At 35.0% G+C, this 48,290-nt stretch carries 45 protein-coding genes and 2 other annotated features (1 of these 47 only partly in view); of the genes, 7 read left to right on the plus strand and 38 right to left on the minus strand.

What is annotated here, in order from left to right; translation table 11 throughout:
• The 4 genes from zapA to HNQ35_RS04340 form a co-directional block, all read right to left on the minus strand.
• Positions 1–13: the start of a cell division protein ZapA gene (zapA, locus tag HNQ35_RS04325; protein WP_146937709.1), read on the minus strand. The gene continues 257 nt to the left of window position 1, outside the view; only the first 13 of its 270 coding nucleotides appear in the window; the start codon lies at positions 11–13; the stop codon falls past the left edge of the window.
• A gap of 239 nt (positions 14–252) precedes the next feature.
• Positions 253–2,682 (minus strand): phenylalanine--tRNA ligase subunit beta, encoded by a 2,430-nt coding sequence (pheT, locus tag HNQ35_RS04330; protein WP_146937711.1) that lies wholly within the window; start codon positions 2,680–2,682, stop codon positions 253–255.
• Between the two features lie 14 nt (positions 2,683–2,696).
• Positions 2,697–3,731 carry a phenylalanine--tRNA ligase subunit alpha gene (gene pheS, locus HNQ35_RS04335; RefSeq protein ID WP_146937713.1) on the minus strand — a complete coding sequence of 345 codons (1,035 nt, stop codon included), beginning with the start codon at positions 3,729–3,731 and terminating at the stop codon, positions 2,697–2,699.
• Positions 3,732–4,057: 326 nt separating this feature from the next.
• Positions 4,058–4,819: a TrmH family RNA methyltransferase gene (locus tag HNQ35_RS04340; protein WP_307724225.1), complete on the minus strand. Its 762-nt coding sequence runs from the start codon at positions 4,817–4,819 to the stop codon at positions 4,058–4,060.
• Positions 4,820–4,921: 102 nt separating this feature from the next.
• Between HNQ35_RS04340 and sspI the strand changes: the two genes are divergently transcribed.
• Both sspI and HNQ35_RS14400 read left to right on the plus strand, forming a co-directional pair.
• Positions 4,922–5,152 (plus strand): small acid-soluble spore protein SspI, encoded by a 231-nt coding sequence (sspI, locus tag HNQ35_RS04345; RefSeq protein ID WP_146937715.1) that lies wholly within the window; start codon positions 4,922–4,924, stop codon positions 5,150–5,152.
• Positions 5,153–5,281: 129 nt separating this feature from the next.
• Positions 5,282–5,890 (plus strand): lytic transglycosylase domain-containing protein, encoded by a 609-nt coding sequence (locus HNQ35_RS14400; RefSeq protein WP_146937717.1) that lies wholly within the window; start codon positions 5,282–5,284, stop codon positions 5,888–5,890.
• A gap of 135 nt (positions 5,891–6,025) precedes the next feature.
• On the opposite strand, the gene HNQ35_RS04355 is transcribed toward HNQ35_RS14400, so the two are convergent.
• Together HNQ35_RS04355 and dut are read right to left on the minus strand one after the other, a co-directional pair.
• Entirely contained in the window at positions 6,026–7,111 is a 1,086-nt protein-coding gene (locus HNQ35_RS04355) for a M42 family metallopeptidase (protein ID WP_146937719.1), read from the minus strand.
• A gap of 83 nt (positions 7,112–7,194) precedes the next feature.
• Positions 7,195–7,629 carry a dUTP diphosphatase gene (dut, locus tag HNQ35_RS04360; protein ID WP_146937722.1) on the minus strand — a complete coding sequence of 145 codons (435 nt, stop codon included), beginning with the start codon at positions 7,627–7,629 and terminating at the stop codon, positions 7,195–7,197.
• Between the two features lie 213 nt (positions 7,630–7,842).
• Between dut and HNQ35_RS04365 the strand changes: the two genes are divergently transcribed.
• The gene (locus HNQ35_RS04365) at positions 7,843–8,238 is read left to right on the plus strand and encodes a sigma-w pathway protein ysdB (RefSeq protein ID WP_146937724.1); all 396 of its coding nucleotides are present in this window, start codon (positions 7,843–7,845) and stop codon (positions 8,236–8,238) included.
• A 179-nt stretch (positions 8,239–8,417) separates the two neighbouring features.
• Here the strand turns inward: HNQ35_RS04365 and rplT are convergent, their stop codons facing one another.
• The 17 genes from rplT to citZ form a co-directional block, all read right to left on the minus strand.
• The gene (rplT, locus tag HNQ35_RS04370) at positions 8,418–8,774 is read right to left on the minus strand and encodes a 50S ribosomal protein L20 (protein WP_146937726.1); all 357 of its coding nucleotides are present in this window, start codon (positions 8,772–8,774) and stop codon (positions 8,418–8,420) included.
• A 51-nt stretch (positions 8,775–8,825) separates the two neighbouring features.
• Entirely contained in the window at positions 8,826–9,017 is a 192-nt protein-coding gene (gene rpmI, locus HNQ35_RS04375; protein ID WP_146937727.1) for a 50S ribosomal protein L35, read from the minus strand.
• A gap of 60 nt (positions 9,018–9,077) precedes the next feature.
• Entirely contained in the window at positions 9,078–9,581 is a 504-nt protein-coding gene (gene infC, locus HNQ35_RS04380; protein ID WP_146937728.1) for a translation initiation factor IF-3, read from the minus strand.
• 103 nt (positions 9,582–9,684) lie between these two features.
• Positions 9,685–9,810 (minus strand) — a sequence feature (ribosomal protein L20 leader region).
• Positions 9,811–9,949: 139 nt separating this feature from the next.
• Positions 9,950–11,890: a threonine--tRNA ligase gene (gene thrS / locus HNQ35_RS04385; protein WP_146937730.1), complete on the minus strand. Its 1,941-nt coding sequence runs from the start codon at positions 11,888–11,890 to the stop codon at positions 9,950–9,952.
• A gap of 57 nt (positions 11,891–11,947) precedes the next feature.
• Positions 11,948–12,176 (minus strand) — a binding site (T-box leader).
• A 47-nt stretch (positions 12,177–12,223) separates the two neighbouring features.
• Positions 12,224–13,042, minus strand: coding sequence for a sporulation protein YtxC (gene ytxC / locus HNQ35_RS04390; RefSeq protein ID WP_170226661.1), 819 nt, complete (start codon positions 13,040–13,042; stop codon positions 12,224–12,226).
• Between the two features lie 124 nt (positions 13,043–13,166).
• Positions 13,167–14,093, minus strand: a complete 927-nt coding sequence (dnaI, locus tag HNQ35_RS04395) for a primosomal protein DnaI (protein WP_146937735.1) — start codon at positions 14,091–14,093, stop codon at positions 13,167–13,169.
• Positions 14,094–14,120: 27 nt separating this feature from the next.
• Complete coding sequence (locus tag HNQ35_RS04400; RefSeq protein ID WP_146937737.1) at positions 14,121–15,482, minus strand: replication initiation and membrane attachment family protein; 1,362 nt, start codon at positions 15,480–15,482, stop codon at positions 14,121–14,123.
• A 32-nt stretch (positions 15,483–15,514) separates the two neighbouring features.
• A complete protein-coding gene (gene nrdR, locus HNQ35_RS04405; protein ID WP_146937739.1) occupies positions 15,515–15,979 on the minus strand; it encodes a transcriptional regulator NrdR in 465 nt (154 codons plus the stop codon).
• 566 nt (positions 15,980–16,545) lie between these two features.
• Complete coding sequence (locus tag HNQ35_RS04410) at positions 16,546–17,556, minus strand: glyceraldehyde-3-phosphate dehydrogenase (RefSeq protein WP_146937741.1); 1,011 nt, start codon at positions 17,554–17,556, stop codon at positions 16,546–16,548.
• 242 nt (positions 17,557–17,798) lie between these two features.
• On the minus strand, positions 17,799–18,398 hold the full coding sequence (gene coaE, locus HNQ35_RS04415) for a dephospho-CoA kinase (protein ID WP_146937743.1): 600 nt from the start codon (positions 18,396–18,398) through the stop codon (positions 17,799–17,801).
• A 21-nt stretch (positions 18,399–18,419) separates the two neighbouring features.
• Positions 18,420–19,250, minus strand: a complete 831-nt coding sequence (mutM, locus tag HNQ35_RS04420; RefSeq protein WP_146937745.1) for a DNA-formamidopyrimidine glycosylase — start codon at positions 19,248–19,250, stop codon at positions 18,420–18,422.
• A 12-nt stretch (positions 19,251–19,262) separates the two neighbouring features.
• Complete coding sequence (polA, locus tag HNQ35_RS04425) at positions 19,263–21,896, minus strand: DNA polymerase I (RefSeq protein WP_146937747.1); 2,634 nt, start codon at positions 21,894–21,896, stop codon at positions 19,263–19,265.
• A gap of 107 nt (positions 21,897–22,003) precedes the next feature.
• On the minus strand, positions 22,004–23,380 hold the full coding sequence (gene pnpS / locus HNQ35_RS04430) for a two-component system histidine kinase PnpS (protein WP_146937749.1): 1,377 nt from the start codon (positions 23,378–23,380) through the stop codon (positions 22,004–22,006).
• Positions 23,377–24,075: a response regulator transcription factor gene (locus tag HNQ35_RS04435; RefSeq protein WP_146937751.1), complete on the minus strand. Its 699-nt coding sequence runs from the start codon at positions 24,073–24,075 to the stop codon at positions 23,377–23,379. Before HNQ35_RS04435 ends, pnpS begins: the two co-directional genes overlap by 4 nt.
• 206 nt (positions 24,076–24,281) lie before the next feature.
• Positions 24,282–25,220 (minus strand): malate dehydrogenase, encoded by a 939-nt coding sequence (gene mdh / locus HNQ35_RS04440; RefSeq protein WP_146937753.1) that lies wholly within the window; start codon positions 25,218–25,220, stop codon positions 24,282–24,284.
• 27 nt (positions 25,221–25,247) lie between these two features.
• Positions 25,248–26,522 (minus strand): NADP-dependent isocitrate dehydrogenase, encoded by a 1,275-nt coding sequence (gene icd / locus HNQ35_RS04445; protein ID WP_146937755.1) that lies wholly within the window; start codon positions 26,520–26,522, stop codon positions 25,248–25,250.
• A gap of 122 nt (positions 26,523–26,644) precedes the next feature.
• Positions 26,645–27,763: a citrate synthase gene (gene citZ / locus HNQ35_RS04450; protein WP_146937756.1), complete on the minus strand. Its 1,119-nt coding sequence runs from the start codon at positions 27,761–27,763 to the stop codon at positions 26,645–26,647.
• Between the two features lie 257 nt (positions 27,764–28,020).
• Here citZ and ytvI point away from each other — a divergent pair, with 257 nt between their 5' ends.
• A complete protein-coding gene (gene ytvI / locus HNQ35_RS04455) occupies positions 28,021–29,130 on the plus strand; it encodes a sporulation integral membrane protein YtvI (protein ID WP_146937758.1) in 1,110 nt (369 codons plus the stop codon).
• 2 nt (positions 29,131–29,132) lie between these two features.
• Here ytvI and HNQ35_RS04460 read toward each other — a convergent pair whose 3' ends face one another.
• The 8 genes from HNQ35_RS04460 to dnaE form a co-directional block, all read right to left on the minus strand.
• A complete protein-coding gene (locus tag HNQ35_RS04460; protein WP_146937761.1) occupies positions 29,133–29,522 on the minus strand; it encodes an FxsA family protein in 390 nt (129 codons plus the stop codon).
• Positions 29,523–29,542: 20 nt separating this feature from the next.
• Entirely contained in the window at positions 29,543–31,303 is a 1,761-nt protein-coding gene (gene pyk / locus HNQ35_RS04465) for a pyruvate kinase (protein ID WP_146937764.1), read from the minus strand.
• A 30-nt stretch (positions 31,304–31,333) separates the two neighbouring features.
• Positions 31,334–32,293: a 6-phosphofructokinase gene (pfkA, locus tag HNQ35_RS04470; RefSeq protein ID WP_146937766.1), complete on the minus strand. Its 960-nt coding sequence runs from the start codon at positions 32,291–32,293 to the stop codon at positions 31,334–31,336.
• 234 nt (positions 32,294–32,527) lie between these two features.
• Entirely contained in the window at positions 32,528–33,490 is a 963-nt protein-coding gene (accA, locus tag HNQ35_RS04475; protein ID WP_146937768.1) for an acetyl-CoA carboxylase carboxyl transferase subunit alpha, read from the minus strand.
• Positions 33,487–34,347 (minus strand): acetyl-CoA carboxylase, carboxyltransferase subunit beta, encoded by an 861-nt coding sequence (gene accD, locus HNQ35_RS04480; protein WP_146937770.1) that lies wholly within the window; start codon positions 34,345–34,347, stop codon positions 33,487–33,489. Before accD ends, accA begins: the two co-directional genes overlap by 4 nt.
• A 33-nt stretch (positions 34,348–34,380) precedes the next feature.
• Positions 34,381–35,049 (minus strand): FadR/GntR family transcriptional regulator, encoded by a 669-nt coding sequence (locus tag HNQ35_RS04485; protein WP_146937772.1) that lies wholly within the window; start codon positions 35,047–35,049, stop codon positions 34,381–34,383.
• A 55-nt stretch (positions 35,050–35,104) separates the two neighbouring features.
• Positions 35,105–35,269, minus strand: coding sequence for a hypothetical protein (locus tag HNQ35_RS04490; RefSeq protein ID WP_170226664.1), 165 nt, complete (start codon positions 35,267–35,269; stop codon positions 35,105–35,107).
• A 641-nt stretch (positions 35,270–35,910) separates the two neighbouring features.
• Positions 35,911–39,249 (minus strand): DNA polymerase III subunit alpha, encoded by a 3,339-nt coding sequence (dnaE, locus tag HNQ35_RS04495; RefSeq protein ID WP_146937774.1) that lies wholly within the window; start codon positions 39,247–39,249, stop codon positions 35,911–35,913.
• Between the two features lie 122 nt (positions 39,250–39,371).
• Here dnaE and ytrH point away from each other — a divergent pair, with 122 nt between their 5' ends.
• Complete coding sequence (gene ytrH / locus HNQ35_RS04500; RefSeq protein WP_146937776.1) at positions 39,372–39,701, plus strand: sporulation membrane protein YtrH; 330 nt, start codon at positions 39,372–39,374, stop codon at positions 39,699–39,701.
• Positions 39,701–40,192, plus strand: coding sequence for a sporulation membrane protein YtrI (gene ytrI, locus HNQ35_RS04505; RefSeq protein ID WP_146937778.1), 492 nt, complete (start codon positions 39,701–39,703; stop codon positions 40,190–40,192). The genes ytrH and ytrI overlap by 1 nt, the downstream gene beginning before the upstream one ends.
• Positions 40,193–40,329: 137 nt before the next feature.
• On the opposite strand, the gene HNQ35_RS04510 is transcribed toward ytrI, so the two are convergent.
• Entirely contained in the window at positions 40,330–41,283 is a 954-nt protein-coding gene (locus HNQ35_RS04510) for a DHH family phosphoesterase (RefSeq protein ID WP_146937780.1), read from the minus strand.
• A 90-nt stretch (positions 41,284–41,373) separates the two neighbouring features.
• Here HNQ35_RS04510 and HNQ35_RS04515 point away from each other — a divergent pair, with 90 nt between their 5' ends.
• On the plus strand, positions 41,374–41,673 hold the full coding sequence (locus HNQ35_RS04515; protein ID WP_146937782.1) for a YtpI family protein: 300 nt from the start codon (positions 41,374–41,376) through the stop codon (positions 41,671–41,673).
• Between the two features lie 178 nt (positions 41,674–41,851).
• Here HNQ35_RS04515 and HNQ35_RS04520 read toward each other — a convergent pair whose 3' ends face one another.
• From HNQ35_RS04520 to ald, 6 genes are all read right to left on the minus strand, one after another.
• On the minus strand, positions 41,852–43,153 hold the full coding sequence (locus tag HNQ35_RS04520; protein ID WP_146937784.1) for a DRTGG domain-containing protein: 1,302 nt from the start codon (positions 43,151–43,153) through the stop codon (positions 41,852–41,854).
• Positions 43,154–43,222: 69 nt separating this feature from the next.
• The gene (locus HNQ35_RS04525) at positions 43,223–43,450 is read right to left on the minus strand and encodes a hypothetical protein (RefSeq protein WP_146937786.1); all 228 of its coding nucleotides are present in this window, start codon (positions 43,448–43,450) and stop codon (positions 43,223–43,225) included.
• 185 nt (positions 43,451–43,635) lie between these two features.
• The gene (locus tag HNQ35_RS04530; RefSeq protein WP_146937788.1) at positions 43,636–44,394 is read right to left on the minus strand and encodes a prepilin peptidase; all 759 of its coding nucleotides are present in this window, start codon (positions 44,392–44,394) and stop codon (positions 43,636–43,638) included.
• 773 nt (positions 44,395–45,167) lie between these two features.
• Positions 45,168–45,848, minus strand: a complete 681-nt coding sequence (locus HNQ35_RS04535; RefSeq protein WP_146937790.1) for a metal-dependent hydrolase — start codon at positions 45,846–45,848, stop codon at positions 45,168–45,170.
• 157 nt (positions 45,849–46,005) lie between these two features.
• On the minus strand, positions 46,006–46,671 hold the full coding sequence (locus HNQ35_RS04540; protein WP_146937792.1) for a PspA/IM30 family protein: 666 nt from the start codon (positions 46,669–46,671) through the stop codon (positions 46,006–46,008).
• 286 nt (positions 46,672–46,957) lie between these two features.
• Positions 46,958–48,076, minus strand: coding sequence for an alanine dehydrogenase (gene ald, locus HNQ35_RS04545; protein WP_146937794.1), 1,119 nt, complete (start codon positions 48,074–48,076; stop codon positions 46,958–46,960).
• Positions 48,077–48,290 lie beyond the last annotated feature (214 nt).

Genomic DNA, 48,290 nt, shown 5'->3' on the forward strand with positions numbered 1-48,290 from the left:
CTTCTTGCTCCATCTTACATTCCTCCATATATTCCTACTACCAATTGATACACAATTTAAAAAAACAAATTTCCTTATTTTATCTTAACATGAAGTAAAGCATTTGGGAAACTCTAATTTCAAGCACAGTTTCTGACAAAATGTCAAGCATTTGTTCGACTCGTTTAAATTCTTCATTTGTGTATTTTACATTTGGTTGATGAGCATTTGTAATTGAAAAGGAGCCCCTACTCTTATGGGGACTCCTTTTACTTATGAACGAACATAAGCATCAAATGTTTTATTAACTTGTTCAATAATGTCTTTAAAAGATATATCTACTTCGTCATCTTTTAATGTTTTATTAGGATCTTGATAGACTAGGTTGTATGCAACCGATTTTTTACCTTTTGGCAAATGTTCACCACTATACACATCAAATATATGAACTGCTTTAACGAGTGGTGAGCCTATCTTTTCGATTAATGATTTGACATCACCTGCTAACACATCTTCATCCAAAATAAAAGCTACATCACGTTCAATCGATGGATATTTAGGAATTGGTTCATATGTTGCATGATGCGTATGTGCATCTAAAATGGCCTCAGCATTTAAATCAAACACATAAGTTTCTTTTAAATCCATTTCCTTCTGCACAAGAGGATGAATTTGACCTAAAAAGCCTATTGGCTCGTTATTCATATATATTGTCGCACAACGACCAGGATGCATTTGTGGAAGTTTGGACGCTTTATACTCTATAGGTAATTGTAAGTATTGAAACAATCCTTCCAGTATACCTTTAACGACAAAGAAATCTACTTGTTTACTAGCACCTTGCCATTTATGATCAACCCACTCACCCGTTAATGCTCCAGACAGACGCAATTCTTCGGCAGGCTGTTTCGTAATAACTTCTTCTTTTGAAATAAATATATTTCCCAACTCATAAAATGCCAAATCATATTCGTTTCGTGCTTTATTGTATGCGACTGATTTTAAAAGTTCTGGTATGAGACTCAACCGTAAATATTGATGATCTTCTGTCATTGGTTTTTGGACAGAAATAGGATGTGGGTTTATGGCTTGAATTTCAGGACTCAAAAAGCGCGTGGCATACTTTTCTTTCGTCAACGCATATGTCCTTGCTTCCATTAATCCAGCACCTTGTAAAAATGTTCTCAATTTACGAATCAGTTGTTGACGATTTGTTAAAGCACCAACTTGTGAAAAATGCTTTGGTAATGTGTAAGGTAAATGATCATATCCATAAATACGAGCCACTTCTTCTAACATATCTTCAAAAATAGTAATGTCCCCACGGCGAGTTGGAACATGCACTGTGAATTCTTTATTCTCTTGCTCGTAGTCGAAGCGAAGCTTTTTTAAAATATGTGCGATTTCTTCTGATGTCATTTCTGACCCTAAACGCTTATTAATGTTATCAGTATTTATTACAACCGTCTTCTCTGAACGATCTAATTTATCATATTCCACAACACCTTTTAACACTTGTGCATTCGCATATTTCTCTAATAATTGACATGCTCTAACGCCTGCTTGACGAACACGATTAGGATCAACGCCTTTTTCAAATCTAGTACTCGCTTCACTTCGTAATCCCGTCTTTTTCACCGTTTTTCTAACGGAACCTGGATCAAAATAAGCTGCCTCAAGTAAGATATTTGTCGTCCCATCATGAACCTCTGTATTAGCACCACCCATAACACCTGCTAAAGCAATTGGTTCTTTTCCATTTGTAATGACTAAATCTTCATTTGTCAATTGTCGTTCCACATTATCCAACGTTTCAATCTTTTCTCCTTCAATTGCTCGACGAACAAGTATATCTTTACTGTTTAAACGATCATAGTCAAATGCATGAAGGGGTTGTCCATACTCTAAAAGGACGTAATTTGTAATATCGACAACATTATTAATCGGACGAATGCCTGCAGCCATTAAAAAATGTTGCATCCACAATGGGGATGGTTTAATGTCAACGTTTTTTACGATAAAAGCTCCATAGTATGAACATAAATCTGTTGACTCGACAGTTACATTCACATAGTGTTTAGCTTCTTCATCAATTTCATTGACACTTACCTCTGGTAAACGAAGAGGCTGATCCAAAATAGCTGCTACTTCATAAGCAACACCTAACATACTTAAACTATCGGCACGATTTGGTGTTAAATCAAACTCTAAAACGACATCATCCAAATTAAGTAACGATTCTACCCGCTCTCCAACATGAACGTCATCTGGAAAAATATAAATACCATCAGCATACTCACTTGGAATATACTTTTCATCGATTCCTAATTCCTGTAATGAACAAATCATCCCGTTTGATTCAACACCACGTAATGTAACTTTTTTAATCTTTATGTTACCTGGTAAAGTTGCACCTGGTTTTGCCACAATAACTTTTTGTCCTTTTGCCACATTCGGTGCACCACATACGATTTGCAAAGTCTCATCTTGACCAATATCAACATGACAGACTTTTAGCTTATCAGCATTCGGATGTTTTTCACATGATTCCACATAACCAACGATAACATCTGGATTTGCTTCACCTATGTATTCAATACGTTCGACTTCAATCCCTGATTTTGTGATTCGTTCTGCTAATTCTTCAGGACTAATATGAGATATATCAACATATTTATTTAACCAATTTAATGATACGAGCATAATATATAGACCTCCTAAGCTTGATGGTATTGCGTCACAAAGCGCTTGTCATTCATATAAAATTGTCGAATATCGTTGACCCCGTACTTTAACATAGCAATTCGGTCTGTACCCATCCCGAATGCAAAGCCAGTATAAACTTTCGGGTCATAGCCTGCCATTTCTAACACTCGTGGGTGCACCATTCCCCCACCTAATACTTCAATCCAACCTGTTTGTTTACAAACAGAACAACCTTTCTTTGAACACACTTTACATGAAATATCCATTTCAACAGATGGTTCAGTAAATGGGAAAAAACTTGGACGAAGACGAATTTCACGATCTTCACCAAACATTTTTTTCGCAAACAAATTCAAAATGCCTTTTAAATCACTCATACGTACATCTTTATCAACGTATAAACCTTCTATTTGATTGAATTGATGTGAATGTGTCGCATCGTCATGATCACGGCGATAAACGACACCTGGACAGATCATTTTGACTGGTTTTTCACCTTTATAAGCATTCATTGTTCGTGCTTGTACAGGGGATGTATGTGTTCTCAACAATAATTCATTTGTAATATAGAATGAATCTTGCATATCTCTAGCTGGATGATTTTGCGGTAAGTTTAACGCTTCAAAATTATAATAATCCGTCTCTACTTGTGGACCTTCTTTTACTTCAAAACCCATACCGATAAACAAATCTTCTATTTCTTGAACGATATGTGTTAATAGATGTGGTCCACCAACTTGGATAGGGCGACCAGGTAGTGTGACATCAATTACTTCTTCTTGTAATTGTTTATCCATTGCTTCTTGTTCTAACTTAGCTTGTTTTTCTTCAATTGATGATGTAATAGCCTGACGGATCTTGTTGGCCATCTCACCAATAATCGGGCGTTCTTCTTTCGCTAACTTCCCCATACCTCTTAGGACACTTGTAATCGATCCTTTTTTCCCTAAATACTTAACTCTTAATTCTTGCAAAGACTTCATGTCATTAATATCTTTAATCTTAGCAACTGCTTCTTTATGAATCGTTTCGAGTTTTTCCTTCATTTCCTATACCTCCTAATAAATATATTAAAAAAACCTCCTCCCTAAAAAAGGGACGAGGTTTAAATCGCGATACCACCCTTGTTGGCATATACATGCCCAACTCTTTCATGATAACGGAATCAAATCCGGAACACCTTTACTTATCAAAATAAGGTCTAAGTGTCAGCTCCAGAGTGAAATATTAACAAAATAGAGTGGAAATGCTCTCAGTCATTGACATTTCCTTCCTTTACCCTATTTTCACTTGTTAATAGGCTCTTTCTTCGCTTTATTTTATTACAATATTACATACATATTATAATGATAGACGAATGATTTTGCAAATGCTACTTATTTATATACGTGTTTTGGACGATATAATACATCAAAATACTTGCTGCCACGCCCACATTTAATGATTCAGCTTTTCCGTAAATCGGAATTTTAACAGACAAATCTGCCTGTTCAATATATTTTTGTTTTATACCAGAGCCTTCATTTCCTAATAACAGTGCTACTTTTTCTGGTACATGAATATGTTGATAATGATGTGCTTGTTCTAGTGAAGAAGCCCAAATAGTGTACCCAATATTTTTTAACTGTTTAATCTCATGATTGAGTTTAGCTTCTTTAATCGGTATGTGAAAAAGCGATCCTTGTGTTGCGCGTATCACTTTTTCATTAAAAGCATCGACAGTTCCTTCACCGAGAATAATCCCTCCTAAACCTGCAGCATCTGCTGTTCGAATAATTGTTCCTAGATTTCCTGGATCTTGGACAGCATCAATTAGTAGGAGATGTTTACCATTTTGAATAAAAGTCTGTTTCATCTTCACGACAGCTAATATTCCTTGCGGTGATTTTGTTGTTGAAATCGATTGAAAGACTTGTTTACTTACAATTGTAATATTATTATCTGTATACCAAGACGGAATATCTATTTGATCCATAACGATGACTTCTACTATCTCCCAGTTACTTTTCCATGCTTCTTCTACTAAATGATAACCTTCAACTATAAATAATTTCGTTTTCTGTCTTTCCTTGCGTTTATGTAATTTACGCCAATCTTTTACTTTTTCATTTTGGATGGATGTAATCATGTCCATTTAAATTCCCTTTCTACTCAATCATTTACTTATGACATCATACATATTTTATCATATGGTGGTCAAACTAACCGTAGTAACTCGCATTAAAGGAGTGATCTTATGAATTTAAATTTACGAAAAGCGATTGTAGCTAATATTTCCAATAATACTCCAGAACAGCTTGAAGCAACAATTGTCGACGCGATTGAAAATGGTGAGGAGAAAATGCTCCCTGGACTCGGGGTGTTATTTGAAATTATTTGGCAAAAATCTAATACAACAAATCGCCAAGAAATGGTATCTGCTCTCGAACAAGGTGTTAAAGAAGCTAGTCAAAATTCCTCTTATTAAAAATGACAATAGATGGAGTCCAGTTTTTAGAATCAACTGAACTCCGTTTTCCTTTCTTGTCTTTATATTTACACTTTCCATTGCATCTTGTTACATTTATAGATAAAATAATAATAGGAGAGTGATGTCATGTCAATCGAACCACGTTTGATAGGACAGTATATTCAAGCTTATAGTATGCCTATGTTCTTATCAGAAACTAAACCTTTATTTTCAAGTACACAAACGATGCAAACGTTAAATTTCAGACAATTATTGCAAGAAAAAATTAATCAAGCACAACATTTATCACCTACACTTAATCGTTCGACACGACATACGAATACAATTAACAAAGAAAAAACAGAACCGATACAAATGAAGCATAACTATTCAACAGTTATTAAACAAATGGCAAAAAAGTATCATGTAGATGAAAAACTGATTCAAGCCATTATTAAACATGAGTCAAATTATAATCCACAAGCTCGAAGTCATGCTGGGGCAATTGGCCTTATGCAACTCATGCCTAACACTGCACGTTCTCTCGGTGTTACAAATCCGTATGATCCAGTTCAAAATATAGAAGGTGGGACAAAATATTTAAGACAAATGCTTGATAGATATAACGGGCGTATAGAGCTTGCTTTAGCAGCATATAATGCAGGTCCAGGTAACGTTGATAAATATCAAGGCATCCCACCATTTAAAGAAACAAATAATTATGTCAAAAAAGTAATACATACATACATTGGTTGAAAAAACTTTCATAATGATAGTGTAAAAACTTTTATCTTATTCGATTACATGATAAAAAGGAACAGCTCTTCTATTCGCGAAGCTGTTCCTTTTTATTTTAGATCCTATTTAAAAAGTGCTACTCATCTTATTAAATTAATTAAACGTGATTTTATTGACTGTCTCTCTATCCAATTTCTTTATCACTTCTACAATTAATTTAACTGCGTTTTCGAAGTCATCACGATGTAGTATCGCGGCGTGTGAGTGAATATAACGTGTTGCTATTGTAATTGATAAAGCTGGGACACCATCTGCTGTTAAATGTATTGAACCACTATCTGTTCCACCGCCTGCAATAGATGCGTACTGATAAGGTATATCTTTTTCATCAGCAGTTTGGACGACTAGATCACGTAGACCTTTATGAGATACCATCGATGCATCATATAAAATAATTTGTGGTCCATCACCTAGTTTACTATCTGCATCATGTTCACTAATTCCTGGCGTATCCCCTGCAATTCCGACATCAACGGCAAAAGCAATATCTGGTTTAATCATATGTGCTGATGTTTTAGCTCCACGAAGACCTACTTCCTCTTGAACTGTTCCAACACCATATACAATATTAGGGTGCTTGCTATTTTCTAATTGCTTTAAGACTTCAATAGCAATTGCACAGCCGATTCGGTTATCCCATGCTTTAGCCATTAGCATTTTTTCGTTCTTAAGTTGTGTAAATTCAAAATAAGGAACGATCGAATCCCCTGGTTTTACACCAAATTCGAGTGCTTCTTCCTTACTTGTTGCACCAATATCGATAAACATGTCTTTAATAGCTACAGGTTTTTTTCTTGCTTCCGGTGGTAAAATATGTGGTGGCTTCGAACCAATAACACCAGTTACATCACCTTTACTTGTCATGATTGTCACGCGTTGAGCAAGCATCACTTGACTCCACCAGCCACCAATAGTTTGAAAATATACAAATCCTTTTTCATCGATACGTGTGACCATAAATCCAATCTCATCTAAGTGACCTGCAACCATTACTTTCGGTCCGTTTTCATCACCTGTTTTTTTAGCAATTAAACTGCCTAGATGGTCTGTATAAACTTCTTCCGCATATGGCGTAATATATTTTTCCATCACATCTCTTGCTTCTTTTTCATCTCCTGAAATTGCTTTAGCATCTGTTAAATCTTTTAACATCGTTAATGTTTCATCCATTTTAGGCATTGTCATTCCTCCATTTATTTCATATGTATGCGTATATCTATTATAACGGATATTTTTCAAAAAAGTTGCGTTTTTATTTATTTTTATTTTCCAGATGAACCGAAACCATCTTCTCCTCGTTTTGACGGAGATAATTGTTCTACTTTTACAGGTTCAACTTGTAGCACTGGTGCAATAACCATCTGAGCGATTCGCATATGTTTTTCTACTGTGAAATCTTCTTTACCATGGTTAATTAATATAATTTTCAGTTCACCGCGATATCCTTCATCAATTGTTCCTGGACTATTCAAAACTGTTATTGAGTGTTTTAAGGCTAAGCCGCTTCTTGGTCTAATCTGCGCTTCAGTTCCTTTAGGTAACTCAATTTGGATACCCGTTCTAATTAACTCAGATTCCCCAGCTTTAATGACTTTTTCCTCGACAGAATATAAATCAAGTCCTGCATCCCCTTTATTCGCTCGATATGGTAACTTCGCTTCATCATGGATGAGATTAACTTTCAATTCATACGCCATTCACATCACCTATTCCGTTAGATTCTCTCTATTTCAGTCTAGCAACAATTATGTTATACACTCATAATTGATGATGCATATGATACATCTATCATAAAAGATTAGTTGTGTCATTTTATTCAATTATACCATTCATTTATATGATAAAATTATGAAACCTCTTGTAATGATAATTCGTATACAGTAATAATAAGTCTCAAGGAGATGCTACTCATGGTTGTTGTCTATCTTTTTCGCATACTCATTTTAATTGCGGTCATTACAATTATTTATACACTAATCAAATACTTTCGTAATCCGATGCGGTATTTGGCTATAGCTAAAGAAGAGGGTAATTTCTTCTTTTTAGACGATCCGAATAATAGTAAGAAAAATTTTCAAATAGTTTATAAAGGTTGTTTATTTGAAGGTGAAAAATATTTAGGAACGACAGATGAGTCATTCGAAGTTGTCACCATTCACCTATCTGTCAAAAATCCTCTCGAACTAAAAGGGTTATCAAGAGATGATCTTTATTTTCTCGAGAAAGAAATATTATTCCGTTATCCACATGCAGAACTTGAATGGAAACATCCAATCAATCAATTATTTGATACATCTAACAAATAAGTCGAGTTGAACAATGATTATACTTACTATTCTTTATACGTTGCGATTTCTAAACAAAAACCGGCTGAGTCTCACTCAACCGGTCTTGTTTTGCCTAGTACCAATCAATCACATTAGCTTTGGATATGTTTCTAAAACAAATGGGATAGATTAGATACCACTATTTCTAACAAAGACATTTATTTTAAAGCTGCTTTTGCTTGTTCAGCTAATTGAGCAAATGCTTGTTCATCATTAACTGCAAGGTCAGCTAGCATTTTACGGTTAATTTCAATTCCTGCTAATTTTAGACCGTGCATGAATTTGTTGTATGACAAGTCATTCATACGTGCAGCAGCATTAATACGTGCAATCCATAGTTTACGAAACTCACGTTTTTTCTGTTTACGGTCACGATATGCGTATTGACCTGATTTCATCACTTGTTGTTTAGCTGTTTTAAATAAAGTTCTTTTTGAACCGTAATATCCTTTTGCCAGTTTAAGAACACGTTTACGACGTTGACGTGTTACTGTACCACCTTTTACTCTTGGCATTGTTGTTCCCTCCTACGACAAATCTTTCTATTCATATTTTAGTTATTTTATTTATGGAAGCATATTTTTAATACGTTTGAAATCTCCAGAAGAGACCATTGCGCTTTTACGTAATTTACGTTTTTGCTTTTGAGATTTATTAGCGAATAAGTGACTTGTATATGCATGTGAACGTTTTAATTTCCCTGTACCTGTTCTTTTAAAACGTTTTTGAGAACCTTTATGGGTTTTCATTTTAGCCATTTGTCTTCCTCCTTGTACAATCCAACTTTTAGTTATTTCGAAGCCGTATGCTTGTCTTAATTACTTTTCATTCGAAGGCGCAAGCATCATAAACATATTGCGTCCTTCCATTCGAGCTTTGGATTCAACAACAGCGACATCTTTTAATTCATCTGCTAAGCGTTCCAAAACTTCTTTCCCCAAATCTTTATGCGTGATAGCACGTCCGCGAAAACGAACGGTCGCTTTCACTTTGTCACCTTTTTCAAGGAATTTACGTGCATTTCTTAGTTTGGTATTAAAATCATGCTCACCAATTGCCGGTGTAAAACGGACTTCCTTTACATTAATGACTCTTTGTTTTTTACGTGCTTCTTTTTCCTTTTTCTGTTGCTCATAGCGATATTTACCGAAGTCCATAATGCGACAAACAGGGGGCTTAGCATTTGGCGCTACTAATACTAAATCTAGATTTCTTGTTTTAGCGATTTCCAATGCTTCTTTACGTGACTTTACCCCTAGCTGATCACCATTTGAATCAATGAGTCGAACCTCCCTGGCACGAATTTTCTCATTGACGTTCATTTCTTTGCTAATAGCCAGACACCTCCATATTTTTTTAAAAAAATGCTGATCTGTTCGACAAGTGAAAGTCCAGGACGATCTTCATTACAATTGTTAATCATTCTAACATAAAAAAGTGTGGGCATAAAACACCCACACTTCGCCAATCATTATCATTCATAAATGAGCGTAACCAGTCAACTGCACATTGCGTTGAACAGGTGAGAAGCGGGTGCTTCTACTTGTCTCAGATCATATTTAATTATGTCAACTTATTCATTATAACACACAAATTCCCTGGATGTCAAATGCGTGTATATGAATGAATATCTATTCCATATCTTATCAGAAACCATTATGGAATACAAATAAAATGAGCATGTTAAATATTAATGTGACACTTTCTGTTCGATTTCTTTTTTAATCAATTGTTCAAATTGATCGTAACGGAGTGTTTCAGTTTTCTTTTCTCCATAACGGCGAACATTTACTGCTTGTTCTTCAATCTCTTTATCCCCTACAACAAGTGCAAATGGAACTTTTTCTGTTTGGGCTTCACGAATCTTGTAGCCAATTTTTTCATCGCGCTCATCAACTTCAACACGAATACCTTGGAAGCGTAAACGTTCACTCACATCTTTCGCATAATCTAAATGAGCAGATAATGAAACAGGAATAACTTTCACTTGTATAGGTGCGAGCCATACTGGAAAAGCTCCTTTATATTCTTCAAGTAAGAAAGCGACAAAACGTTCCATCGTAGAGACAACACCGCGGTGAATGACAACTGGACGATGTTCTTTCCCATCTTCTCCAATATAAGTTAAATCAAATTTCTCTGCAGCTTGATAATCAAGTTGAACGGTAGACAGTGTTTCATCTTTACCGAGTGCTGTTTTTACTTGTACGTCTAATTTCGGACCATAGAAAGCCGCTTCTCCTTCAGCTTCTACATAATCTAAATTCATTTCTTCCATTGTTTCTTTAAGGGCTGCTTGTGCGTAATCCCACATCTCATCATTATCAATATATTTTTCTTTATCTTCTGGGTCACGATATGAGAGTCGGAAATAATAATCATCGATACCAAAATCGTTATATACATGTTGAATAAGTGTAACGACCCTTTTGAACTCCTCTTTCACTTGATCAGGACGAGCGAAGATATGTGCATCATTTAATGTCATGCCACGGACACGTTGTAAACCAGCTAAAGCACCCGACATTTCATAACGGTGCATCAACCCTAATTCTGCAATACGAACCGGTAAGTTACGATAACTATACAATTGATTTTTATATACCATCATATGATGCGGACAGTTCATTGGACGTAAAATAAGTTCTTCATTATCCATCTTCATTGATGGGAACATATCGTCTTTATAATGGTCTAAATGTCCACTAGTTTTGTATAGTTCAGCACTTCCAAGAACTGGTGTATAAACATGGTCATAACCTAGTCTTTCCTCTAGATCAACAATATATCGCTCAATAATCCGCCGCACAGTAGCACCCTTAGGTAACCAAAGTGGTAAACCTTGTCCGACTTTTTGCGAAACAGTAAAAATCCCTAACTCTTTACCAAGCTTACGATGATCACGTTCTTTACGTTCCTCTAAGATACGTAAATGGTCTTTTAACTGATTTTGCTTTTCGAAAGCTGTACCATAAATGCGTTGTAATTGTTTATTTTTACTGTCTCCACGCCAATATGCACCAGAGATCGTTAATAATTTAAAGGCTTTTATTTTACCGGTTGATGGAACGTGAACACCACGACATAAATCAACAAAGTCATCTTGTTCATAAAGTGTAATCGTTTCTTCTTCTGAAATATCTTTAATCAATTCAATTTTAAGTGGATCATTTAATTCTTTAAACTTTTGAATCGCCTCTTCACGAGATACTTCAATCCGTTTGATTTCTATATTTTGATCAATAATTCGTTGCATTTCTTTTTCTATTTTAGGTAAATCTTCTGGTGTTATCGAAACATCAAGGTCCATATCATAATAAAATCCTTCTTCAATGACAGGACCAACGCCAAAATTGACGTCTTTATACAGACGTTTAATTGCATGTGCCATCAAATGTGCGGTTGAATGGCGCATAATCTCGATTCCTTCTTGATCTTTATACGTGATGATTTGAATCCGACCACCATGTGGTAGTTCCCGTCTTAAGTCGAATAATTGCTCATCAAGTCTAACTGCCAATGCTTGCTTCTTAAGTCCTGGTGAAATACTGTTAGCGATATCTTCACCTGTTGTACCTTTTGGAAATGCTTTTTCATTTCCATCTGGGAAAACAATGTTAATCTCTGACATTTTAAAACACTCCTTTTTTAAATATTAAAACAAAATAAAAACACCCCTCCCTCAAAACAAAGGGACGAGTGTATGCATCGTGGTTCCACCCTAGTTCTCGTTATGAACATATTGTTCACAACGACTTCATTTTCCTTAACGTGGATTAGCGCTGTATATTACTCATATTTCATATACAGGGTTCAAAGGTGGTAATTACTTGCCAAACAGTAGAAGTTCTCAGCCTGTGACTTCTATCTCTGAACTGTTTATAAACAAATAATCATGTCCTTATCTTTACCGATAGAAATATAATTTATAAAATATTATAGCTAGTTGTCATTAAAATTGCAACTAAATTGAGAAAGGAAATTCTGATAATGGTAAAAACATCACTTTTTCTTGGAATACATTAATAACAGTCATTGTTTTCGGCTCGGAAGGATCTTCACCATAGATATATATTTTATTTGGTGCAATTGCAATTAAAGGAGCTAAATTCATTTCATTACCATCTAAGCCGACAATATATAGAGGTTCTTGCTTCATAATTTGAATTAAATCTTTTGATGTCAGACGTTCTCCATCAGAACTAAAAAACGAAAACGGATCACCTTGTAGAACATGAACACATTTATCACCCGTTTTTTTGCGATTCATATATTCACGTAACGTATGTATAAAAGCCTGGTGCTCTTCCTCGCGTTTATAATCATCAATAGCAAGTCCGACAATTTGTTCCAGTAGATATTTTAAATGTGTAAAACGAAATTGTATAACAGAATGGAAATGAAGCGCATTATTTTCATTAATCTGCTCTAAAAAAATATCTTCTAACCAATCGATTAACCGTTTATTTTTCAATAAGATTTCATCATCTAATAACATCGTTTCTGAGAGATGAGTCATACGTTTTAATTCTTCATCATTTGTATAATAATACGTATGACGTAGAATCTTTTTAAGATAGTCTGTTAAATGGTATGTTATAAAGACATGAGCAAGTGCTTTTGCAACCGCCGTTTTCATCTCATCTGTTAATATACGGACATATAAACGATTCCCCCAATCTTTATTTGTTTCCCATTGTACATGAATTTCGTTTGTTAAATGATACAATCGATCACAAAAATAGGTCACTTCTTCATTCTTTTTAAAATAAATTTCTAACAAGCACATCACCCTCATTATTATCCAAACTGTTACATTATATGGATGGGCAATGTAAAAAATGTATTAACTTCTTTTAAAAGAGGACTTAAAAAATAAAAGCGTCTGATCATTCATCAGACGCCTTCTATTCGCGACGGTTCTTTCCATATACAGGAACTTCTCGACTTACTTGTTTGATTCGTTCAATTATTCTTCCGGCCTTCACAGTTTCTACACCACTTCTTGTCGTGGCAAGCATCGTCTCTAATTGATCTAAACTATAATTGGATGTAAAGAAAACTGGGCGTTTTTCCATCATGCGAAACTGTAAAATCGATCCAAGGATTTCATCACGAAACCATGCTGACTGTAATTCCGCTCCAATATCATCTAGCATAAGAACATCCGCTTTTTTAAAAATGTCTATTTTTTTATTTACTGAGTCATCTTTTAGTGATGCGCGCATTTCACGAACAAGTTCTGGCATATATATAAGTGTTGAAGAAATATTAAAATTCTTTAATGTATTGGCTAATGCACCTAAGAAATACGTCTTACCGACTCCGAATGGTCCATGGAAATAAATGCCCTTCTCTGGTATACCATCTTTCACCTGTCTAATAAAACGGTGCAATTCTAAAACAGCTTGTCCACGTTCAGAATCATTATCTATGTCTTCAATCGATGCTTCTAAAATATCTTTTGGCATATATAGACTTTGAATGAGTTTCGTTTTTTCACGCTCACGCTCATACTCTATGAGATACTGACACTTTTTATACGAGAGATGAATATCACGATCAACTACTTCTAGTACAGGAGAATAACCTTTTATCATATTTCGACATGAATGAAGTGAATGGCAGTTTTGACAGTTTCTACACTGACTTCTATATTCATATAATTTCATCAAGTTTCTTTCTATGTCGCTTGAAGTTAATTCAGGGTGATTCATTAAAAACGTCTCAATGTTCGAATCATTTAATACATCTTGTTTAAGCTTTGAATAATGTTCTTGAAAATTCTTATTCGTTTTAAGCCATTTTTTTAAAGTTGATTGGACTGGTTTCATCGTCTCTCCCTCGCTTAGTTATTAAAATTAATTCTTAGCGTGTCTTTTAATAAAATCTGCCATTTTCTCTTTTTCTTTTTGGACATCAATTACTGGTTTTGACTTCGGTTGTTTTGCTTCTTGATTTTGTTGCCTATTTTTGAACCAATCAGGTATAACATCAGCTGATTTCGGATGTTTATTGTAGTACGAAGTGGTTTGTTTGTTTGAACGCCGTTTATCAAATTGTTTTTGTTGCTTCTTAGCAAAAGCCATCGCTTCTTTAGCTGTTTTTAAATTAGCACGTGACCAGTGACTAGCAATTGTTTCCATGTATTTTCTTGACAGCCGCATATCTGATTGTAATAAGACGTAATGAATCAATACGTTCATAACCGGAGCTGGTAAACCTTGTGATAGCATAATATCACGCACTATCGTCAAATCCTGTTCTGAAGCTTTATGACCATTCGATAAATCAGCTAATAATTGTTGTGGAGAAATTGTTTCTAAAATTTGGATAAGTTTTTCTTCTTTTGTTCTTGGTTGCTTTGTTTGTGATTCGGCTTGATGTTTGTCTAAACTAATTTGTTTAGGTTTAACTGATTCAAATGTTTGATACTTCTTATTCATCATAAATGTATCATGACAAGCTTGTTTAAACTCCTCAATATTTATTGTATGATCTTCTGTAACAGCCCATAAAACACATTTTTCAATTTCGTGATTCGCAAGGTCATACAATATTTTCATTTGGCTAATGATACGTCGATTTGTAGCCGTTAATACGCGTTCAGGTGGTATCATTTGTTTCTTTAAAACATGGGCAAGCCAATTGAAATCTATCTCTTGTATGTTTGGTCCGAGCTGTTTAATATGATCTGTTTGTTTAAGTTGGATTGGGCCGTTAGTGAAACGAACTCCTTTAAACACCGTCTCAAATGAAGCTGTTATGTCCTTTCCTTGTTCTGAGTCTCCATTTATAAAACGATCCTGTAATTGATGATAACGATATGTTCCAATTTGATGATATAAGAGCTGTGAAAGCATCGCATCTTGGAAAAATTGCTTTGGTGAAAAGGGGCCGATTAAGCCATAGCTAAAGCCTGAAAAAGTTTCCTCGTCTATTTCATATGTGTTCATAAGACCAATTGCTTCTAATTTTAATCGTGCTTCATATATTTCATCTAAAGGCAGTCCCATACAACTCATAAGCTGGTGATGAGTTGTGAATTCAGTTTGCGAAAAGATTGTAGCATCATGTAAAAGCGTTTGATATAACATAACAGCATGAATGCCTATTATTGGTTGATATAAATGGGTTAATGAAATGGTATAATCTACAGGTAAATGACCTTTAATCGTCACTTTATATCCATCATTTGGTAAAATCTTGCCAATGAAATTCATTTTCATAACCCTTTCTTGATGTAAATGATCAATTATTTCTCTTTATCAGCATCAATTAATTCTTTTAATTCGTTCATAAACACAGTAATATCTTTAAACTGGCGATAAACAGAGGCGAAGCGAACATAAGCGACTTCATCAACTTGTGCAAGTTGCTCCATAACTTTTTCACCAATTTCTTTACTATTAACTTCAGCCGTGTTTTTATTACGAAGTTCCTTCTCTATTTGATGCACCATATTTTCAATAGTTTCTACTGAGACTGGGCGCTTTTCACAGGCTTTCATAATACCACGTGTAAGCTTTTCACGATTAAATTCCTGACGTGCCCCATCTTTCTTTACAACCATTAAGGGAACCTTTTCAGTTCTTTCAAAGGTAGTAAAGCGATAGCCACACGCATCACATTCTCTCCTACGACGAATGGAACGTCCATCTTCAATTGGACGTGAATCTAGAACTTTTGAATTTTTGTTTTGGCATGTTGGACATCTCATTTTGTTCGCTCCCAATTGCGTTAGATTTCATTTATATTCTCGTTCATTATCATTTTCGGTAATCTTTTATCTAGTATATGATAAAATGATTTTATTAGCTTTGTACTGAATCCGAAATCAAATGGTAAAACTGTCTCTATTGTAACTGTAAAATCAATTGCCGTTTAAAAGGTTTTACCATAACAACTGAAGCAACCACAAATGCCTTCTTACCTTTATCATTAATTCCCCACGTTCTCTAGTGATGGCGATGGCATGAATGGTAACTTCACATGTTTGTCGAAATATTTGTATTAAAACATTAAAAGCTTCTTTTGCTGTTGTTTTATAATAGCGCGTTTTAAGCTCATCTAGCTCATGTTGATCATGTGTTTCAGAATGCTTTGAAAAAAATTCATAAAAGGCATATAAATCTCACCATATTTTCTATCAAAATAACTGATACTCTAACCATTCTAACATGTTTTTCAATTTCAATAAAGAATCGAAAGTTCATTTTGTTCTTTAAAAATGCAAAAGAGTTGTTTGACTTATGTCAAAACAACTCTCTTTTTATAGCTTATATACTATTTCGCTAATGATTTGCCTACGTATTTCGTTAAATCAATGACACGGCTTGAATAACCCCACTCATTATCATACCATGCTAATACTTTCACCTTATGATCATCCATTACCATTGTTGAGAGACCATCAACGATAGCTGATGATTCAGTTGTTGTAAAATCAATAGAAACAAGTGGTTCTTCCGTATATTCCATAATCCCTTTTAATTGTTCTTTTGCTGCTAGTTTGAAAGCATCATTTATTTCATCCACTGTGACAGGCTTTTCTACATCAACGACTAAGTCCACCAATGAAACATTCGGGGTTGGAACACGTAAAGCCATACCGTGAAGTTTACCTTTTAAATGTGGTAAAACCTCTCCTAATGCTTTAGCTGCACCTGTTGATGTTGGAATAATAGATTGTGTGCAACCACGTGCGCGACGTAAATCTTTATGTGGATTATCTAAGTTTTTCTGATCGTTTGTAAACGCATGAACAGTTGTCATCAGTCCATTTTTAATTTTAAAATGATCATCCAGCACCTTCACAACTGGCGCTAAACAGTTTGTAGTACATGACGCATTAGATATAACTGTGTCTGTTTCTTCATATGTTTCATGATTAACACCCATAACAATTGTTCGATCAACTTCTTTGCCTGGTGCTGTAATAACGACTTTCTTAGCACCTGCTTTTAAATGTAGACCCGCAGATTCTTTTGTTCTAAATGCGCCTGTCGCTTCAACTACAACATCTATCTGAAGCTCTTCCCATGGCAATTCTTCTGGATTTCTAGAGCTAACTAGTTTAACGGATTGACCATCTACTTCTATTCCATCGTCAGTCGCTTTAACTTCGCCATCAAAAGTACCGTGGACACTATCGTATTTTACTAAGTGTGCTAATGTTTCAGCTGGATAACTAGCATTTACTGCGACTACTTCTAACTGTTCATCTTTCATTGCTTGTCGGAAAACCATACGCCCGATGCGACCGAAACCATTTATCGCAATACGGATCTTGTTCATCTGTATTCCTCCTGTATATGTCATACTTTATTTGTTAAAAACCAATAATAGTATAACATATTACATTTAAAAATGTGACTCTTTATATAGAATCTATGAAAAGAGTCTTCCCTAATAGATAAAGTGAGGCATTTTACTATCGTTATTCGTTAAAATCAAAGTTTATATTCATAGAAAGAAACATTTCTCATCACAACTCATAGCGGGCTATAAATTAATCTTAAGAATCAGGACATTGATTATTAAATGATTCCCCATTCTTTTAGAAGTCGTTCTAGTTGAACAAATGATTCATGTTTTGAACCATTATTATCGATAATGACATCCGCCAACTTTGCTTTTTCTTTTAAAGAAAGCTGTGAATTAATCCGTTGTTTAGCTTCAATTTCCGTAAAATGATCACGTTTCATTAGACGTTCTAATTGTACAGACTCATCAACATAAACAAGAACTGTTCGATCTACCAAATGTTGTAATTTATTTTCAAATAATAATGGTATATCTAAGACAACACATTTTTCACCAGCTTTAATATAAGCATCTCTTTTTTCTATCATACGTTTTCGAATAGCAGGATGGACAATTGCATTTAGTTTATTAAGCTTTTCTTTATTAGCAAAAACAACTTCGCCTAATTTTTTACGATCAATCGTACGGTCTTTACGTAACATATCTTCGCCAAATGTTTCCACAATCTCTTTATATGCAGGTTCATCTGGCTCTACAACTTGACGTGCTATTTTATCTGCATCAATAACAGGAATATTGAATTCATCAAACATTAAAGATACTGTACTTTTCCCACTAGCAATACTGCCAGTTAATCCGATTACACAAGTCATCGTATCCTTCCTTTTCTGTTTTTAATCTTGTTTTTGACAAAACGGACAGATATGAGTTCCTCGACCCGCCACTTTCATTTTTTCTATGACCGAACCACATGCTTGACAAGATTCTCCTTCTCTTCCATAGACAAATAAACGTTGTTGAAACATCCCTATATCACCTTGACTGTTAACGTAAGAACGAATCGTTGTCCCACCTAACTTAATGGCATCTGTTAAAACAGAAATTGCCGCATCTTTAATATGTTTTATTTCACGCTTCGTCAATTGGTGTGCCCGTTTCATCGGATGAACGCGAGCTTTGAACAATGTTTCGTCCACATAAATATTACCGAGTCCAGCTACAATGGTTTGATCAAGTAATGCTGCTTTAATATGTCGTGACGTCTTCTCTAATTTATTATGAAAATACGTCAATGTAAACTCAGCATCAAATGGATCTGGTCCAAGTTGATTCAGTGGTTTTTGTTTTAACTCTTGACCTTTTGGAATGAGATGCATCGTACCAAATTTCCGTACATCGTTATATCTTAGTTCTTGTCCATCCGTAAACGAGAAAATAATATGGGTATGTTTCTTAGTTGGTTCAGTATGTTGAAAAACGTTATATTTTCCTTCCATTCTTAAATGAGATACTAACATATAGTCATCTAATTCAAATAGAAGAAATTTTCCTTTTCTATGGATATCATAAATCGTCTGGCCTTGCAAAAGATATTTAAATTGTTCCGCGTCATCTGGTTGTTTAATGATATTTGGCCAATAAACAAAGACTTTCTCTATCGTTTTATGAATAATCAAGTGCTTCAAAGTGTTTTTAATTGTTTCAACTTCTGGTAATTCTGGCATACATCATTCCCCTTACTTCGCATCAAACCAGCTTTTCCCGTATGAATAATCTACCTTTAACGGCACATTTAGTGAAACAGCATTTTCCATACAATCTGTGACAAGCTCAATTAATTGCTTGACTTCTTCTTCTGGTGCTTCTAATATGAGCTCGTCATGGACTTGGAGTAATAGCCTAGCGTTTAATTGATGTTTCTTTAATTGTTCATCTAAATCAATCATTGCCTTTTTAATAATATCGGCTGCACTTCCTTGGATCGGTGTATTAATAGCCGTTCGTTCCGCGAAACTTCTCAAGTTAAAGTTTCGACTTGTAATATCAGGTAAATAGCGTCGCCTTTGCATGATTGTCGTCACATAACCTTTGTGCTTTGCTTCCTGAACGATATCTTTCATATATTGTTTGACACCTGGATAGATTTCAAAGTACGTGTCAATAAACTTCTTTGCCTCTTTTCGCGTTATCCCTAAATTTTGCGATAATCCATAATCACTAATCCCGTAAACAATACCAAAATTGACTGTTTTTGCTTGTCTTCTCATATCTGATGTGACCGATTCCTTATCTACATGAAAAACATCCATTGCTGTTTGCGTATGAATATCCATATCATCTTTAAAAGCTCTGGTAAGTCTCTCATCATTAGAAATATGTGCTAAGACACGTAATTCAATTTGTGAATAGTCGAAAGAAAAGATAACCCAATCCTTTTCAGATGGGACAAATGCTTGGCGAATTTTACGCCCTTCTTCTAAGCGAATGGGGATATTCTGTAAGTTCGGGTCAACTGAGCTTAATCGTCCTGTTTGTGTTAAAGCTTGGTTAAATCGGGTATGAATTTTTTCCGTTTCCGTATGAACAACTTTTAATAATCCTTCAATATATGTGGATTGGAGCTTTCCTAACTGACGATAAAGTACAATTTTCGGAATAATGTCATGCTTATCATACAGTTTCTCTAACACATCAATTGCTGTTGAGTAACCTGTCTTTGTTTTTTTAATGACTGGCAAGCCTAATTTTTCAAACAAAATAATACCTAGTTGTTTCGGTGAATTAAGATTAAAAGACTCTCCTGCTAACTCAATGACTTCTCTTTCAATCGTATCTAATCGCTCCTTAAGTTCAGTACCCATTTTTTCTAATCGAGCAACATCAACTTTAACACCTGTATACTCCATTTCAGCTAATATATGAGCAAGTGGCATTTCTAGATCAAATAATAGTTGATACTGTTCGTTCTCTTGTAATTGATGCGCTATCTCATCCTTTAATTCAAATAGCAATTTAACTTTACGTGCGAGATGGTCATGAAAGACATCAAGCTCTGGTATTTTTTTACTTTTACCTTTACCATACACTTCCGCATCATATTTGACTTGTTTTTTATTCATTTCATGAGCAATTTCTGGTATCGTATCATGATTCTCTGCTGGATTAAGTAAATAAGAAGCAAGTAGCATATCAAATGTGATTCCTTTTAGTTGTAGACCATTCCTTAACATTAACACAAGAGACTTCTTCGTATCAAATACTATTTTTTCTTTAGTTTCATCTTCAACCCATTCTTTAAATGCTGAACTATTCAGAGCTGTGTCGATCGAAAAAAGATAAACACCTCTCTCATTAGCTATTCCAATCCCGATAATCGGTTCTTGATGATAGTTCTCTTCTAGAATTTCTAAGAATAAAGCGTCTTTTCCCGTGAAAATATTCTGAGTAACCTCATCTAACACTTTATAGGAAATCTCTTTCCAATCATTTTCGTGATCAAGTAAGTTATCTCCATCCATCCGATTTAATAAAGATTGAAAGCCTAAATCTTTAAATAAACGTGTTACTTCGGTCGTATCATGACCAACATATGTGATATCTTTCGTCTTTATTTCAACAGGTGACTCACAATTTATCGTCACAAGCTCTTTACTCAAAAAGGCATCTTCTTTGTAAGTTATGAGATTTTCTTTTAACTTTTTTCCAGGAAGTTCGTCTATATGGGCATAAACATTTTCCAGTGTGTCATATTGTTTAAGTAATTTAGTCGCTGTCTTCTCTCCAACACCTGGCACACCAGGAATATTATCTGACTTATCTCCCATAAGTGCTTTTAAATCAATAATCTGTTCAGGCGTGACTTCTAATTTTTCTTTCATATATTGGGGTGTAAATGTTTCAATTTCACTAATTCCTTTACGAGTCATGGCAAGTGTTATATGTTCATCAACGAGCTGAAGGAGGTCTTTATCTCCAGAATATATCTTAATTTCCCAGTCTTTTGCGTCAACACCCTTAGCTAACGTACCGATGATATCATCAGCTTCATACGCTTCAAGCTCATAATGTTTAATTTGAAAGGCGTCTAACAATTCTCTTACAAGTGGAAATTGCTCAGAAAGTTCAGGTGGTGTTTTCTCTCGACCTCCTTTATAGTCTTTATATGTTTTATGACGAAAGGTTGTCTTGCCAGCATCAAATGCAACAAGCATATGACTTGGATTTTCCTCTTCTAATATACGTAATAACATCGTTGTAAAGCCATAAACTGCATTCGTATAGACGCCTTTATCATTATTCAATAGTGGCAAAGCAAAGAATGCACGGTAAACAATGCTATTACCATCAACTAAAACGAGTTTATTCTTCATCTTATATCCTCCTCGTTAATTCTACTCTTTCTATTTTATCATGGATTAAGAGAACGGGAAAATGAACGTATAAAAAGAGTGAAGTGTTCTCATCATAAGAGAACACTTCACTTATCTAGATTCTTCGGTAACATAACTGTAAATGTCGAACCTTTATTTAATTTACTTTCTACGAATACTTTTCCACCATGAAGTTCTGTAATATGTTTAACAATCGCTAACCCTAACCCAGTACCTCCTGTATCACGACTTCTAGCCTTATCTACTCGGAAAAAACGCTCAAAAATGCGATGTGTAACATCTGGAGGTATCCCTATACCTGTATCACTAATCATAACGTGGACATCTGTTTCATTTTCAATGGCTTGAATCTTTATTTTACCTTGCTCAGGTGTGTAATTAATCGCATTTGCTAACAAATTTATTAATATTTGCTTTAGCTTCTCTCGATCAGCTTTAAGATGTATTGAATCTTCAATGTATGTCTCAACTACAATATCTTTTTCTGCTATTTTTTGTTTAAATGCAGGTAGGACTTCATTAACGATTTGTAACAAATATGTATCTGAATAAGATAGAGCAAATCCTTCTTTTTCCAATTTCGATAAGGTTAGTAAATCATTAATTAAAACTTTAAGTCGTTTACTCTCATTATAAATAATTTCAGTGAATTGACGGTTAATATCTGGATTGCTTAAACCTTCGTCAAGCAATGTCTCAGCAAAACCTGTAATAGATGTAATAGGCGTTTTTAATTCATGTGAAACATTAGCGACAAAGTCTTTACGCATGACTTCAACGTTTTTAAAATCAGTAATATCATAAAAAGCTAATACGGCTCCTTTAAGGAGTTTTCGATCAGTAAATATAGGGGCACCGACAACTTCAATATAAATCTGACGTCTGTCCTTCTCAAGTGTAATTGATTTTTTCACGTTTTCTTCATATAAAAACGTTTCTTGAACGGTGCGATGAATCTCTGTCTGATGCATCACATCATAGTATAGATAGCCAACATAATCACGCTGCCTTCCACCAAACATAGAGAGAAACTTGCGATTTACGAGATGAATATATCCTTTCTCATCAATTAATACAAGTCCGCTTTCTGTGTTATCTATCACTGTTTTCAATTGATCAGCTTGCATTTGTTCATTGATGGACAGTTCACTTAAATTGCGTGCTAATTCATTAATTTTACGACTTAAATCGCCAATACTACCATTGAATGGATGATGGACACGCGCTCGATAATTCCCTTTTAATAATTCTCCCATTGTTTTAGAGGCAACTTGAACCGGTTTAATATATTTATGAAATACGTTTAATAAAATAATTAATAATATAATATATAAGATACCGAGAACCGAAACAAGAATAATATAATCTTCCACTATTAAACTTAATACAGCTCCTACTACACCTAATAAAATAAAGAGAGCAAAAGCATAAGCAAATTTTAACTTTGAAAAAGATTCATTCATTTTACGGGTTCCTCCAGCTTATATCCGATACCACGCACTGTTTTAATATATTCAGGTTTCTTCGTATCTGACTCTATTTTATCACGTAAATGGCTAATATGAACATCGACAATTCTAGTGTCACCTACAAAATCATAATTCCAAACTGCACTTAATAGCTGATCACGTGATAGCACCTTCTCCACATTTGTAGCTAAATAATGTAACAGTTCAAATTCCTTTCGTGTGAAACTAATTAACTGGTTATTTTTTTCTACTTCATAGCGCTCTGGATAAATTTTTAATTCTCCAATTTGGATCATCGCAAATTGATCCAGACTCGTTTGGCGATTCGCACGACGTAAGATCGCTTTAATTCGTGCTACGACTTCTTTCGGGCTAAAAGGCTTTGTCAAATAATCATCGGCACCTAACTCTAATCCTAACACTTTATCGATTTCATCATCCTTTGCAGTTAACATTAAAATCGGTATTTCTATTTTTTGCTGTCTCAGATGCTTACATACTTCCATTCCATCCAACCCCGGTAACATTAAATCAAGAATAATTAGATCATAATCGTCATTTTCTATCATACGTACAGCTTCGATCCCATCATAAGCTGCATCAGTTTTAAAACCAGCTTTCTCTAAATTATACGTTAGTAATGTGACAATCGATTGTTCATCGTCAACAATTAATATTTTTTTATTCACATTAACAAGCTCCTTAATAATAACAAGATGTCCAATAATCTACCTTATATTATATATCATTTCATATACATATATAACATATGTTTCTCTCTAATGTTAGATCATACATAAAATTGTTAACAAAATTTTACATAGCATTTACAATTGTCATTTATTTAACAAAAAACCCTCTGCTGTTATAACAGCAGAGAGCTTAATCATAATAATTATACGATTATATCCATTACTTTCTTAACAGATTCAGCTGATTGGTGAAGTGCTGCTTTCTCCTCATCTGTAAGATCTAGTTCAATAATTTCTTCGATTCCATTACCGCCAATAACTGTTGGTACACCTAAATAAAGGTCGGAAAAACCGTATTCACCCTCTAAATACGCAATCGCTGGTAATACACGGCGCTGATCTTTCAGAATAGCTTCTGCCATCTCTACTAGTGATGCTGCTGGAGCATAATAAGCACTACCAGTTCCTAAAAGCTCAACAATTTCTCCTCCACCTTTACGTGTTCGTTCAACAATAGCATCTAAACGTTCTTTAGATATTAGTTTTTCTAATGGAATACCACCAGCATAAGAGTAACGCGTCAATGGAACCATATCATCTCCGTGACCACCGAGAACAAATGCTGTAATATCCTTTACAGACAAGTTAAGTTCTTGCGCAATGAATGTACGGAAGCGTGCAGTATCGAGAACACCGGATTGTCCCATCACACGCTCTTTAGGAAAACCAGACTCTTTAAATACTGTATACGTCATCGCATCAACTGGGTTGGTCAATACGATAATATAACAGTCTGGTGAATATTTGACAATTTCCTGTGTAACCGACTTCATAATTTTAGCATTTGTATTCACTAAATCATCACGACTCATACCTGGTTTACGTGGAATACCCGCAGTAATAATCACAACATCAGAGTCTTTCGTATCTTCATAATTTGCTGTCCCGATAACGTTGACATCAAATCCTATAACAGGACTCGACTCTAACATATCAAGTGCTTTTCCTTTTGTCGGTTTTTCCATATTAGGTACATCAACGAGAACAATGTCAGCCAATTCTTTCTGTGCTAACAAAAGTGCAGTTGTTGCACCTGTGAATCCAGAGCCAATGACAGAAACTTTTTTTCTTTTAATACTCACGGTGATCCACCTACTTTTTGAAATAAATTAGTCCATATTCTTAATTAATTCATCACCAAACTCAGAGCATTTAACTTCTTTAGCGCCGTCCATTAAACGAGCAAAGTCATAAGTGACAACTTTTGAAGCAATTGTTTTATCCATTGCTTTGTTAATGAGATCTGCAGCTTCTTTCCACCCTAAGTGTTCAAGCATTAGAACACCTGATAGAATGACAGATGAAGGGTTTACCTTATCTAAGCCAGCATATTTAGGTGCTGTTCCATGTGTTGCTTCAAAAATCGCATGACCCGTATCATAGTTAATATTTGCCCCTGGAGCAATCCCAATTCCACCAACTTGTGCCGCTAAAGCGTCAGAAATATAGTCTCCGTTTAAGTTCATTGTGGCAACAACATCAAACTCTTTTGGACGTGTTAGAATTTGCTGCAAGAAGATATCTGCAATCGCATCTTTAATAATAATCTTTCCAGCATTTTCTGCTTCATCTTGCGCTTTATTTGCCGCATCCTTACCATCTTTTTCAGCAATGCGATCATATTCTGCCCACGTGAACACTTTATCACCAAATTCTTGTTCAGCAACTTCATAGCCCCATTCTTTAAAGGCACCTTCTGTAAATTTCATAATATTACCTTTGTGTACAAGGGTAACGTTTTTACGACCTTCATCGATAGCATACTGGATAGCTGCGCGAACAAGACGTTTTGTACCTTCTTCAGAAACTGGCTTAATACCGATTCCAGATGTTTCTGGGAAGCGAATATTCGTAACACCCATTTCATTTTGTAAGAAATCAATTACTTTTTTAACTTCGTCTGAACCTTTTTTCCACTCGATACCAGCATAGATATCTTCTGTATTTTCACGGAAAATAACCATATCTACATCTTGTGGGTTTTTAACTGGTGAAGGAACACCGTTATAATAACGTACTGGGCGTAAGCAATTATATAAGTCAAGCTCTTGACGTAAAGCAACGTTTAATGAGCGGAATCCACCACCAATTGGAGTTGTTAATGGTCCTTTAATAGCAATTAAGTATTCCTCAATCTGCTCCAATGTTTCTTTCGGGAGCCATTCTCCAGTTTTGTTAAATGCTTTTTCACCTGCATATACTTCTTTCCATACGATGCTCTTCTTACCATCATATGCTTTTTCTACCGCAGCTTCGAGCACTTTACTTGCTGCTGCCCAAATATCTGGTCCTGTTCCATCCCCTTCAATAAAAGGAATAATAGGATGATCAGGCACGTTTAGCTTTCCATTTTGTACAGTAATTTTCTCGCCTTTTTGTGTCATTATGTATCCTCCTAGTCAATATTTTACCAATACATATTCTAGCATATTATAATTATTTATGCTTTTTCATATCATTCATATATTTGTAACGAATAGCCGGTTCTACCGGCTATTCAGATTTCTTAGCCGCGCTTTTCAATTGGAACGTATGCTTGCTTTTGTGGACCAACATATTCTGCACGCGGGCGGATAAGTCGGTTGTTTTCATATTGCTCAAGAATATGGGCAATCCAACCTGACACCCGACTAACCGCAAATATTGGTGTGAAAATATCGTGATCTATACCTAAAGAGTGATAGACAGAAGCTGAATAAAAGTCTACGTTTGCTGGTAGGCCTTTTTCTTTTTTAATATATTCTTCAATTTTAACAGACATATTGTACCATTTAGGTTCACCAATTAATTCTGTTAATTGTTTAGACATTTGCTTTAGATGTTTTGCACGAGGGTCACCAGTTTTATAAACACGATGCCCCATTCCCATAATTTTCTCCTTATTATCAAGTGCTTTCTTTACATATGGGATAGCGTTTTCTTCTTCACCTATTTCGGTTAACATTTTCATTACTTGTTCATTAGCTCCCCCATGAAGCGGACCTTTTAGTGCCGAAATAGCTGCTGTTATGCCTGAATAAATATCAGAGAGTGTAGCCACACATACTCTTGCTGTAAATGTGGATGCATTTAATTCATGGTCTGCGTGAAGAACAAGTGCTTTATTAAACGCTTCTTCTTCAATCGGTTCAGGTTCCTTACCATTTAACATATATAGAAAATTAGCAGCAAAGCTCAAGCCTTTTTTCGGCTGTACTGGGTCTTGTCCTTTACGAAGACGCGAAAACGCTGCAACTACAGAAGCAATCCTTGCTTGAATACGTATGGCTTTACGCTTATTTGCTTCATTATCCATTACGTCTGCTTCTCTATCGTAAAGACCAAGAACTGATACAGCACTTCTTAATGCTGACATTGGATGCACAGATGATAAATCATATGAACGCAAATGTTCTATAACACCTTCTGGCAACGCCATATTTTCATCCAATTCTTTTTTCAAGGCATCTAATTGACTTTGTGTAGGAAGTTGTTTATTCCATAAAAGATAAATTACTTCTTCAAAGCTCGCATTTTCAGCTAAATCATCAATGGTATAACCAACATATGTGAGTTGATCATCAATAATTGAACTAATAGATGACTGGGCTGCTACAACCCCTTCGAGACCTTTTGTTGCTGTCATAATACTATCCCTCTCCTTTTTTTATGGTTAATCGTAAGTATAAAGCAAGCTACGATTATCCACGAATATTTTTCGACAATATGATGATATCGTCGCCCCCATTTAACATTATAAGACAAATTGAAGACAAAGTGAATTGAAAGCGTTTATTTTACATCCCTTTTTTTGAAATGACTTAAAAATAGGAAAGCTAGTCTAATTCATTTATTGCTTTCATAGTTTAATATTAAGTATTGTCAAATAAATGGGGTCTTCTTATGAATAAGGTGTTTTTTTTACGAGTTTTTCGTGGCGTATTCGTGATTAGTGTATTTGTTTTATGTTTGGTCATAATAAAATGGGTCTTTTATTATACATATCCGTTTTTAATTGCTTTTATAATATCAGCTTTTGCACAGCCATTTTTAACATTCTTTCAGAGACGATTACATTTATCACGTTTATTAGCAACATTAATCTTTCTTCTGATAAACTGCATCATCATAATTGCTGTGGGGCTTCTCTTATTGTCAGAATTACTGAACGGATTTGAATTTCTGACAGATATCATTCCGCATTACTTTCGACAATTGATATTAACGATGGAACAATTATTTAAATATTATCTTATTCCTATATATAACAAAACGTTTCAATTTCTACAATCTATGCCCCCTGAAACACAAATCGTACTAGAAGAGCAAATACAACAAATTGCTCAAAATAGTGCAGAAACAGGCGCAACACTTATTCAAGAATTATTATTAAAAATACCTAGTATACTCTTATTTCTCCCATCATCATTGATTTCATTCATATTAATTTTATTAGTCTCTTTTTTTATGATAATGGATTGGGAAAAGTTAAAGGATAAAGTAACACAAATATTACCAGCCCGATTTAACAATTTTCGCTTATTGTTTATGCAACATTTTAAAGATGTCTTATTAGGTTATGTAAAATCGCAAACGCTTCTCATTACGATATCTACAAGTATTACTCTTATTGGGCTCATATTTCTTCAGGTGAAACATGCCTTAACCATTACATTACTTACTGCTTTAGCTGACTTACTTCCGTTAATTGGTACAGGTATTGTTTTTATTCCATGGATACTTTTTTTGTTTTTTACTGGAAATTATCCTTTAACGATCGGTATTGCAATTATTTATGGCATAACTGTCATTACTCGACAATTATTAGAACCTAAAATCATGTCAGATAGAATCGGTGTCCACCCTTTATTTACTTTATTTATTTTATTTTTATTGTTTCAACTATGGGGGGCAAACGGTGTCATATTGGCACCTGGCATTCTTATTATTTTTGTTGTTTGCAAGGATAGTGGATTATTCCTTTATATTTGGCGATTTATTAAAGGTGCTTAATACTACCAACGCCGGAAAATAATCGTATGATTATCTATCATCTTCTTTAATATCTTCTTTAATTGAATTTTAAATAAGTTTCTAGTCATTGGTAAGACGAGAATAAAACCAGAAATATCTGTTATAAACCCTGGTGTAATTAGAAATGCACCACCAATAATAATACAAATACCATCAAAGATTTCTTCACTAGGCATTTGACCATAATGAATCGATGCTTGTGCTCGTCTTAGTGTATCGATCCCTTGTTGTTTTGCCAAATAAATACCAAGTAATCCTGTCAATATAATAAGTATGACAACCCACCACGGACCAATCATACCGCCTACCCAAATAAATATACCGATCTCAAGAGCTGAAATAATCAGAAGTACAAGCCAAATGAATCGCATCCACTATCACCTCATGAGGTTTATAATACACTTGCATGGCCTAAATAAATATCACCTTTCACGCCATCAATTGTTATTTCTTGTCCATCTTTAATTAAGTCACAAACACCGGAAACGCCAACGACGACAGGGATTCCCATTTCTAATCCGACAATAGCGGCATGTGATGTGAGTCCACCAGTTTCTGTAATAATACCAGCGGCTTTACGAATAGCAGGAATCATTCCTTTATCTGTTCCATATGTTACTAATATATCACCTGGCTGAACTCTTTCATTAGCTTCTTCAGCCGTTTTCACGACAGTAGCTCTTCCGTAAGCACTATGTTTACCTATCCCTTGCCCTTTTGCAATCACATCACCAATAATATGGACTTTTAATAAATTTGTTGTACCGCTTTCTCCTACTGGAACACCAGCTGTAATAATGACACGGCTACCTGGTTTACATAAATTAGTGCTTAACGCTGATTCGACCGCTAATTCTAACATATCATCTGTTGTTGTCGCATGTGGACCAACGATTGAGTGAACGCCCCATACAAGTGAAAGTTGACGGTTAACACGATCTGATGATGTAACTGCAATGATTGGTGCCTTAGGACGATATTTTGAAATCGTGCGGGCTGTAAACCCACTCTCTGTTGGTGTTATAATTGCACCAACATCCAAATTCATAGCTGTGTGTGTAACGGACTGACTAATTGCTTCAGTGATGGTCATATCGATCGATTCTGAACGTGATTTTAAAATACGTTGATAGTTAAGAGCTGTTTCCGCCTTTAAAGCGATATTGGCCATCGTTTGCACTGCTTCAACAGGATATTTCCCTGCTGCTGTTTCTCCTGAAAGCATAATTGCATCTGTTCCATCAAATATCGCATTCGCTACATCTGACGCTTCTGCACGTGTTGGTCGTGGATTTCTTTCCATTGAATCAAGCATTTGTGTTGCAATAATAACTGGTTTTCCGCTTAAATTACATTTTTGAATCAGTTCCTTTTGGACTAGCGGCACATCTTCTGCTGGAATTTCTACCCCTAGATCCCCACGCGCGACCATTAAACCATCACTGATTTCTAAAATACTTTCAATACGGTCGACACCTTCTTGATTTTCTATCTTTGGAATGATTTGGATATGACTTCCACCATGTTTTTCTAATAATTTACGAATCTCAAGTATATCTGATGGGCGGCGAACAAATGAAGCCGCTATAAAATCTATATCTTGTTCAATCCCGAAACGAATATCATTCGCATCTTTCTCTGTCATACCCGGTAAGTTAACAACCGTATTTGGTATATTGACACCCTTATGATCTTTAACGATTCCCGAGTTAAGTGCCTTTGCTAAAATACATTTTTTTTCTAAATGAATGTTAGTCACTTCTAACTCAATTAAGCCATCGTCAAGTAGTATTTTCGTGCCTACTTTCACATCATGAATTAACCCTTTATATGATACTGAGAAACGTTCATTCGTCCCCAAAACATCTTCCATTGTTATCGTCACGATATCATCTTGATTAATCAGAGCTTCACCGTTTTGAAATTTACCTGTCCGAATTTCTGGACCTTTCGTATCTAATAGAATAGCTACCGTCTTCCCTGTTTCATTAGCTACTTGGCGAATTGTTTTTATGCGTTTTGTATGTTCTTCATAAGTCCCGTGAGAAAAATTCAACCGTGCGACATTCATACCTGCTTCAATTAATTTTTTTAAGGTCTCTGGGGATTCTGATGCTGGACCAATCGTACAAACTATTTTTGTTTTTCTCATTAATGAACCTCCTTCAACTCTATTCATGATTTAAATAGAAAGTTCTTTCGATAAATCGAACATTTTTTCTTCAATAATATGTTTTGTCGATAAAACTTGTGATAAATCATCAGCGACAATACGGTTATTTCTTATGCCAACCATTATACCCGATTCACCAGCTAATAATATGTTAACTGCTTCTGCACCTAATCGGCTGGCTAATACACGGTCAAAAGCAGTAGGGGAACCACCACGTTGAATATGACCAAGCACAGTAACTCGGACTTCTAAATTCGTCGCTTCTTCAATTCGCTTACCGTATTCAATACCGCTTGCTACACCTTCTGCGAGTATGATAATACTATGCTTTTTACCTCGCTCTCTCCCACGATGTAAGCGGGTAACGACATCTTGAAAATCATCTTCTTTCTCTGGAATAAGTATACTTTCAGCTCCTGCTGCTAACCCTGCCCATAAAGCTAAATCACCAGCATCTCTTCCCATTACCTCAATGACATATGTACGTTCGTGAGATGTTGCTGTATCGCGAATCTTGTCCACTGCATCAATAATCGTATTCAATGCTGTATCAAATCCAATCGTATAATCAGTCCCAGCAATATCATTATCAATTGTCGCTGGTACACCTATACATGGAAATCCTTTTTCAGAAAGTTTTTCTGCTCCACGAAAACTTCCGTCACCACCAATGACAATCAAACCTTCTATACCGCGCTCTTTCAGCTCATTAATCCCCTTTCTTTGACCCTCTTCTGTTTTAAAGTCCTCACATCGAGCCGAATGTAGTTTCGTTCCACCTCTATGGATAATATCACCGACAGACCCTATTTCTAATTTTTCAATATGACCTTCTATGAGTCCTTGGTAACCATACATAACTCCATAAACATCAACATTATGATAAATACATTTTCTAACAACAGCACGAATCGCTGCGTTCATACCTGGAGAATCTCCGCCACTCGTCAACACTGCTACCTTCTTCATATTCGCCACCTCGATTAGAAAAATTCCCTATATAAATTTCTCTTATAATTAAAGATAATACCTCAATCATGAAATAGCAATGATTACATAAAGAATTTATTGAATGTTCGTTTTAATAAATAAATGTGTTTTACTACTTCTTATAATTGCATTAAATATGATGCCATATTAATTGATTAAAACACATTAGCATAACATATAAAATGGTTGGCGATGGCGCCAACCATTTTATCATTAATCTTCCTTTATATCATAATCACCAATTGTTTTATATTTTTCCCAGCGTTTTTCTAATAGTTCTTCAACAGATAATGATTGTAATTCTTTTAATGATGATTCAATCACTTGATCGATTGCTTTTGCTTGTTCTTCTATATGGCGATGAGCGCCACCTTTTGGTTCAGGTATGATTTCATCAATCACTGCGAGCTCTTTTAAGTCATGGGCAGTTATTTTCATCGTCTCAGCTGCTCGTTGCGCTAAGTTAGCGTCTTTCCATAGTAAAGCAGCTGCTCCTTCAGGTGAAATAACAGAATATGTCGAGTTCTCTAGCATATAGATTTTATCACCTACACCTAGTGCTAGAGCGCCACCACTTCCTCCTTCACCTATTACAATACAGATGATAGGAACTTTTAAGCCACCCATTTCCATTAAATTACGCGCAATCGCTTCACTTTGCCCTCTTTCTTCCGAACCCTTTCCTGGGTCAGCCCCCTTCGTATCGATAAAACAAATAACTGGTCGGTTAAACTTTTCTGCTTGTTTCATATGGCGTAGTGCTTTACGATAACCCTCAGGATGAGGCATACCGAAATTACGACGTATGTTTTCCTTTGTGTTTTTACCACGTTGATGACCGATGATTGTCACAGGTCGGTCTTTATAAAAAGCAATACCTGTAACAATAGCCGCATCGTCTCCAAAGCGACGGTCACCATGAAATTCCATAAAATCAGTAAATAGATATTTAATATAGTCTAATGTCGTTGGTCGTTCAGGATGCCTAGCCACTTGCACACGCTCCCACGGTTTAAGATGGCCATAGACATCGTCTTCTAAACAAGCTAGCTTTCTCTCTAATGTTTTAATCTCATTGTCAAGATCAATCTCACTATCTTTTGTTATCTCTTTTAATTCGGCAATTTTTTCTTTTAAATGGACAATTGGACGTTCAAATTCGAGAACATGCTTCATAACTGACTTGCCCCCTTCCGATGAAGTTTTAATAACGTTCCTAGCGTTTGCTTCATTTGATGACGATGAATGACTTGATCAAGTTGTCCATGTTTTAATAGAAACTCAGCCGTCTGGAAATCATCAGGAAGTCTTTCCCGAGTTGTTTGTTCAATGATACGACGTCCAGCAAAGCCAATTAAAGCACGCGGCTCAGCAAAATTATAGTCACCTAATGATGCAAAACTTGCAGTGACACCTCCAGTGGTAGGATGGGTCATGACAGAGATGATGAGATTTCCTGCTTCTGAATGTCTTTTTAATGCGATCGAGGTTTTAGACATTTGCATTAAACTAAGTACCCCTTCTTGCATACGCGCACCACCTGAAGCAGTAAATATAATATATGGTAGCGCTTCTTCTCTTGCTCTTTCAATAGCGCGGGCTATTTTTTCACCAACAACAGAACCCATACTTCCCATACGAAAGCCAGCATCCATGACACTAAATGCTACCCGTTCTCCTTCTATTAAACCGGTTCCCGTTACAACCCCTTCATTTAACCCCGTTTTCTTACGATCTTTTTCAAGTTTTTCTTCATAACCAGGAAAACCTAATGGGTTATTTGATATTAGATTCTTGTCCCACTCAACAAATGTCCCTTCATCAAACAGACTGTCGATACGTTCCCATGCATTTAATTGATGGTGAAAATCACAATTCGGACATACACCAAGATTTTTATGCATTTCTTTTCTATAATAAATTTTATGGCAGGATTGGCATTTTATCATTAAACCTTCTGGAATATCTTGTTTCGCTTGTTCACCAGGAATTGTAGCGTATCTTTTTTTCTTGCCGAAAATATCTTTTAGCAAGGTAATTCCCCCTTTTCTACTTTCCTAAACCAATTATGAGTCATGCATGTTGTGAGATGATTCATGCATATGAATTGAATCTTTCTTATATGTTAGGTTTAACCAATTGTTAAACACCTTTTCAATGGCATCATAATCTCTGTTAATATATTGCTGTAATAAATTTTCATAAAATGTCACGTCATAGTATATGGTATCTAACGTTCGTGTATATGCTTGTAATAGACGCCAGATTTTTGTTAAGAGCGTATTATCGACGATTTCAAATAACGTCTGAAAAAATAAGACTTCACGCTCTTCGATACAATAAGATGATGTCTTTACAATAGCTGATAATTGTTTTATATCTTCCTCTGTTATTAGATTGAACGCAAGTTTGGATACTTCTTTTTCCAAAATTGTTTTTGTGAAAACTAACTCATTCTTCTTATCACTTTCACGTAAAATAAATGAAGCTAACAGTTCTACGGATTGATATGAACGATATGTACTTAAGAAAGTTCCTTCTCCACGCCTTATCTCTATTAATCCGAGAAGTTCCATTGCGCGAAAAGCTTCTCTAACAGATGAACGTGAAGCTTGTAAAGTTTCTGCCATCTCTCTCTCTGAAGGAAGTTTATCACCTGATGTTAGTTGATATTTATCGATGTAATGACGTATTTCTTTAAGAACTTCTTGATAGACTTTTCGACTGGTAATGATGTTGTACTCTCCTTACTTTCGGTCATTTTCTGGTTGTTTCCTTAACTGTCTCATTTTATGGAAACCGGATACTATCTAACAGCTTTATAATTACAATACATATCGTTCCACCAATAACAACAAGTTTGCGATAAAAATGTTTGTTAACAATTTTCAACGTATTCGTTAAACGAGTGACTAACACTAGCGCTGTTCCATATTGATTGTCATAAATAAGCAAACTATTCTTTTCCTTTATTGAACAACAAGAAAATTTAGTTTAGCCATATCTTCTAAATTATCACCATCAAATGTAAATTGAAACCCCTTTATCGGTTAAACAAGCTCCTAAACATCATTCGTATTTAAACAAAGAGAAAAGAAATCGACCCCTGATGGCTTCAAATAAAACAGTATTAATTACATAGCTGAAAGCGCTCTTTCAGGACTCATATTACCTAGTCCTAGTACCGAGAAATCATCGTTAGTCGTTAAATTGCACGACTATACTGTATCCTTCATTTGTATAATTATATTCCTTATCAGTGCGTTCATAAATGACTTTACATGAGCAAATAACACCTGGTGAAAAAGCTCAACTTAAACCCTTTTCATTTCTAACAGAAATCTTAAACTGAATGGTCGATTTTCCTTAATGAGCTTAATGCATTAACGCATGTGTAAACATCGCTCTTTATTTAAGTTTGTGATTGCTCCTTGATTATTTACAAAGAGACTTATGTTCATTAAGTAGGTGGTCTGACCACCATCTACCTAATGAACTCATTATAACAGATGGCATCTATCTGTAAAGAATATCATATCATAATTCGTGTTTCGAACAAATAAATATATTCGTCAAATGAGTTTCATTTTATATATTTAAGACTTTAAAACAACTGCTTCAGGTCCAAAAAAACGCTTTAACTCATTTATGCATGTTTCTGTCGGATGAATGGTTACATGTTTAAGTTGGTATGTTTTTCGTAGTTCTTCGTGAAAAATAATCACTGATGTATGACCAGGGTATTTCTTTGCCACATTACGAATCATTTGTGCACCATCTTGACCAATTCCTTTAGACCATTTAATAAAGAGTCGAGCTGATGGACGAATATTTTCTAAATCAACAGGTTGCGCTGAGTCAACGATCCATTGGTATTGATTATGTCTGATCTCAATCTTTCCAGTAATAGTAATGACCATTTCTTCTGTCAACCACCGACTGATTTGGCGATAGACATTCGGAAAGACGACTGCTTCCATTTCTTCAGTTTCATCTGAAATAGTAAGAAAAGCCATCGGATCACCACGGCGTGTTCTAATTTTTCTAATCGATTCAACAATAATGACGCCCTTAACATGACGTTGATTCAAATATTGTTGAGCTTCATCTAAAACGATAAAGCCTTTTTGACGAAAGTGATGACGAAAACGTGTAAAGGGATGTTCAGATACGTATATACCGAGCAGTTCTTTTTCATCAGCTAATTTCTTAAAAGGACTAAAATCATTTACTGCCACATATGTTTCTTCTGTTTTTAATTGTTCTGGGAAAAGATTAGGCTGATCAACAAATTCTTTAAAAAGCTCCCCCTGCTCCATTGCCTGATCTAGTGTCGCTAACAAACTTGCCCGATTGTCGTGTAATTCATCAAATGCTCCCGCCATGATTAACGCTTCTAGTAAAGAACGTTTCAGAAGATGATTTGGTATACGTAAGCAAAAATCAAATAATCCTTGAAATGGTCTTCCCTGTCGTGCATCAATAATTTCTTTAACCGTTTGTGCGCCAACACCTTTTATCGCTGCTAATCCCATGCGAATATGTCCATTCTCAACAGTATAACTAATAAAACTTCGATTAATGGATGGCGCTAATATTGAAATGTTGAATTGTTTCATCTCTTTCATGTAGGACTGTATTTTATCTTCTTGGTTTGCCATTGAACTTAACACTTCTGCAAAAAAAACAGAAGGATAATGGGCTTTTAAGTATGCTAATTGATAAGAAATTTTACTATAAGCTACAGCATGACTTTTTGGAAAACCATAGTTAGAAAACTTTACAATCCAATCGAATAATTCCTCGGCTACCTTTGAACTGTATCCTCGTTTTTTACAACCGTTAATAAAAGCTGTTCTTTCAGTTTCAATAATCGTTCCATCTTTTTTGCTAATGGCTCGCCGTAATAAATCCGCCTCTCCTAAAGAATATCCTGCAATTCGGTGTAAGATTTGTATTATTTGTTCTTGATAAATTAAGACGCCATAAGTCGATTGTAAAATGGGCTCTAAATCTCCATGAAGATAAGTCGTCTTCTCAATTCCATGTTTTCGTTTAATATATGTTGGTATAAAATCCATCGGCCCAGGGCGATATAACGCATTGACTGCAATAATATCTTGAAAAGCGGTCGGTTTTAGTTCTCTTAATACTCGTTTCATTCCCTTGGATTCAAGTTGAAAGATACCGTTTGTTAAACCGCTTTGTAAAAGATGAAACGTCTTCTCATCATTATAAGGTATTTGTTTCAGCACAACTGTTCGATTCGTTAATTGTTTAATCGATGTGATGATTCGTTCAAGTAAGCTTAAATTCCGTAAGCCTAAAAAATCAAACTTTAATAAACCAATCGCCTCTAGTTCTTCCATTGGATATTGTGTTAAATACGTCTTACTCGGTCCTAACGTCACTGGTACATGTTCTGTCAAAGCGGTATCGCTAATAACAACTCCTGCTGCATGTGTCGATACATGCCTTGGAAGTCCCTCTAATTTATCTGCAATGTTGAATAGCATTTTTAACAATTCGGATTGCTCAATATAAGTGACTAAATCATGATTTTGTCGTAAAATCTCACGTATTGACTGTCCGCCTGCGCTTGTCACGTATCGTAAAATATATTGCTCATCTTGACGATCGATACCTAACGTTTTAACAAGTTCCCTAATTAATGAACGTGGAGCAAATGTACCGAATGTAATGATTTGTGCAACATGATCTTCTCCATATTTCTCTCTAACATATTCAATCACTTCATCGCGGCGAATATCAGAAAAATCGACATCTATATCTGGTAATGATATACGCTCAGGATTTAGGAATCGTTCGAATAATAAGTCATATTTTAAAGGATCAACTTCTGTAATATCTAATAAGTATGCCACAATTGATCCAGCAGAGGATCCACGACCTGGTCCAACTGTAATTCCATTTTGCTTAGCATATTTTATAAAATCCCAAACAATTAAAAAATAGTCATTAAATCCCATTGAATCAATAACCGATAACTCTCTTTCAAGTCGATTAAGTACTGCATCTGTTACTCGACGATACTTAAGTGGTAATTGCTTCTCACATAAATGACGTAAATACGTTTTCGCATTGATCGTTTCTGGTAAAGGATATGATGGTAAATGGCGACTATTAAAATCAAGTCGGACATGACACTTTTCTACAATTGTATTCGTTTGTTCAATCACAGAAGACCAATCTGAAAATAACTGTTCCATCTCTACAAGCGAGCGCAAGTGTCTATTTCTTTCTCCACGAGTCATATCACTTGGACGCCATTTCACACCTTTTTTCATCGCTTTAAAGCAACTATAACTTACCGCTTCGGTTGCCTTTATATAACGAACATCTTGAATGGCTACCATTTGATAATGCGTTGTTTCTTGAAGATTCTTCAATACAAGATTTAAAGATTTTTCCACTTGTAACCCATGGTCTTGTACTCCAATATAAAAATCATTCTTCTGGAATAGATTCTCCCATGATTGAAGCGTATTTAACGCTATATCTAATGTTGATAATTGCAAATGTTCACGTAATGAACTATGGACTGCCGGTAATATTCCAATCAAATGAGCAGTATATTGTTTTAATGTATCTTTCGTTATCATTTTTTCTTCTTGTAATTGAATATATGAACTTAATTGAATGAGATGTTTATACCCTTGATTATTTTTTGCTAGAACAATACACGGTTCTATTCGTTCATTCGTTCGTACGTGTATCATCATGCCTATAATTGGTTTTATGCCCGCTTTTTCACATGCTTGGTAAAATGGGACGACTCCGTATAATACTTGTTCGTCTGTTAACGCCAATGCATTCATATTCAATGCTTTTGCTTGTTCTATGAGTGCATCGATCGATACGATGCTATTCATCAAACTATACCCACTTCTAATTTGAAGATGTGTATAAGTCATCTTTCATCCCGCCTTTTTAATCTCTACTCTTATTATAACGAATTTCCCTTAAGTAAAAAAACATAACTTGTCCGAAAGCGTCATACAATACTTGTAGACGAGAGGAAAAGGAGTGTCGCCTAGTGGAGGAAAGTTTTTTTTCATCATTTATTCAATGTTTCTTTATTGCATTCGGTGTTATCGTTGGAGGTAGTATCATTGGTAGTGTTGGTGCTTTCGCTACTGGAGAACCTCCTTTTCATGCAATTAGTCATATTGCCAAGAAGTTACGTATTTGGGCAATTGTTTCTGCAATTGGTGGCACATTCGATGCCATTAGTAATTTTGAAAAAGCCCTTGACGGGTCGTCCTTAGATATTTTTAAACAGATTTTATTAATTGTCTCTGCTATGGGTGGCGTTAAATCAGGTATGTTAATCATGAGTTGGTTTATCCAAGAGGATGTTAGTTAATGCATATTCCTCCTTACTTTAAAGATAAGGCATGGCAATACATTTTTGTCGGAATGATTATTGGTGGAATCGTGGCTTATTTAATTTTCATTTATATGTATAGCGAAATGTATGAACAATTAGTAGAGAAAAACATTGCCCTTGAATCAGAAATCCAAGATGTCAAAAAGCAAAATCAAGCATTGCTAGAAATTAACGAAGACTTAGAAAAACCTTCTATAGTCGAAACGATAAAAATCAATATTACCAACCCAAAAGAATTAAAGCTCGATTCTCTTCTCGTTCACCAACTCGTCGAACTAATAAAAGAAGAAATCGATTCATTAATCGGCAAACCTATTCAACAATTATCCGATAGCGATGATTTATTAATCGCCACGATTGAAAATAAGCGTTTCAAATTAAATGATATACAATACCGTTTTGAAGTCGTCAAACTGATTATATCTAAACAAGTTAAAGTTGAAGTTGAAGCATTTTTGATGAAATGACATGTAGTGAATGTTATATTTTTTAAAGCAATGCTATACATTTTCTAGATAACAGAAACAATAAAAATGCAGTCCATATTTAGACTGCATTTTGTTACAAATCATTTATTAGAATAATCGAAGATATTTAGGCCTGTTCACTTATTATTTAAATAGTCACGGCAAGCAGCTTCTATGTCTTTCTTAACAGATTCAGCTTCATCCCAATGCTTAATAGTAGCTCCTGAAGCTAAAGGATGACCACCACCATTATATTTAGCAGCTATTTTATTAATAACAGGTCCTTTAGAACGTAAGCGAACACGGATATTGTCCTCTTCCTCAACAAATATCGCCCATGCAACAATTCCGTCAATCTCACCCAATGTGCCTACAATTTGCCCTGTTTCTAGAGCTGTGATACCGAATTTGTCCAAATCATCTTTCGTCAATTTAATAAAACTAGCACCTGAGTCAGTTAATGTGAAAGTTTGTAAAATATGACCTTTCAAACGAGCCACATTTTCTTTTACACGATACATTTCCTCATATAAACTTTCACGGTCAAAATCATATCTGACAAGTTCTCTCACATAAGCAAATGTTTTTTCTGTCGTACTAGGAAAGAGAAATCTCCCAGTATCGCCTACAATTCCTGCATAAAGTAAACGTGCTGCTTCTTTTGTCATCTGAAAACCATACTCAGTCGCTTCTCGATACCATTCATAAATTAGTTCTGATGTTGAACTCGCATGTGTATCAACCCACTCAACATCACCATATGAATCAACATTTGGATGATGATCGATTTTAATCATTTTTTCACCGAGTTGATACCGTTCATCATCGATTCTTCCAGTGTTAGCCGTATCACATATAATAATCAATGCTCCTTGAAAAATATCATCTGGAATCTTATCCATTTCTAATAAAAATGTATAAGCAGGATCATCTTGACCAACGGCATAAACATTCTTTTCTGGAAATGAATGTTGGATAATCTGCTTTAAAGCACCTTGAGAGCCAAGTGCATCTGGATCTGGTCGTACATGTCTATGTATAATAATCGTTTCATATGAACGAATCAGCTCAGTAATTAATTTTTTTGGCATTTATTGTCTCCCTCTCTATTATCTTTCTGGAAAAGTAATGAAAAACACGATACAATAGACGATAGAATATGAACATTAGGAGTCGATCATATGGGTGTTATTTTTCCAATACTAATCGTTATTTCAATTGTATTATATATATATTATAAGGTAGCGATACTGAAAACTAAAGATATTCTCACACAAAAATATTTTAATGGCAGAGCTCATTCGTGTCTCGGTATTTTTATTTTTACTTTCGGTATCAACCAATACTTATTCTATCAAACAAAGATATCACTCTTCATTGGAATTGTCTTTATATTAATTGGCGGCGCACAAATCATTCACGGTTTTAGAGTCGCTAAACATTATAAAAATGAATGGCGTCGTTTAAATCCAGAAGGTTGATAATAGCGACGAATATATTTTTAAAATAAAGCAGAGGAACAAGTTCTCTGCTTTTTCTTATGATAACAATTCATACTATTGTCAGTTACTAGTTTCTATTTGTTTGGACTTTTTTGTATGATTTATTTAATGAATTATATTAAAGGATTCGCAAAATATTGCGAATCCTTCCTAAATATTATTTATCCATAATCTGTGCCATGACAAGTGCTTTTCCTACAAGTTGTTTCTTACAAAAGACATCTACATCAATCTTAGCATACATTCTCCCTGCATCTAAAAGGCGTGGCTTAATGATGATTTCACTATCGATTGGAACTGGCTTAAAGAAAAAGACAGATAGATTCTCTACGACTAAATCACCTTTTTGTAAATCATGTAATAGACGACTAGACGCTTCAGTTACAAGCAATGTAAAAACACCATTTGATAAAGTTCCTAATTGATTCGTCATTTGTGGGAGTATTTTTATTTTAAAGGTCGACTTCTCTTCCCCTACCTGAATGTTTTTTGTAATAATATCATCTATCGTTTCACCAATTTGTGGCTGACGTTGAATTTGTTGGAGCGCTTGGATAACATCTTGCCGTGATACAATCCCTTGAATTGTATTCGCTTGATCTACTACAGGGACTAATTGTATCCCTTCCCACACCATCATATGAGCGACATAAGCAAGAGATGTTTTTTCTTGAACGACAAGCGGCTTCTTTGTCATGACTCGTTCAAGAAAAATATCAGGATCATGACCGATGATATCACGTGATGTGACCATTCCTACGACTCGATTGTTCGAATCAAGCACTGGAAATCGTGTATGTTTTGTTTTTTGATTTAATGCATACCAGTCACTCACATAATCCTTAACATTTAAAAAATGTGTCTCATCAAATGGCGTCAAAATATCTCCAACAAAAACGATTTCTTTTTTTATTAGCTGGTCATAAATTGCTCGATTGATCATCGATGCGACTGTAAATGTGTCATAACTCGTCGACAAGAGTGGAAGTTCCTTCTCATCTGCTAATTTCTTTATTTCATCTGTTGTATCAAAACCACCTGTTATCAAAACTGCGGCTCCGTCTTTTAAGGCTAACTCTTGAGCATCTACTCGATTACCGACTATTAATAATGAATCCTGCTCTGTATAGCGCGCCATTGCGTCAAGCTGCATTGCTCCAATAACAAACTTATTCAATTTTTTGTGTAGACCATCTCGGCCACCAAGAACTTGTCCATCAACAATATTGATCACTTCAGCAAATGTGAGTTGTTCAAAGTACTCCTTCCGCTTCTTCTCTATCCGAATCGTTCCTACACGTTCAATCGTGCTAACAAGACCTTGGTTTTCAGCTTCCTTTATAGCACGATAAGCCGTCCCTTCACTCACATCCATCGTACGAGCAATTAATCGGACTGAAATTTTTTCACCAACTGGTAAAGAAGTAATATGTTGTATGATTTGTTCATGTTTCGTCATTAAAACACCAGCTTTCAACTGTGCTAATATTATATCTACTAACTAGTATACAGTTGACAAACAAAAAGCTCAATCCTTATACAATCTATCCTTAATATATTGTTCCTGTTCCATAATTGGTGGGTCTGATAATTGTAAAAGGGTAGATAAATTAGCACCAATTACAAGTACTAAAAACAAAAGCCATGCTCCCCAGAAAATTTTTTCAAGTTCAGTTGAAGCGAGTGGAATAACTGGCCAAGCAAAATATAAGAAAAAACAGGCTAATAATAAGCGTAATACAGCGTAATGTCGCAAAAAATCCCTCCTCACAATTCATACCATAGTATATGAGATAGAGATTTTTTTATGATTCCTTATTTTACACGAAGTGAAGTCTTATTAATTGTTAACCTAATGCTAAAAATTGCTCTCCTTATCTTTTAAACAAAATACGTCCAACATAAAAAGTAAAACATAGTTTATAAATGAAGCGAACTGCTTTATATAGATACATAGTATAACCAATCTAAGAAAATACTTAATTGTTCCTTCATAAAATAGACGAGTAATGATGCTATGCCGATAAACGGACCGAATGGAATCGGTTGTTTGCGCTGTAATCTTTGTTTTACCATCATAATTAGTCCATAAATTAATCCGAATAACGAAGCAAAAAACAAAGTGAAAAAGACTCCTTTTATCCCGACAAACAAACCAATGACAAAGAAAAGTTTTACATCACCACCGCCCATACCACCTTTACTAACAATAGCGATGATAAAAAGTAATAAAAACCCGATCATTGCCGCTACATATGCATTCCACCATGGTTCAGTTTGGATGAAAAGGCGTAAAATTATCATAATAATAGAAAAGAACAGCAGTACTTTATTCGGAATAATCATCTTTTCTAAATCCGAAATCGTAATAATGATGACGAGTGAAATAAGTAATAGAGCGATAAGCAACTCCTTTGACCATCCCACCATTAATGGTGAAATCGTAAAAAGAGTAGCCGTAACACATTCGAATAAAGGATATTTAATAGATATAGTCATTCCACATGTTTTACATTTTCCGCGTTGATAAATATACGAAAAAACCGGAATTAATTCCCACGCCGTCAGTTGATGATGACAACTGGGACAATGCGAACGTGGTGTGACAATCGATTCACCATTTGCTAAACGGATTCCAACTACATTATAGAACGAACCGAGAATAAGACCGAATAGAAAAAGATAAAGTAGGAATTCCATTGTTTCACATCCTTTTTATTATAGTCCCATGTGGGCGACGAGGTACTTATTACGATTAAAGTCAAACCTTTTTGGTTTTTTCGATATCTCTTTCGTTTATTAATCATGTTTGTTCTATCCCATTTTAATAAAATAAATAGTTTGGTACCAATTAATATTTTTGCAAATTACGTTTGGCATTACTTCCTAAAAAATGTTTTCATCTAATGCATTTCTATAATGTCTGTGAACATTGTAAGCATAATGATTAAAGCGATACAATAAAATCGCTAGTATAACAATAAATTGCTCAAATATAATAACGAAATTTGACACAATTGATAGCAGCAAAAAGTAACAATGCCTGTAATAAGGACAAGTAAAAAATTGAATGTGGCATAGTTGATTGAACCTTTTCTTTTATTTTATTTTTCACAATACATAGCGAGCATAACTAATGTTACTTCGTAGTATCAGAATGTAAATGTCCAATATGAAGAATATTATCGTAATCAGATTGCAGTTTATACAGTTATAATATAAGGCGCTTCTACGACTGGACAGATATCACAAAACAAATAAGAGTCGTAAACTGATGACAATAAATAACAAGTATCTCTCTGTAAGCACATGCTTTTATTTCATTAAATTAATTCATAATGTATATCATTCACAAATATGATATGTTTGACATGCTATAGTAGATATTGCAATGTTTTTTTCAAAATTAAATAAAAATAATGAAAAAGAGACTTCCATGAATAGGAAATCTCTAAATTCGCTCATATTCTATTTTATAGTTCAAATACGTCGCCAGCTTTCATTGCCATACCTTTTCCCGTTCTTACCTTTTTTGCAAATGCTTGTGCGTCCTGTTCAATGACAGGGAATGTATTGTAATGAATCGGAACGACGATTTTTGCTTTTACCCAATCAGCAGCAATTAAAGCGTCTTCTGGTCCCATCGTAAAATTATCACCTATTGGAATAAACGCGACATCAATATCATTTAATTCACCATACATTTTTAAATCAGAGAAAAGAGCTGTATCACCTAAATGATATAAAGTTTTATCTTCAATCGTCAACAATATACCACCTGGCATCCCTGTGTATACAAAAGTATTATCCTCTTCTTGATATGATGAGCCGTGAAAAGCATGTGTAAATTTAACACGCCCAAAATCAAAATCATAGGCGCCACCTAAATTCATCGGATGTGTCTTAACACCTTTTAAGCCAAGATATACAGCTAATTCATTTGGAGCAATAACGAGAGCATCATTGCGTTTAGCGATTTCTACTGTATCACCTACATGATCATTATGACCATGTGTTAATAAAATCACATCCGCTTCTACAGTATTCGCATCAAGGTCGCATAACTTATTTCCATTAATAAATGGATCAATTAAGATCGTATGTGTTTCTGTTACAACTCTTACAACAGAATGTCCATGATATGAAATTTTCATCATTCATCTCTCCCTTGATATGATATTACTTTAACCATACATCAAATAAACCAAAAATGTAAATAAATATCGGCTATTTATTAGCCGATGTTTCAATTAATTAAAAAAAGTAAAAGGATCACTTACCAAGATGGGAGATGATCCTTTTACACATTGATTATTCTTTTCCCATTTTTCTTTTTAAAGCGGCTAATTCATCATCAACTTCGGAATTTAATTCAGCAAATTCATCGTCTAATGTGCGGCTTTGTATTGATAAATCTTCCGTCGTTTCCGCTTCTGCTTCATATTGCAATACTTTTTCTTCCATTCGCTCAAAGCCAAGTCTTGAATCGTCTCCACCGATGGATGACATCGTCCGATTGATTTTCGTTCTTGTTTTAGCAGACTCTGCACGTGCTTTTAAAGAATCTTTCTTCAATCTCATCTGTTGATATTCACGCTTCATTTCACTAAGCTTATTTTTCAATACTTCTGAATCGGCTTTAGCTTTTTCATAGGATTCTGTTAGTAAAGTAACTTGATTTTCGTATTCTTTTTTATCCGCTAAGGCGCGACGTGCTAAATCATCATTACCTGCATCAACTGCTTGCTCAGCTTGCTGTTGACGTTTTTCAACCATTGCCTTTGTATTTTCAAGTTTTTTTGCTAAGATTTTCTCATTAGCGATTTGCTTAGCCACTCTCTTTTCTGCATCTTTAATATCTTCACCCATATCACGCATAAATTGATCAAGCATTTTTACTGGATCTTCTGCTTTATCAAGCATTGCATTTAATTCTGAAGCAACAACTGTTTTCATTCTTTTGAAAAATTTAAACATCTATATTCCTCCTTTTAATGATTTGGTTCGTCAATAGGACATACGAAATAGATAGGTAATTTGTTTCAATTAAAAAAACAAATCATAATATGATGTTCATTTACAAATCAAAAAATGGAAGGTGAGTGTACAAGTCACTATCTAAGTTGTAGGGATTATTTTTTAAAAGTTCGTATAGTGCAGGAAAGAAATTGGACAAAGCCTAGTAAAAAAGAATTGAATCAGTCATATAAGTTGATTCAATCCCTTTGTTCATAATTTGAGTTAAGCTCTCTTATAACACATATTAATTGTTTAACAAGCCTCTAATATCTTTATATGCGAGTCCATGTGACTCAGCTACTGCTTGGTATGTCACATGGCCATTATATGTGTTAACTCCTTTTAATAAAGAATCATCACTTAAAACAGCTCCTACGAAACCTTTATTCGCTATTTGTAATGCGTAAGGAATTGTGACATTTGTTAAACCTATTGTTGACGTACGAGGTACAGCACCAGGCATATTCGCAACGGAATAATGGATGACACCGTGTTTAGTGTATGTTGGGTTATCATGAGTTGTCACCCTATCACTCGTTTCAACGATTCCTCCTTGGTCAATTGCAACATCAATAATCACTGAGCCTTCTGACATTTGCTTAACCATTTCTTCAGTCACTAACTTCGGTGCACGTGATCCAGGAATAAGTACAGCTCCAATGACAAGATCTGATTCTGATACTGCTTCTGCAATGTTCATTGGATTTGACATGACTGTTTTTAAGGATGAACCAAAAATATCATCCAATTGTCTTAAACGGTCTGGATTTAAGTCAATAATTGTGACATCTGCTCCAAGTCCAACCGCCACTTTAGCTGCATTCGTTCCAACTACTCCACCACCGATGACAGTCACCTTCGCACGTTTAACACCTGGTATGCCAGCTAATAAAACACCTTTACCACCGTATGTTTTTTCTAAAAATTGTGCCCCTATTTGTGTTGCCATTCTTCCTGCAACCTCACTCATTGGGGTTAACAAAGGTAATGCACGATTTGGAAGTTGAACGGTTTCATAGGCAATAGCTGTCACTTTTTTTTCTAAAAGTTCTCTCGTTAAACGTGCTTCGTTAGCTAAATGGAAGTATGTAAAAATTATTTGCCCTTCTTTAAGATGTTCATACTCTTCAGGTAAAGGTTCTTTAACTTTCATAACGAAATCTGTTTCCCAAGCTTCCTTACTTGTAGCTACAATTGTAGCACCAACTTCACTATACTGTTCATCAGTAAATCCAGATCCTAAGCCTGCACCTGCTTCAATTAACACTTCATGACCGGCATTTTTTAAACTAACAACGCCAGCCGGTGTCATCGCCACACGATTCTCATGATTCATTATCTCTTTAGGTACCCCGATTTTCATCTTTACACCGACTCCTTCTACTATGGGGATAATACCTATTTTATCAAAAACGTGTAAAAATAACATGCCTTACACTTTACTGTAATAAAGATCTTGAAACGTATTGTCAAACTATACAAGAGGCTGGGACAAAACCCCAGTAAATAAAAACTAAGGCGTGGGAGCTTACACTAAAAAAGTGTAGGCCCCACGCCTTTTTATGGTTATTTGAGTA

Origin of the sequence: Cerasibacillus quisquiliarum, from assembly GCF_014202495.1 — a bacterium.
Classification (GTDB): Bacteria; Bacillota; Bacilli; order Bacillales; family Amphibacillaceae; genus Cerasibacillus; species Cerasibacillus quisquiliarum.

Coding starts and splice junctions, on each gene's coding strand:
- pheT (WP_146937711.1), bottom strand. CDS start 2,682: ATGCTCGTATCATTAAATTGGTTAAATAAATATGTTGATATATCTCAT.
- pheS (WP_146937713.1), bottom strand. CDS start 3,731: ATGAAGGAAAAACTCGAAACGATTCATAAAGAAGCAGTTGCTAAGATT.
- HNQ35_RS04340 (WP_307724225.1), bottom strand. CDS start 4,819: ATGGACATGATTACATCCATCCAAAATGAAAAAGTAAAAGATTGGCGT.
- sspI (WP_146937715.1), top strand. CDS start 4,922: ATGAATTTAAATTTACGAAAAGCGATTGTAGCTAATATTTCCAATAAT.
- HNQ35_RS14400 (WP_146937717.1), top strand. CDS start 5,282: ATGTCAATCGAACCACGTTTGATAGGACAGTATATTCAAGCTTATAGT.
- HNQ35_RS04355 (WP_146937719.1), bottom strand. CDS start 7,111: ATGCCTAAAATGGATGAAACATTAACGATGTTAAAAGATTTAACAGAT.
- dut (WP_146937722.1), bottom strand. CDS start 7,629: ATGGCGTATGAATTGAAAGTTAATCTCATCCATGATGAAGCGAAGTTA.
- HNQ35_RS04365 (WP_146937724.1), top strand. CDS start 7,843: ATGGTTGTTGTCTATCTTTTTCGCATACTCATTTTAATTGCGGTCATT.
- rplT (WP_146937726.1), bottom strand. CDS start 8,774: ATGCCAAGAGTAAAAGGTGGTACAGTAACACGTCAACGTCGTAAACGT.
- rpmI (WP_146937727.1), bottom strand. CDS start 9,017: ATGGCTAAAATGAAAACCCATAAAGGTTCTCAAAAACGTTTTAAAAGA.
- infC (WP_146937728.1), bottom strand. CDS start 9,581: ATGAACGTCAATGAGAAAATTCGTGCCAGGGAGGTTCGACTCATTGAT.
- thrS (WP_146937730.1), bottom strand. CDS start 11,890: ATGTCAGAGATTAACATTGTTTTCCCAGATGGAAATGAAAAAGCATTT.
- dnaI (WP_146937735.1), bottom strand. CDS start 14,093: ATGAAACCAGTCCAATCAACTTTAAAAAAATGGCTTAAAACGAATAAG.
- HNQ35_RS04400 (WP_146937737.1), bottom strand. CDS start 15,482: ATGAATTTCATTGGCAAGATTTTACCAAATGATGGATATAAAGTGACG.
- nrdR (WP_146937739.1), bottom strand. CDS start 15,979: ATGAGATGTCCAACATGCCAAAACAAAAATTCAAAAGTTCTAGATTCA.
- HNQ35_RS04410 (WP_146937741.1), bottom strand. CDS start 17,556: ATGAACAAGATCCGTATTGCGATAAATGGTTTCGGTCGCATCGGGCGT.
- coaE (WP_146937743.1), bottom strand. CDS start 18,398: ATGACTTGTGTAATCGGATTAACTGGCAGTATTGCTAGTGGGAAAAGT.
- mutM (WP_146937745.1), bottom strand. CDS start 19,250: ATGCCAGAATTACCAGAAGTTGAAACAATTAAAAACACTTTGAAGCAC.
- polA (WP_146937747.1), bottom strand. CDS start 21,896: ATGAAGAATAAACTCGTTTTAGTTGATGGTAATAGCATTGTTTACCGT.
- pnpS (WP_146937749.1), bottom strand. CDS start 23,380: ATGAATGAATCTTTTTCAAAGTTAAAATTTGCTTATGCTTTTGCTCTC.
- icd (WP_146937755.1), bottom strand. CDS start 26,522: ATGACACAAAAAGGCGAGAAAATTACTGTACAAAATGGAAAGCTAAAC.
- citZ (WP_146937756.1), bottom strand. CDS start 27,763: ATGACAGCAACAAAAGGTCTCGAAGGGGTTGTAGCAGCCCAGTCATCT.
- ytvI (WP_146937758.1), top strand. CDS start 28,021: ATGAATAAGGTGTTTTTTTTACGAGTTTTTCGTGGCGTATTCGTGATT.
- HNQ35_RS04460 (WP_146937761.1), bottom strand. CDS start 29,522: ATGCGATTCATTTGGCTTGTACTTCTGATTATTTCAGCTCTTGAGATC.
- pyk (WP_146937764.1), bottom strand. CDS start 31,303: ATGAGAAAAACAAAAATAGTTTGTACGATTGGTCCAGCATCAGAATCC.
- pfkA (WP_146937766.1), bottom strand. CDS start 32,293: ATGAAGAAGGTAGCAGTGTTGACGAGTGGCGGAGATTCTCCAGGTATG.
- accA (WP_146937768.1), bottom strand. CDS start 33,490: ATGAAGCATGTTCTCGAATTTGAACGTCCAATTGTCCATTTAAAAGAA.
- dnaE (WP_146937774.1), bottom strand. CDS start 39,249: ATGACTTATACACATCTTCAAATTAGAAGTGGGTATAGTTTGATGAAT.
- ytrI (WP_146937778.1), top strand. CDS start 39,701: ATGCATATTCCTCCTTACTTTAAAGATAAGGCATGGCAATACATTTTT.
- HNQ35_RS04510 (WP_146937780.1), bottom strand. CDS start 41,283: ATGCCAAAAAAATTAATTACTGAGCTGATTCGTTCATATGAAACGATT.
- HNQ35_RS04515 (WP_146937782.1), top strand. CDS start 41,374: ATGGGTGTTATTTTTCCAATACTAATCGTTATTTCAATTGTATTATAT.
- HNQ35_RS04520 (WP_146937784.1), bottom strand. CDS start 43,153: ATGACGAAACATGAACAAATCATACAACATATTACTTCTTTACCAGTT.
- HNQ35_RS04530 (WP_146937788.1), bottom strand. CDS start 44,394: ATGGAATTCCTACTTTATCTTTTTCTATTCGGTCTTATTCTCGGTTCG.
- HNQ35_RS04535 (WP_146937790.1), bottom strand. CDS start 45,848: ATGAAAATTTCATATCATGGACATTCTGTTGTAAGAGTTGTAACAGAA.
- HNQ35_RS04540 (WP_146937792.1), bottom strand. CDS start 46,671: ATGTTTAAATTTTTCAAAAGAATGAAAACAGTTGTTGCTTCAGAATTA.
- ald (WP_146937794.1), bottom strand. CDS start 48,076: ATGAAAATCGGGGTACCTAAAGAGATAATGAATCATGAGAATCGTGTG.